Genomic DNA, 55,727 nt, shown 5'->3' on the forward strand with positions numbered 1-55,727 from the left:
ATGCCTGGTATAGGCGTGCTGCGGATTGTCGAATATCTCCCGTGTCGGGCCGGTCTCGACGATCTTGCCGCCGGTCATCACGCAGACGCGGTCGGCGATCTTGCGGACGATGCCGAGATCGTGGGTGATGAACAGCATCGACATGCCCTGCGCCGATTTGAGCTCGGCGAGAAGTTCCAGTATCTGCGCCTGCACCGTCACGTCGAGCGCCGTCGTCGGCTCGTCCGCGATCAGCAGTTTCGGCCGGTTGGCGAGCGCCATTGCAATCATGACGCGTTGGCGCTGTCCGCCCGACAATTGATGCGGGTAGGCGCCAAGCCGTTTCTCGGGATCGCGGATGCCGACTTCCTGCAGCAATGTCAGCGTCCGCTCGCGCGCCGCCCTGTCGCCGAGACCCTGATGCAGCTTCAATATCTCGCCGATCTGCTTTTCGATCGTGTGGAGCGGATTGAGCGACGTCATCGGCTCCTGGAAGATCATGGTGATGTCGTTGCCGCGCACGCGCCGCAGGTCGCGCTCGTCCTTGTCGAGCAGGTCCTCGCCATTGAAAAGGATCTGCCCGGATGGATGGGAAGCGGGCGGATAGGGCAGCAGCTTCAGGATGGACAGCGCCGAGACCGACTTGCCGGAGCCGGATTCGCCGACGAGGGCGACGGTTTCGCCCGGGAAGATGTCGAAGGAGATATGGTCGACGGCCATGCTTTGCTTTTCGCCCTGGGTGAAGGCGACGGAAAGGTCTCTTACCGAGAGAAGGGGAGCCTGCGACGCGCTCATTTGAATGCCTTTCTCGGATCGAACGCATCACGCGTCGCCTCGCCGATGAAGATCAGCAGGGACAGCATCAGCGAAATCACCACGAAGCCCGTCAGGCCGAGCCAGGGTGCCTGGAGGTTGTTCTTGCCCTGGGCCAGAAGCTCGCCGAGGGAGGCCGATCCGGGCGGAAGCCCGAAGCCGAGGAAGTCGAGCGACGTCAATGTCGTGATCGAACCGTTCATGATGAAAGGCAGGAAGGTGAGCGTCGTGACCATGGCGTTCGGCAGCAAATGGCGGAGCATGATGGTCCTGTCGCGTACGCCGAGTGCTCGCGCGGCGTTCACATATTCGAAATTGCGGGCGCGCAGAAACTCGGCGCGGACGATGCCGACGAAGCTGACCCATGAGAACAGCAGCATGATCAGCAGCAGAATCCAGAAGCCCGGCGGCAAGATGGACGACATGATCAGCAGCAGGTAGAGCGTCGGAACCGATGACCATATTTCGATCAGCCTCTGGCCGATAAGGTCGAGCCAGCCGCCGAAATATCCCTGCAGCGCCCCCGCCGCCACGCCGACCACGGCGGAAGCAGCAGTGAGGATGAGGCCGAACAACACCGTGATCCGGAAGCCGTAGAGCGCGCGCGCGAACACGTCGCGCGCCTGGTCGTCGGTGCCGAGGATGTTCATGTTGCCGAAGTTGCAATTCGGATCGTCCACACCCTTCTCGTAGCGGGCGCAGCGCTCCTCCGGCGTATAGAGCCAGGAAGGCTTGGACGGCGCGGTATCAGGCAGTTCATTGTTGACCGTGCGATAGGAATAACGGATCGGCGGCCAGATCGCCCAGCCATTGGCGTTTATCTCGTCCTGGATCACCGGATCGCGGTAGTCGGTCACGGCGTAGAATCCGTTGAACTTCTCTTCGGGATAATCGACGAGGACGGGAAACAGCAGCTCGCCCTTGTAGGAGACGAGGATCGGCTTGTCATTGGCGATGAACTCGGCAAAGAGCGAGGCGATGAAGATGAAGAGGAATATCCACAGCGCCCACCAGCCGCGGCGGTTCGCCTTGAAATTCTCCCAGCGCCGCGCATTGAGCGGCGAAAGCCGCTGGCGTGGCGGCAAGGCGGGGGAAGCTCCGACCACATCCGTCATCAGACGTCCCTCCGCTCGAAGTCGATACGCGGATCGATCCATGTGTAGAGCAGGTCGGAAAGCAGGCTGACGATCACCCCGACCAGGGCGAAAATGTAGACGGTCGCTATGACGACGGGATAGTCGCGATTGATGATGGATTCATAGCCGAGCAGGCCGAGACCATCGAGCGAGAATATGGCTTCGATCAGCAGCTGGCCGGTGAAGAAGATCGAGATGAAGGCCGCAGGAAAGCCGGATACGACGATCAGCATGGCATTGCGGAAGACATGGCCATAGAGGATTTTCCGCTCTGTCAGCCCCTTTGCGCGCGCCGTCGTCACATATTGCTTGCGGATTTCGTCGAGGAACGAATTCTTGGTCAACAGCGTCGTCGTGGCGAAGGCGGAGAGCAGGATTGCGGTCAGCGGCAGCACGAGGTGCCAGGCATAGTCGACGATCTTGCCGAAGAAGGAGAGATCGCCGAAATTGTTGGACGTCAGGCCGCGCAGCGGGAACCAGTCGAAGAACGACCCGCCGGCAAAGAACACGATCAGCATGATGCCGAACAGGAAGCCGGGTATGGCATAGCCGACGACGATCACGGCGCTCGTCCATATGTCGAAGGCGGAGCCGTCCTTGATCGCCTTGCGGATGCCCATCGGAATCGAGATCAGGTAGGAAAGCAGCGTCGTCCACAGCCCGAGCGAGATCGAGACGGGCAGTTTCTCCTTTATGAGGTCGACCACGCTGATGTCGCGGAAGTAGCTCTTGCCGAAATCGAAGCGGATATAGTTCCAGACAAGCAGGCCAAAGCGTTCGAGCGGCGGCTTGTCGAGGCCGAACTGTTTCTCCAGGCTGGCGATGAAGGCCGGGTCCAGCCCCTGCGCCCCGCGATATTTGGAGTTGGTGGTGGTGGTGCCAAGGTCGGGCTGGCTCTGGCCGAAATCGGCGCCGCCGCCGCCGAGGCGGTCCATGGCATTGCCGCCCTGGCCGGTCAATTGCCCGATGATCCGCTCCACCGGGCCGCCGGGCACGAATTGCACGATGACGAAACAGACGAGCAGGACGCCGAAGAGGGTGGGGACCATCAGCAGAAGGCGGCGCAGGATATAGGCCGCCATCAGCTCAGGGCTCCTCTGGAACCCGTGGGATTAAGACTTGCCAATGGATCTTGCCTTCTCTTCATCAAACCACCACAGCGACTCCGGCAGGAAATCATAGTCAGGTTTCGGCTCCTTGAAGCCGAACATGTCCCAATAGGCAACCTGATGATTCGCCAGAAACCAATTTGGAATCCAGTCACGCCTTACACGCAAGAGTCTATCAAGTACACGCATGATGGTATTCAGCTCTTCGCGCGACCGGGCAGCCGAAACCTTGGCGATCAGTTCGTCCAGGACGGGATCGGCAACGCCGCATAGATTGTACGAGCCGGGAACGGAAGCCGCGCGCGAGCCGAACATCGTCGCAAGCGAATCGCTGCTCGGCGTCGGGCTGAATGCAAAGGCGATACCGATCATGTCGAAGTCGAAATCCTGCAGCCGCAGCTGATATTGCGCCGGATCGATCATCCTCAGGCCGGCATTGATGCCAATGGCCTTCAGATTGTTGATGAAGGGCGAATAGACGCGCACGAAGACTTCCGCCGCGATCAGCATTTCCAGCTTGAGAGGATTGCCCCTGGCATCGGCAAGCGTGGTTCCGTCGCGCTTGAAGCCGGCCTCTGCCAGGAGTTCGGAGGCGCGGCGCAGGTTCTTGCGGTCGCGTCCGGAGCCGTCGGACGAGGGCTGCAGCACCGCCTCGCCGAAGATCTCCGTGGGCAGGCGGCTCCTGAGCGGCTCCATGATCGCCAGTTCCTGCGGCGAGGGCAGGCCCTCGGCGCGGAAGTCCGATCGCTCGAACAGCGAATGCGATTTCTCATAGCTGCCATAGAACAGGTTCTTGCGGGTCCATTCGAAATCGAAGCAGAGCGAGATCGCCTCCCGCACCCGCGGATCGCGGAAATGCTCGCGCCGCTGGTTTATCGCCCAGGCCTGCATTGTCGGGCGCTTTTCGCTCGGAAAGGTGCGTTTCACCACCTTCTTTTGCTGGATCGCCGGGAAATCATACTCCGTGGCCCAGGTTTTCGCCGTGCTTTCGGCGCGCCAATAGATGTCGCCCTTCTTGAAGGCCTCGAATTCCGGCTGCCGGTCACGGTAGAAATCGATGCGGATGCGCTCGAAATTGTTCTGGCCGCGCCGCACGGCGAGGTCCTTCGCCCAGTAGTCCTCGACGCGCTCATATTCGATGCGGTTGCCGGCGGCGACCTTGCTGACGCGGTAAGGCCCCGAGCCCAGCGGCGGCTCGAGCGTCGAAGCCTCGAAATCCCGTGTCGAATACCAGTTTTTCGACAGGACCGGCACCAGCGGTATGGCAGTGAGGGCGGTCAGGCCCGGATTGTCACCCTTGACGCTGAACCGGAAGCGATGATCGTCCTCGGCGACGGCATTCTCGATCTGGGTCATCAGCAGAAGTATCGAGGGGTGGCCGAATTTGACGATGGTCTCGAAGCTGAACACGACATCATGCGCGGTGACGGGCGAGCCATCATGGAACCGCGCTTCCGGCCGCAGGGCAAAACTGTAGGTGCGCTTGTCCGGCGAGACGCTGACGCTTTCCGCCAACAGCCCGTAGATGGAATCCGGTTCGTCGAGCGCCGACACCATCAGCATGTCGAAACACAGTTCCATGCGGGGCGGCGCGTCGCCCTTTGCCGAGAAGGTGTTGAGCGTATTGTAGGTCTGCGGCGACTGGTTCAGCACCCATGTCCGCGGCGAGAAGACGAACAGGCCGCCTTTCGGCGCTTCCCGGTTGACATAGTCGAACGCTTCGAACCCCTTCGGATATTTGAGTTCGCCGAAGGCGGAGAGCCCGTGAAGCGGCGTATCCGTCGCCACGTCCGCCAGCGCCAGGCGCGGCGTCGCCATGGCTGCGAGCCCGGTTCCGGCCAGTCTGAGGAGATCGCGGCGGCTGAACATCAATCCCCGCGTGTCTTCAATGCGGCTTCCCTGGCCGGGTCCACCCACCACGAGAATGGGTCGATGCCCACATAATCGGGCTGTTGTTCCGGTATGTGGAACTTGTTCCAATAGGCGATGTTGATCGTGGACGCATACCATTGTGGGACAGCGTAGTAGTTCCACAGCAGCACGCGGTCGAGCGCGCTGGTCGCGGCTTCGAGCTCCTCGCGGTCCTTGGCGAAGACGATCCGGTCGATCAGCTTGTCGACGGCCGGGTTCTTGATTCCCATATAGTTGCGGCTCCCCGGCGTGTCTGCGGCCGTGCTGCTCCAGAAATCCCGTTGTTCATTGCCGGGCGATTGGGTTTGGGCCATCACGGACATGATCACATCATAGTCAAAATCATTGACGCGGGATATGTACTGATTGCTGTCGACGACGCGAATCGTACCCTGGATGCCGATGCGTCGCAGGTTCTCGATGAAAGGCCCGAATACACGCTCGTCGCTCGGATCATTGGCGAGAAATTCGATGGTCAGCGGCTGCCCGGTCTCCTTGTAGACGAGCTTGCCGTTCTTCTGGTCGTAGCCTGCCTCCCTCAGCAGCGTGACCGCCTTGCGCAGGTTCTCCCGCGATGCCTGCGGCGTGTCGTAGACGGGCAGCTTGAATTCCTTCGTGAACAGGTCCGGCGGCACCTGGTCCTTGACCGTCTGCAGGATTTCAAGCTCCTTGCCGGCAGGAATGCCGTGCGATGCAAGGTCGATACCGGCGAAATAGCTGTCGATGCGCTTGTACTGACCAAAGAACATGTTCTTGTTCATGCTCTCGAAATCATAGGCCCATGTCAGCGCCTCGCGCACCTTCGGATCCTTGAACTTGTCCCGGCGCGTATTGAGCAGGTAGCCCTGCATGCGTCCGACCGCGCGCAGCGGAAAGGTCTTCTTGACGACGTCGCCGCGACTGACGGCTGCGAAATCATATTCCCGCATCCAGCGGCCGATACGGTTTTCCAGCCGGTAATCCTCGAAGCCACCCTTCTTGAATGCCTCCCAGCTGGCATTCGTATCGCGGAAATATTCGTAGCGGACATGGTCGAAATTGTTGCGGCCGATATTGACCGGCAGGTCCTTGCCCCAGTAGTCCTCGACGCGGCTCCAGACGATGGTCTTGCCGGGAACGATGCTTTCGATCCTGTAGGCCGATGATCCGAGCGGGATCTCCATCGTGCCCTTGCTGATGTCGCGCTTCTTGCCGGATGCGTCGGTGCCTTCCCACCAATGTTTGGGCAGCACGACCATGTCGCCCATGATATTGGGCAGTTCGCGGTTGCCGCCGCTGGTGAATGTGAAGGTCACTTCGCGTTCGCCGGTCTGCTCGGCCTTGACGACGTCATGGTAATACTTGTTGTAAAGCGGGCTCTGCGCCTTCAGCACATTGAAGGTCCAGATCACGTCATCGACGGTGATCGGCTTGCCGTCGTGCCATTTTGCGGCGGGATCGAGCTGGAACTTCACCCATGAAAAGTCTTCGGGGAAGGCGATCTTCCGTGCGATCAGGCCATAGCTGGTCGAAGGCTGGTCCAGGGACTGGCTGAGCAGCGTATCGTAAAGCAGCCCACCGCCGAAATTCAACAGCCCCGCTGCCGGCGTTCCCTGCACGACATAGGGGTTGAGGCTGTCGAAACTGCCCTCGGCCGCCTGGTTCAGCGTGCCGCCCTTCGGGGCTTCAGGGTTGGCATGGTCATAATGTTTGAAGTCGGGCCCGTATTTGGGATGGTCCATGAGACTTGCCGCGTGGCGCCATTCGGGTTCGGCTGCAAGGACGGCACTGGATGTGGCGGCAACCAGCATGAGGCTGGCCAGAAGCTGGCGAATTCTCAAGTCTCATCTCCATTTTGACTGGGCTTCAGTCTAAGAGAAAATGAGGCTGAGAATAGACCTTGAACGAAAAAACACGTTGAGTTGATAAAAAAAAGCCGGGCATTTCGCCCGGCTTTTCCGATGGTCTGTGGCGGAAGCCTATTGTGCGGGTGCCGCCGGAGCTGCTGGCGCCGCGCCGCCCTCTGCCGGCTGTTCACCGGCGGGAGCTGCTGCACCACCTTCGGCGGGCTTGTCGCCTGCCGGGGCTGCCTCTGCGGCCGGAAGCGGCTTCGGGCTGTCGGACAGTGTGCGCAGATAGGCGATGAGGTCCGCGCGCTCATTGTCCTTCTTGTCGCCGGCAAAGCCCATGGCAGTGCCCTTGATGTAGCCCTTCGGCGAGGTAAGGAAGTGATTGAGATGGTCAAAGGTCCAGGTTTCCTGGCCGCCCTTCGAGAATTCCTTTATGGCTCCGGAATAGCTGAAGCCCTCATGCGTCGCGATCGGCCGTTCCACGATGTCCCAGAGATTCGGGCCGACCTTGTTGGCGCCGCCCTTGTCTGCGGTGTGGCATGCAGCGCAACGCTTGAATACCGCTTCGCCGCGGGCCGGATCGGCCGAGGCCAGCAGGGTGGCGATCGGCACTGCTTCCGCCGGGGCCGCTGCACCGCCGGCTGCTTCCTCGCCGCCTTCAGGCGCCTCTATGATGAATCCCGGCTTTTCGGGGGCGTGCGTATCGAAAATGAAATCCGACATAATGCCCGCTGACATGACAACGAATACGGTTGCCAGAAAGGCCATGGCATATTTGTTGAACGCGCTCGATTCCATCGTCGACCATTGCTCCTCTTGCGGAAGGCTTCAATATCTGATCAATGCAAACCGCTGCATTTATGACAGAAACCCCTCGTGATCGCGCGGAAACTAGGTCTTTTGCTTGGCGTTTGCAACACATATAAGGGCGGTTCTGCCTGAGACTTTTTGACACCGTAAGGCGACGCAGGACAATGAAAATTCTGAATCTTATCCCGGCCCGAATGGCCTCCACCCGGCTTCCGAACAAGCCTCTTGCCGATATAGAAGGCAAGCCGATGATCGTCCATGTGGCCGAGCGCGCCATGGCGACGGGCCTCGGCCGCACGGTCGTCGCGACCGACAGCGAGGACATCCGCGCCGCGGTGACCGCCCGCGGCCTCGAAGCGGTCATGACCCGCAATGATCACGAATCAGGCTCGGACCGGATCTACGAGGCGCTGTGCGCGCTCGATCCCGACAAGAGCTTCGATGCCATCATCAATGTTCAGGGCGATTTGCCGACCATCGATCCCGCAACGATAAAGCGGGCGCTGCGGCCGCTTGAGGATGGACCGGCCGATATTGCGACGCTCGGCGTCGAAATCAGCCGCGACGACGAGAAGACCAATCCGAACGTCGTCAAGATCGTCGGTTCGCCCCAATCCGAATCGAGGCTGCGCGCGCTCTATTTCACCCGGGCAACCGCGCCATGGGGCGAAGGGCCACTCTACCATCACATCGGGCTTTATGCCTATCGTCGGCAGGCGCTCGAACGCTTCGTCGGCCTTGGCCCGTCGCCTCTCGAAAAGCGCGAGCGTCTCGAGCAATTGCGCGCATTGGAGGCTGGCATGCGCATAGATGTCGAGATCGTCGATTCCGTGCCGCTCGGCGTGGATACGCCCGAGGATCTCGAACGGGCAAGACAGCTACTCCGCGCATCGCAAGGCATCATATAATGACCAGGACCAACCGCATTTCGTTCCAGGGCGAGCCAGGCGCCAATTCCGACACCGCCTGCCGCAACATGTTCCCGGACATGGAGCCGCTGCCTTGCCCGAGTTTCGAGGACGCCTTCAACGCGGTTGAAAGCGGCGCGGCGGATCTCGCCATGATACCCATCGAGAACACGATCGCCGGCCGGGTCGCCGACATCCACCATCTCCTGCCCGAATCGCGCCTGCACATCGTCGGCGAATATTTCCTGCCGATCCATTTCCAGCTGATGGTCCTGCCGGGCGTGGCGCGGGAAGAGATCGTCAGCGTCCATAGCCATATCCATGCGCTGGGCCAATGCCGCAAATATATCAGGAAGAACGGCTGGAAGCCGGTCATCGCCGGCGATACGGCCGGCGCCGCGCGGCTCGTCGCCGACGTGAAGGACCGGACGATGGCGGCGCTCGCGCCACGGCTGGCGGCCAGCCTCTATGGGCTCGATGTGCTCGAAGAGGATGTGGAGGACACGGAGAACAATGTGACCCGGTTCGTCGTTCTCAACAAGACCAAGCGCTGGGCTCCGCGCGCCTCGGACGCGCTCATGATGACGACCTTCGTCTTCCGCGTCCGCAACGTCCCGGCCGCGCTCTACAAGGCGATGGGCGGCTTCGCGACGAATATGGTCAACATGACCAAGCTCGAAAGCTACCAGATCGACGGCAAGTTCACCGCCACGCAGTTCTACGCCGATATCGAAGGCCATCCCGACGACAAGAATGTCGCGCGCGCGCTTGAAGAACTGGAGTTCTTCTCGGAGGAAGTGCGCATCCTCGGCGTCTATCCGGCCGACACGACGTTTCGCGCATCGCAGGTCGCTGCCGACTAGCCGAGGCCGCTTTCGGTCCAGTCGCGGATGAGATGCGCCGCGATTGCGCCGGTCGGCGGGGTCATCAGCCCATCGGGATGGGTGCGCTCCAGCATTTGCACGACCTCCTGCCTGTCGAACCAGCGGCCGTCTTCGAGCTCCGACTTGTCGAGGATGTAGTCGTCCGAAAGCGCCTCGGCATGGCAGCCGATCATCAGCGAATAGGGAAAGGGCCAGGGCTGGCTGGCGTGATAGACGACGCGCCCGACAGCGAGGTTCGTTTCCTCGCGGGTTTCGCGGCGCACCGCATTCTCGATCGTTTCGCCGGGCTCGATGAAACCGGCAAGGCAGGAATACATCCCGGCGCCGAAATGCGGGCCGCGCGCCAGAAGACACCGGTCCTCCCGGACGATCAGCATGATGGCAACGGGATCCGTGCGCGGAAAGAGCTGCGCGTCGCAATTGGGGCAGGTGCGGCGATAGCCGCCATCGCGTGACACGGTCTCATGGCCGCAGCGCCCGCAATAGCGATGATTCTCGTGCCAGGTCAGGAGCGAGACGCCCTGTGCCATGGCGCCGAGCTGGTCCGCCGGAATGAGCCCTTGCGTATAGGCGGAACGATAGTCGGTTGCCGCCACCGTCTGCGGCAGTTGCTCAACATCGATGCCGCTCGGCGCTGCGAGCACGGGCATGCCGTCCTGCAGGCCGAGATAGACGGCCTTGGCGATGACGGGACGGAAATTTGCAGCCGCTTCGAGCGGGAAGAAGGCGCTGCCGCGATCGCTGTCGATCAGGATACGCCCGTCGCCGATGAGCAGCATGCAGGCTTTCGGATTGGCAAGGGCGATGGTTACGGCATCATCGCTCCGCTTTTCGGAATGCCGGTCGATCCTGTTTCCGGCGAAACCGACAAATTGGCTCGGCTCCGTCTCCGGTGCTGAGAAAAGACGAAAAGGCATGGGAAATCACTCCAGCAGAATTGGCCAGGATCAAAGAGCTTCGCCAATGGATTTTATGAGATCTTGTGCTTCGGCTTCGCCATAGGGCACGCGCGTTCCAAAGCCCCAGACTGGGCCAGGCCAGCCGGCATCGCCGGAATTGCGGGCGATGACGTGAACGTGCAACTGGCGAACGATATTGCCGAGTGCGCCGGTGTTCAGCTTCTCGCAGTTCGTCACCCGTTTCAGGGCCTGCGCCGCCAGCCCGGCCTCGAAGGTGAGCATGGTCTGGTCCAGCGGCGTGAGATCGTGGATTTCGCTGACATCCGGCCGCTGCGGAACCAGGATGAGCCAGGGCCAGCGCCGGTCGTTCATCAGGCGCAGGTCGCAAAGGCCGAGGCGCGTGACGCGGAATGTATCGTTTGCAAGTTTGGTATCGAGCACGAAAGTCATGATGTGGGTTAGATAGCAGTTTTTTTTGCCATGTGCTTGCTTTTTGCGGGCAGATTGCCGATATGAACGCTGGGAGGTTGGTGGCGGACGAGCCACTCGCCAACCGGGTCAGGTCCGGAAGGAAGCAGCCCCAACGAGCCAGGCACGGGTCGCCGTGCCAGCCTCCCACCTTTTCTTTCGCACCAAGCCTGTGTCAAAGCTCTCGGCGCCATTGACGCTGTGGTGTATGGCGGTCACATTGAAACGCCGGAAAAGCAATGCAGGAGCATGGACAAGACGCGATGGAAACAAAATCGCCCGATAGCGCCTATCGCGTACTCGCCCGCAAATACCGGCCGCAGAATTTCAACGATCTCATCGGCCAGGAGCCGATGGTCAGGACCCTGACAAATGCGTTCGAGACCGGGCGTATAGCCCAGGCCTGGATGCTGACCGGCGTGCGCGGTGTCGGCAAGACGACGACTGCGCGCATCCTCGGTCGCGCCCTCAATTACAGAAGCGCCGAGATTGACCGGCCAACCATCGATCTTTCAGTCCTCGGCGAGCATTGCCAGGCGATCATGGAAGGCCGGCACGTCGACGTGATCGAGATGGACGCGGCGTCGCATACCGGCATCGACGACATCCGCGAGATCATCGAGCAGGTGCGCTACCGCCCTGTGTCGGCGCGCTACAAGGTCTATATCATCGACGAGGTTCACATGCTGTCCAATCAGGCCTTCAACGGCCTGTTGAAGACGCTCGAGGAGCCGCCGCCCCATGTGAAATTCATCTTCGCGACGACTGAAATCCGCAAGGTGCCCATCACCGTCCTGTCGCGCTGCCAGCGCTTCGACCTGCGCCGGATCGATACCGCGACGCTTACCGAGCACCTGCGCAAGATCGCCGAACTCGAATCGATCACCGTCGACGATGCCTCCCTCGGCATGATAGCGCGGGCCGGAGAGGGCTCCGTGCGCGATTCCCTTTCGATCTTCGACCAGGCGATCTCCCACGGCGCCGGCAGCGTCGATGCCGATACTGTCCGTTCCATGCTCGGCCTCGCAGATCGGGCGCGGATCATCGACCTGTTCGAGATGCTGATGCGCGGCGACATAGCATCGGCGCTGCGGGAGTTCCGCGCGCAATATGATGTCGGAGCCGATCCTGCGGTCGTGCTGAACGACCTTGCCGATTTCAACCATCTGGTGACCCGCATCCGCTTCACGCCCGATGTCGCGGACGACATTTCCCTCTCGCAGGACGAACGCCTTCGCGGCCGGGATTTCGCCGACAAGTTGTCCATCCGCGTGCTTTCGCGTACCTGGCAGATGCTGCTGAAGGGCATCGGCGAAGTGGAAAGCTCTAGCCGTCCCGTCCAGGCCGCGGAAATGCTGCTGATCCGCATCGCCCATGCCTCGGATCTGCCGACATTGGACGAGGCATTGAAGTCGCTGGAGGACGAAGGCGCCGGCGCTTCCCATTCCCCCCGATCGGAGCCTGGCAGGCCGAATGGCGGTGCGCCGATGGCCTATCAGCGGACGGCGGCCACGGCAGCCACCACCGGCGCGCCGGGTCGCGCCACGGCGCAGGGCACCGGTACCGGCGCCGTGATGCGCCTGGTCGAACCCGATGGCGAGCAGGCGCCGGCTTTCGTGCAACAGCCTGCGGAGGCTCCCGCCGTTCCGGTGGCAACCATTGGCGACATCATCGATCTCGCGGACAAGCATCGCGACATGCAGTTCAAGATCATGGTCAAGAACTGCGTGCGGCTGGTCAGCATTCATCCCGGGCGGCTCGAAATCAACCTGACGTCGAATGCGCCGAAATCGCTGCTGGCCGACCTGTCGCAGAGACTGACCGAGTGGACGGGGACACGCTGGATGGTGTCGCTGTCGCGGGAGGAGGGCGATCCCACCGTCCACGAGACCGAGACGGCAAAGCGCAACACGATGTTGAACGATGCCCGCGCCGACCCGGATGTTGCCGCCATACTGGCCAGGTTTCCCGGGGCGAAGATCATAGATGTTCGCATCGCGACGCAGGCCGATGCCGAGGGGCTGGAGGGCGTGTCGGACGCGGCAGCGGGCGACGGCGCTTTGGACCCCATCGAAGATGACGATTAAAAGGAGTTACATTCATGCGTGACATCATGGGCATGATGAAACAGGCCAAGGAAATGCAGGCCAAGATGGCCTCCATGCAGGAGGAAATCGCCGCGCTGGAAGCCGAGGGACAGGCCGGTGGCGGGCTCGTCACGGTGAAGCTTTCCGGCAAGGGCGCCTTGACCGGCCTCACCATCGATCCTTCGCTGTTCAAGGAAGACGACATCGAAGTCATCGAGGATCTCATCATCGCCGCGCACAATGAGGCGAAGGCCAAGGTTGAAGCCGTCATGGCTGAAAAGACGCAGGCATTGACCGCTGGCCTGCCGATCCCGCCGGGTTTCAAGCTGCCGTTCTGAGTGGCGGCCTACGACGAGAGTATAATTTAATCTGAAGGCGGCGTAGGCTAGGTTCGACTTGGAGTGGGGCAAATCCGCCTCCGTTCCTTGTTGGAATTGAACCCGGATAGACAATGTCCAGCCCGTCGGCGTTCCTTTCAACACAACGGCCAGACTGAACAGTCTCCACATAGGTCGTCAAGGCGATGCTGATGGCGCAATTGCGCCATCAGTTCCCCCGGCGCGCTGCCTGCCTCCCGCCCCTGCGGAGCCTCGTCTGGCACACTGAAGTTACAACCAGAGTACTATTGGAATCCGGGATCGGATGAGTTAGATTTGGCTTGGAGTGGAGGCGAGCTTTCGCCCGCCTCCGTTCCTCGTTTAGAATTGAACCCGGATAGTGACTTCCCAGCCAGTCCGGGTTCTTTTCACAACAAGGGCCACACTAAACGGAATTCTCCGCATAGTTTGCCTCCAAGTTGAGGGCAAGGCTGATGCCGCAGTTGGGAAAGCCCGTCTTCCCCAATACACTGGCTGGCTCAGTGCTGTTGCTTCTGCCCTCAAGCTCTGCGTCGAACGCTGGCAATACCCCTAACGACTTCGCCGATCCGTGCAACCAATCAGCGATTGCAGAGCCTGGCTTGCGAATTGCTGGGTTGAGGCCCGGCGGCTCGGCGATTTCCTAAGATCGCAATTTGGTCTAAACCGTGCTCATGTCGAAACGAATCGCCGGCCCTGAAATCGAACGTCTGATCCAATTGCTCGCCAAGGTGCCGGGGCTCGGCCCGCGTTCGGCGCGGCGGGCGGCATTGCATCTGATCAAGAAGAAAGAGGCGCTGCTGGTGCCGCTCGGCGCCGCGATGCAGGATGCCGCGGAGAAGGTGCGCATCTGCAGCCATTGCGGCAATGTCGATACGTCCGATCCCTGCATGATCTGCACCGATCCGCGCCGTGACCGCGCGACGCTGATCGTCGTCGAAGACGTGTCCGACCTTTGGGCATTGGAGCGGGCTGGGTCGATGAATGTGCGCTACCATGTGCTCGGCGGCCGGCTTTCACCGCTCGACGGGATCGGGCCGGACGATCTGAACATCGCGGCGCTTGTCAGCCGTGTCGCCGATGGCGAGGTCAAGGAGGTGATCCTCGCGGTGAATGCCACCGTCGAGGGCCAGACGACCGCCCATTACATCACCGACCAGCTCTCCAGCTTCGAGATAAGGATCACGCGTCTCGCCCATGGCGTCCCCGTGGGAGGAGAACTCGACTATCTGGACGAGGGAACGCTGACTGCGGCCCTGCGTGCCCGCACATCGCTATAAGGAACGGCGCCAGTGACTCATCGATCCGGACTGCTCTCGGCAATGATCGTCGGTTTCCTCGCGCTCCTTCTTCCGGGGCAGGCGCTTGCGGCCTCCAAGGCGGATGTCGAGCGACAGTATCGCGCATGGCTGGCCGATGATCTGTGGCCCGAGGCACGCGAAAGGGGCATATCCAGAACGACATTCGATAGCGCTTTCGCTGGCGCGGCGCTCAATCTCGACCTGCCGGACCTCGTCATGCCGGGCGAGAAGCCGAAAACGCCGAAGAAGCAGTCGCAATCGGAGTTCGGATCGCCGGGTAAATACTTCAACGCCAAGACCGTGGCGGCTGTCACTTCCGGTGGCGCGGCGCGCGCCAGGCAATTCGGCCGCGTATTGCGTGCCGTTGAGGCAAAATATGGAGTCCCGGGCGAGATAATCCTCGCCATATGGGGCCGGGAAAGCGGCTTTGGCAGCGTAAAGATACCGAACAACGCCTTCACCGTGCTTGGCACCAAGGCGTTTCTCGCATCCCGCAAGGACATGTTCCGCAAGGAATTGCTGGCGGCGCTGGAAATCGCCGAGAAGGGCTATATGGATGCGGGGGGCATGAAGAGTTCCTGGGCCGGCGCCCTCGGGCAGCCTCAGTTCATGCCCAGCTCCTATTTGCAGCATGCGGTCGATTTCGACGGCGACGGCAAGCGCGACATCTGGAACTCCGTTCCGGATACGCTGGGCTCCATCGCCCATTATCTGCAGCAGTTCGGCTGGCAGCAAGGGCGCGAATGGGGCTACGAGGTGACGGTGCCTGAGACGGTCAGTTGCGCCCTCGAAGGTCCTGATCGCGGCAAGAGCTTTGCCGCATGGGCGAAGCTCGGCATATCCCGTGTCGGCGGCAAGGCCTTTCCTGCCAGCGAGACGAAGCGCGAGGGGTTCCTGTTGATGCCGGCGGGCAGGCATGGCCCGGCCTTCATCGTCACCAAGAATTTCTACGTGCTCAAGGAATATAATATGAGCGACCTCTATGCGCTGTTCATCGGCCATATGGCCGACCGCATCGCGCATGGCTCGTCGGGATTTTCGGCGGACTGGGGCGATGTCGGCGGTCTCTACCGGTCGGATATTGCCGCAATGCAGAGGGCGCTGGAGAAACAGGGCTATGATGCCGGTGGAGCGGATGGCTTTCCGGGATTCAAGACCCGTCGCTCGATCGGTGAATGGCAGGAAAAGAACGGGCAGCAGCCCACCTGCTTCCCGACCAGGGAAATCACGGCGGCGCTACGCTAGGGCGTTTTCCACACCCTGGCTCGAAGTCAGTCGAGATCCTGGCCCGTATTGATGGGCCCCGTATTGATGGGATGTGAGTTGATGGCCGTGATGACGGCCAGCGCCGCAAGCGAGTTCACGCTGCGATTGCCGCGATTGAACGCCGCCATCACTGTTTCCGCAATGATTTTGGCGTCTTCGCTGGAGCTCGACTGCACCACGAGCGTTTTTGCCGCCTTGTCATAGGCTGCCTGCATGATGTCCCAGTCTTCCTGGGTATATGTCGATTTCAATGGATTGTCGAAAGGCATCGCAGACGCCCCTTGCCGTCAATGTGAGTCCAGGGCACAACGATAATGCCTCAAATGTGGCATGGCAATTTCGAAAGCGGCAGCCTGTGCCGCTGCCGCCCTACAGCGTGGGCTCCGCTTCCGATGCGTGGCGGATATGGCGCGAAAGCCTCGACCAGCGCTGGCTGAACCACGGCGTCACCAGCGACACCTTCTCGAAGTGCTTGCTGGCGAAAGTCGGGTCGTTCTCCTCGAAGGTCCACACCTTGAAGTTGGTCAGCTCATGCGGGCCAAAGGTGTAGATCAGCGGGATGTCGGCTGCGTCGCGGCCCCTGGCGACCACGATGCGTCCGATCCGGCGCTGATTGTGGCGCGCGTCGAAAGTATGCCATTTGCCGCCGAGGAAGACTTCGAACCAGGCATTGAAATCCATCGGCGCGGGATCCGGTGGCACGCCGATATCGCCCATATAGCCATTGACGTATCGCGCCGGAATATTCATGCAGCGGCAGAACGCGACGGCGAGATGGGCGAAATCGCGGCATACGCCGACGCGCTCCTCATGCGCCTGCGCCGCGGTTCGCGTTGCCCGGGCAAAGCCATAGCTGAAGGTGAGGCGCTGGTTGACATAATCGCAGATCGTCTGCACCCGCGTCCAGCCGGGACTCACATTGCCGAACAGGCTCCAGGCGAGATTGCTGAGCTCATCCGTCTCGCAGTAGCGGCTTGCCGAGAGGAAGGCGAGGCATTCGGTCGGCAATCTGTCGACGGACACCTCCTCGGCATCCTTGTCGACGGGATCCGGCAATCCATTATCCTCGAGCACCGCATCATATTTGAGCGACAGGTTCCCGGCCGGTGCCAGCAGGCGCAGGCAATGATTGCCGAAGAGATCGGTGAACGTCTCCAGCGGCACCTGCGGCGCGGCAAGGGGACCACGTTCGCATTGTACGTGTTCCTTCCGTGCCGGTTCCAGGGTGAGATAGGTCGTCATGGGCGTTGGCTCGTTGCACCGGATTGCTATCTCATAGCCGACACGTATCAACATTGGCGGGTTCCTTCAGCTTGTGAGGAGGAAACGCCGCGCTGCCCAGCTGGTTCCGCAAGCAGGAAAAATTCAGGATTTGTTCACCATATTCGCAATGAGGTTGAAACAAATCGACTCCAGTCGGGTTACCATGGACAAGCCGCAGCGACTGCGGAAGGAACGAGAGTGATTGGAATGGCAATGGCCGCAAAGCCTGTAAACATGCCGCCATCGGCAAAGCTGGTCCGGAAACAGATTACGCGGGCAGAGTTCCGCAACGTTGCCGAAACCGCGCGCCCATCGCAATCCGACAGGAACATCCCCGACATGTTGCGCGACCTGTTGAAGCGGCTCGACGAAGCCGAAGTCCGGCATTCTTCGCGTCGACGGCTGCGGCGTTCCTAGTGGAACGAATTTGACATTCGGCCTGATCCGGTCCAGCGGCAGGATGAGATGATTTCATGACGTTGTTTCCGGCATTTGGGATTGGTGAGCCATGAAGACCTTCGATGCGATCATCATCGGCGCCGGCCAGGCAGGGCCCTCGCTTGCCGGACGCCTCACCGCCGCCGGCAAGACCGTGCTTCTTGTAGAGCGCAAGCTTTTCGGCGGAACCTGCGTCAACACCGGATGTATGCCGACCAAGGCTTTGGTTGCAAGCGCCTATGCGGCGCATCTGGCGCGACGAGGAAGCGATTTCGGCGTCACCATCGACAGCCCGATCCGGATCGACATGGCGCGGATCAGGGAGAGGGCGGCCACGGTCACGCAGAACGCCCGCAGCGGCGTCGAGAACTGGCTGAAGGGCATGGAACGCTGCACCGTCGTCGAGGGGCATGCGCGCTTCGCCGGCCCGAACGAGATCGAAATCGACGGCGAGCGCTACGGCGCGCCGAACATATTCATCAATGCCGGCGGCCGTGCCAATATCCCCGACATGCCCGGCATCGACCAGATCGACTATCTGACCAATCGCGGCATATTGGAGCTCGACCACTTGCCCGAACATCTCGTTATCATCGGCGGCAGCTATATCGGACTGGAATTCGCCCAGATGTACCGCCGGTTCGGCGCCGAGGTCACCATCGTCGAGAAGGGGCCACGGCTCATCTCGCGCGAGGATGAGGACATATCGGAAGCCATCAGGCAGATCCTGGAGAAGGAGGGCATCCGATGCGTGCTGAACGCCGAATGTATCTCCTTCAGGAAGGCGGACAATGGCATCGAAGTCGGCCTCGATTGCGACGAGACAAGCAATGTCGTGGGCACGCATGTGCTGATGGCGGTCGGTCGGCGGCCCAATACCGACGATCTCGGCCTGGACAAGGCGGGCGTCGAGACCGATGCGCGCGGCTACATCAAGGTCGATGACAGGCTGGCGACGAATGTGCCCGGCATATGGGCGCTCGGCGATTGCAACGGGCGCGGGGCATTCACCCACACCTCCTATAATGATTATGAGATCGTCGCCGCCAATCTTCTGGATGGCGGTGACCGCAGGCTCAGCGACAGGATCATGGGCTACGCGCTCTATATCGATCCGCCGCTCGGGCGCGTCGGCATGAGCGAGAACGAAGCGCGCAAGTCGGGCCGGCCCCTGCTCGTCTCGACGCGGCCGATGTCGCGCGTCGGCCGCGCCGTCGAAAAGGACGAGACGCAAGGCTTCATGCGCGTAATAGCCGATGCGCAGACGCGCCGGATTCTCGGCGCCGCCATTCTCGGTACCGGCGGTGACGAGGCGATACATGGCATTCTCGACATGATGAATGCCGATGCGGATATTTCCACCCTGCAATGGGCGGTGCCGATCCATCCCACCGTGTCGGAACTGATCCCGACACTCATTGGCGATCTCAAGCCCGCTGACCGGCAGTAACCGAGACGCTTGTCAGGGCAGGCAACCTTGAACATTTGCACAGGGGCGGAAACAAAGATATTGACAAGGATGGTGGTTTAAGTGTGATGATGAAACGTTTCATCGCATCAAATCATGGATGAACGGCCAGGCCCGGGCAACCCTGCGGAGGAATGACGGGCGGGCGGACGGGAGAGGGCGGCAGTGCTGCCCGTGGAAAATATCAAGGGAGGAAGAGTCGTGAAAAGACTTCTAGCATCATTGGCAATGTCGCTTGCGTTGATCGTACCGGCGCTGGCCGAAGGGCCGGTCGACACGTCCAAGGTCAACAAGGAATATGTAACCGCTGCCGACGGCAAGACCTATTCGATCGCCACCGTGGTCAAGGTGGACGGTATCGCCTGGTTCGACCGCATGCGTGCCGGCGTCGAGCAGTTCAAGTCGGAAACCGGAGCCGACGTCTGGATGGTCGGACCAAGCTCGGCTGACGCCGCGGCACAGGTCCAGATCGTAGAAAACCTCATTGCGCAGGGCGTCGACGCGATCTGCATCGTTCCCTTCTCGGTCGAGGCCGTGGAGCCCGTGCTGAAGAAGGCGCGCGAGCGCGGCATCGTCGTGATCGCGCATGAGGCGTCCAACATCGTCAATGCCGATTATGTCCTCGAAGCCTTCGACAACAAGGCCTATGGCGCCAAGCTGATGGAAGTCCTGGCGAAATCCATGGGCGGCAAGGGCAAATATCTCGCCACCGTCGGCAGCCTCACGTCGAAGTCGCAGATGGACTGGATCGACGGCGCCATCGAATTCCAGAAGAAGAACTATCCCGACATGGCCCTCGCGACCGAACGTCTCGAGACCTATGACGACGCCAACCAGGATTATACGAAGCTGAAGGAAGCGATGACGACCTATCCGGACGTCACCGGCATTCTCGGCGCGCCGATGCCGACTTCGGCCGGTGCCGGACGCCTGATCTCCGAAGGCGGCCTGAAGGGCAAGGTATTCTTTGCGGGCACGGGGCTTGTTTCCGTGGCCGGCGAATATCTGAAGAGCGGCGACATCCAGTACATCCAGTTCTGGGATCCGGCCGTTGCCGGCTATGCCATGAACGAACTGGCGATCATGGCCCTCGAAAAGAAGACGGACCTCATCAAGGCTGGCCTCAATCTCGGCCTTCCCGGCTATGAGAACCTTGCCGCGCCCGACGCATCCAAGCCCAACCTGCTCTATGGTGCGGGCTGGGTAGGCGTCACCACCGAAAACATGGGCGACTACAACTTCTGACAGGATTGGTCATTTCCCTCTGGCCGGTTGCCCCGCGCGTTTGTCGCGGGGCTTGCCGGGCCGCATGCAGCCCCGTCCGCCGCTCGCCAGCGTGTGGGTAAGGACGCGGGGGAGATGAAAGGAAAATCATGAGCGAATATCTTCTGGAACTGAGGAATATCGTCAAGCGCTTCGGCGGGCTGGTCGCGCTCGACAATGTCTCGCTTGCCCTGAAGCCCGGTGAGATCCATTGCCTTGCAGGCGAAAACGGCTCCGGAAAATCGACGATCATCAAGATCATGTCAGGCGTCTATACGCCGACGGAAGGTGAAATCCTGATCGATGGCAAGCCGCTGGGCAATTTCACGCCGGCCCAGTCGGTTCAGCAGGGCATCCAGGTCATCTATCAGGATTTTTCCCTGTTCGGCAATTTGACGGTGGCCGAAAACCTCGCATTGAATACTTTGCTGCTCGAAGGCCGCAAGACCGTGGACTGGTCGAGGGTGCGCGAGCTGGCGACGAAGGCGCTGGCGCGCCTCGGCGTCACGATGGACCTCGACGCCGAGGTCGAAAGCCTGCCGACATCGGGCAAGCAGATCGTCGCCATCGCCCGCGCGATGATGGCCGATGCCCGCCTCATCATCATGGACGAACCGACGACGGCGCTGACGCGGCCGGAGGTGGACGCGCTGTTCCGCATCGTGCGGGACATCCAGTCCCAGGGCATCGCCGTGCTGTTCGTCAGCCACAAGATGCGCGAAATGCTGGAGATCAGCGAGCGGCTCACGGTCTTCCGCAATGGCAGGAAGGTCGCCGAAGGGCCGATCGGCGAATTCAACGAGGCGGCGATCACCCGCGCCATGACCGGCCACGACCTCACCGATCAGACTTATACATGGGAGAAACGCGGCGACGAGCCACCGCGCCTGAAGATCGACAAACTGTCGATACCGGGCGTGCTGCAGGACATCGACCTCTCGCTGCAGCCCGGCGAAATCGTCGGCCTTTCCGGCCTCATCGGCTCGGGGCGCACCGAACTGGCGCTGGCGCTGTTCGGCATGAACCCCTCCTTCACCGGCAAGGTCGAGATCGACGGCCAGCCGGTCCACCCGCGATCGGTGCAGGAGGCCGTTGCCGCCGGGCTTGCCTATGTGCCGGAGGACCGGCTCAGCGAAGGGCTGTTCCTGACGCAGTCCATCGAAAGGAACATGCTGGCGACGTCGTTCGACAAGTTCGTGCGCGGGCTCTTCATCGACCGCAAGCGCGCCGATGCCGCCACCTCCGGCATGTTCGACGCCATGCAGATCGCCGCGCCCGGGCCGCACACGCCGGTGAACCATCTGTCGGGCGGCAATGCCCAGCGCGTGGTGCTGGCGCGCTGGCTGCTGACCGGCGCCCGCCTGCTGATCCTCAATGGCCCGACCGTCGGCGTCGATGTGGGCTCGAAGGCGCAGATCCACCGCAAGATCAGGGAACTCGCCAGCCAGGACGGCCTCGCCGTGCTGATGATTTCCGACGACGTTCCCGAGCTTGTGCAGAATTGCAATCGCGTCATCGTCATGCACCGCGGCGCATTCGTCGGCGAGGTTGCCGGCGATGGACTCAGCGAAGACGAATTGAACGATCGTTTGAAGGCTTTGAAATGACCATATTCCGTCGATCAGAGTTCATCATTGCCGTCATCCTCATCGCGGCGATGATACTCATCGGGCTGATCAATCCCGCTTTCTGGTCCCTCGACAATCTCTTCGGCCTGCTGCGGAGCAATGTTATCATCGGCATCATGGCCCTCGGCGTTCTCGTCGTCATGATATCGGGCGGCATCGACGTTTCCTTCACCGCCTTCGCCGCCGCCGCCATGTATCTGACGGTGAAGATCATGGTCTATTACGGCTATGAAGGCGTCGCCCTGCCGTTCCTCGCGGCGACGGTCATCGGCCTCGTCCTCGGGGCGATGAACGCCTTCTTCATCCATACTTTCCGCATGATACCGCTCATCGTCACGCTCGGCACCGGCAGCGTGGTGCGCGGTCTCCTGCTCGGGCTCGTCGGCACCAGCATCGTCAATATCGACAAGATGCCGCCGCAGCTCATCGCGTTCGGCAAGACCAATCTGATGAATTCCGTATCGGCGACAGGCACGAATTTCGGCCTGACCGCAATGATCCTTGTCTATGCCGGCCTCGCGCTCGTCACCCATCTCTTCCTGCGCTACACCATGATCGGACGCAGCATCTTCGCCTATGGCGGCGCGCCGGAGGCCGCCAAGCGGGTAGGCTTCGACACGCGCAAGACGCTGCTTTTCGTCTATTGCTTCGCCGGTGCGCTGGCCGGTTTTGCCGGGCTCTTGCAGAGCGCAATGATCTGGCAGGCAAATCCCCGCGATTTCGGCGGCCTCGAACTCGATGTCATCGCCGCCGTCGTCCTCGGCGGCGCATCGATCTTCGGCGGCCGGGGCAGCGTCGCCGGCACCCTGCTCGGGGTCTTCATGCTGGTGATGGTCAAGAACAGCCTGATCATCATGAAGGTGGATACGACCTGGCAGCGCGTCGTCGTCGGCCTGATCATCATCATCGCGACGGCGCTGACCGCCTGGCGCGACCGCAAGAAAATCGTGTGACGGGGAACCAGGCCATGTCGAACAACACGCTGGTAAAACGCATTCTCGGCCAGGACCAGAACATCCTGCAGCTCATCGTCATCACCATTCTCGTCTTCGCCCTGATGTCGTGGCTCAACCCGGACAAGTTCCTGCGCTACTATAATTTCGAGTCCATCACCTACATCATGCCCGAGCTCGGCATCCTGGCCATCGCCATGATGATCGCGATGCTGACGGGCGGCATCGACCTTTCGGTTGTCGGCATCGCCAATCTCGCCGGCATTCTCGCGGGCGTGTTCTTCCATTCCGTCATCACCGGAGCGGACCTTACGACGGGGATGACGCTGCTTTATACGGGCATCGGCATCCTGTTCGCGCTCGCCATCGGTCTCGCGGCGGGTCTCCTGAACGGGGTGCTGATCGCCAAACTGCGCATCACGCCGATCCTCGCGACGCTCGGCACCGGCCAGATATTCACCGGCCTTGCCGTCGTCCTGACGGGCGGCCCGGCCATCGTCGGTTTTCCGGATGGCTGGAGCTTCATCGGCAATGGCAAGATCTTCGGCATCGCCACGCCGTTCATCCTCTTCGTCATCGTCGCCGGCGCGGTGGCGGTCCTGCTGACGCGCACGACCTTCGGCGTCAACCTGATGCTGATCGGCACCAATCCGCGCGCCGCGGTCTTTGCCGCGCTGCGCAAGGACAGGATGATCATCTATTCATACATGCTCACCGGCGTCCTCGCCGCCCTTGCGGGTGTGATCCTGTCGGGCCGCACCAACGCGGCGAAGTCCGATTATGGCGCGTCCTATCTGTTGCAGGCGGTGTTGATCGCCGTGCTTGGCGGCACCAATCCCGCGGGCGGCAAGGGCCGGGTGCTCGGCGTCTCCATCGCACTCATCGCGCTGATGCTGCTGTCGTCCGGGTTCCAGATCCTGCGCTTCTCCAACCATCTGATCGATTTCATCTGGGGAGGCTTCCTGCTTCTGGTCATCGCGCTCAACGCGTTCCGCAACAGCGGGCGCTAATGGCTCCAGTCCAGATTTTTCCACCATCAGCTTTTTGAGGAAGTCCAACACATGGTACGTCGCATAGCAGTCGTCGGCAGCAACATGACCGATCTGGTAACCTCGATCATCCGCATGCCTGCGCCCGGCGAAACGCTGGAGGCGCCGTCCTTCTTCATGGGATTTGGCGGCAAGGGCGCCAATCAGGCGGTTGCGGCCGCGAGGCTTGGCGCCGAGGTGATGATGGTCACCAAGGTCGGCGACGACGTCTTCGGCGAGAGCACCATCCGCAACCTGCAGGACAATGGCATAGACACCAGGCATGTCGCCATCGTCGAAGGCCAGTCGAGCGGCGTGGCGCCGATTTTCGTCGACGAGAGCGGCGAAAACTCCATTCTGATCATCAAGGGCGCCAATAATTCGCTGTTGCCGCAGGACATCGACGCGGCGGCCGAAGACCTGAAGCAATGCAGCCTGATCCTGCTGCAACTGGAAGTGCCGCTGGAAACGGTCTACCACACGATAGAATTCGCCAGCCGCCATGGCATCGAGACCGTGCTGAACCCGGCGCCGGCCGCGCCCGATCTCGACACGGCGAAGGTCGGCAAGGCGACATTCGTCGTGCCGAACGAGACCGAGCTGAAGCTGATGACGGGCCTGCCCACCGGCACGGACGAGGAGATCGAGACCGCGGCGCGCGCGCTGATGGCGCGCGGCATCAGGACGGTCATCGTCACGCTCGGCTCGCGCGGCGCGCGGCTGGTGACGGCGGAGGGCTCGACGATCATCGAGCCGCTCAAGGTCAAGCCGAAGGATACGACCGGCGCGGGCGATGCCTTCATCGGCAGCTTCGCCCGCTATTACGTCGAAACCGCAGAACTGGAGCCTTCGTTGAAGAAGGCCGCGCTCTATGCGGGGGATTCCATCACCCGCCCCGGCACGCAGAAATCCTACGCCACGGCGGAGGAATTCGAAGCGTTTCTGGCCCGCGGTGAGTAGAACCGGACAAGTGAAATCGAACGATAACAGGAGGAATTATCCGTGCTGAAGAACCTCGATCCATTGCTGAACGCCGATATACTCTATGCGTTGAGGGCCATGGGACACGGCGACCGGCTGGTCATCTGCGACACCAACTTTCCTGCCGATTCCATCGCCCGCCAGACACGTCTCGGCCGGCTCCTGCGCATCGATGCCGTGACTGCTCCCCGCGCGGCAAAGGCCATCCTGTCGCTGATGCCGCTCGACAGCTTCGTCGACGATGCCGCCGCGCGGATGGAAATCGTCGGCAGTCCCGACGAAATTCCGGACGTGCAGATCGAAATGCAGGCCGAGATCGACGCTGCCGAAGGCAAGCACTGGCCAATGGTTTCCATCGACCGCATGGCCTTCTACGAACATGCGAAGAACGCCTATTGCGTGATCGCGACCGGCGAGCGCCGCTTCTATGGCTGCTTCATTTTCACCAAGGGCGTCATCCCGCCAGACGCTGCCTGACTTATACGGAACGGAGTTCCACTATTCGGAACTCTGTTCCGGTCCCGGTGCCGCCGTCGAGCTGCGCACCACCAGCGTCGCTTCCATCAGGGCATCGCCTTCCGGCATCGGCGCATCGCCGACCATGATGGCGACGGCGCTTGCCGCGATGCTGGCGACGGGCTGGCGGATGGTCGTCAGCCGCGGGGTGACCAGGTTTGCAAGCGGAATATCGTCGAAACCGATGATCGAAACATCGCCCGGCACGCTTAGTCCGAGGTCCGTCGCGGCACGAATGAGGCCGATCGCCTGCTGGTCGCTGGCGGTGGCCACGGCGGTCGGCCGCACGCCAGGCGCCCGTTGCAGCAGGAACCGGCCGAGGGCCTCGCCGGACTGGTAGTCGAACTGCCCGCTGACGCATACGGCCTCGATATCTGCTTCCGCCAGCGCCTGCACGAAGCCTTCCCGGCGTTGGCGCGACACCGGCGCATCGTCCGGACCGGCAATATAGGCGATGCGCCTGTGGCCGAGGTCGATGAGATGGCGCGCCGCCAATCCCGCCCCGGCGCGATGATCGACGGAGATCAGCGGATGGCCGCCGAACGGCCTGTCGACGGCGATGGTCAGCAATTCGCGCTCTTTCCAGCCCGTCGGCCCGCCGGACTGGGTGGGGACGACGATCATGCCGGTGGGATAGCTCTTGAGCAGGCTGGTGATCTGCGCCGCCTCGATGGCCGGGTCGTCATTGGTGATGCACAGCAGCACCGAATAGCCGGCGCCTGATGCGGAGGCTTCCACATGCTTGGCGAGTTCGGCGAAGAACGGATTGGTGATGTCGGGTATGACGAGGCCGATCATGTCGGTCCGGTTGCGGCGCAATCCCCTGGCGACGCCACTCGGCTGGAAGTTCAATTCGCGGATCGTCGCCTCGACGGTCTCGCGCAGTTCCTTTCCGACGGTCTTGTTCTTGGCAAGCACGCGCGAGACGGTGCCGACCGATACATTGGCCCGTGCCGCGACGTCCTTGATATTGACCATGCTCTATGCCTGCCTGCTTCTCGTGTAACGCACTGAATATCTGGCGTTTTTACCGGAGTTGCGACGTTACTCCAACCGCATGAGGAAAGAAAGAAACAGGATTTACTCCATCACGGCCGCATGGTCGGAAGCAACTGGCGCCGTGCGCGGCGTGCGCAGCAGCAGGACCAGCGGTATCGACACGATGGACATGAACATCAGCAGCTTGAAATCGTCCATATAGGCGATGATCGTCGCCTGGCTGGTGATGATGTTGTCGAGCGCGGCCCGTCCGCCGGCCGTCAGCGGGTTGAGATGCTGCAGGATCGCCGGCGCGTTGAAGCCATGGTTGAACGGCGTCACATAGGAGGCGATCGACTCGTGGTTGGTCTGCACGTTTTCGGTGATCAGGGCGGTGACGACGGCGATGCCGACGCTTGAGCCGATATTGCGCGAGAGATTGTAGAGGCCCGTGCCCTGGCCGCGCAGCGGAGCGGGCAGGGTGGCGAAGGCGATCGTCGTCAGCGGCACGAACAGGAAGCCGAGCCCGGCGCCCTGGACGAAGCCCACATAGACGATGGTCCATTGCGAAACGTCCGGCGTCCAGCCCGTCATGTCGTACATGGCCCAGGCGGTGAGGCTGAAGCCGAGCACGAGCAGGATGCGCGTATCGACCTTGCCGATCAGCCGTCCGACGATGAACATGCAGGCCATCGTGCCGATGCCGCGCGGACCCATGACGATGCCGGCCGTGATGACCGGATAGCCCATCAGCGTCTGCAGATAGGGCGTCATCAATGCCAGCGAGGCGAGATAGGTGACGCCGATGACGAAGATGAAGAACATGCTGACCGAGAAATTGCGGTCGAGGAACAGGCGCGGATTGACGAAGGAATTTTGCGCCGTGAACGTATGCACGAGGAAGAGATAGAACGCGCCGGCGCAGACCAGCGCTTCGAGCTGGATCTCGCCCGATGAGAACCAGTCCAGCTGCTCGCCCCGGTCGAGGAACAGCTGCAATGCGCCTATGGCGACGCTGAGCATGCCGAAGCCGAACCAGTCGAGCTTGGCGCTCCATTCCCGCGCCGTTTCCGAAACGAAGGCGACGATGCCGAAGAATGCCAGCATGCCGATCGGGACATTGATGTAGAAGACCCAGCGCCAGCTGATATTGTCGGTGAGCCAGCCGCCGATGACCGGGCCGAGCACCGGTCCGACCATGACCGAGACGCCGAAAAGCGCCATCGCCTTGCCGCGCTCCTCGACCGAATAGATGTCCAGCAATATGCCCTGGGACAGAGGCACCAGCGCGGCGCCGAACAGGCCCTGCAGCAGGCGGAAGATGACGATCTGCGGCAGCGATTGCGCCAGGCCGCACAGCACCGAGGCGACGACGAAGCCGACGATGGCGGTCAGCAGCACGTTCTTGCGGCCGAAGCGTGCGGCGAGGAAGCCGGAAGGCGGCGTCATGATCGCCGCCGCGACGATATAGGAGGTCAGCACCCAGTTGATCTGGTCCGCGCTGGCGGAAACGCTGCCCTGGATATAGGGCAGCGCCACATTGGCGATCGTGGTGTCCAGCGCCTGCATGATCACCGCCAGGATGACGCAGGCGGTGATCATGCCGCGATTGGCGACCGGGGTGCTGGCTGCTTGCTCGGACATGGCCTAGCCGTGACGCGAGCCGAAAAGGTCCTGCAGGAAGCTCGGCAGGCCGCGGGCATGGGCGGTGTCGACGCCGATCTCGACGCTCATGCCCATGCGCAGCGGCGGCTTGCCTTCCATGTTCTCGATGCTGACGAGCATGGGGATGCGCTGGACTACCTTCACCCAGTTGCCGGTGGTGTTCTGCGCCGGCAGCAGCGAAAAGCTCGAGCCGGAGGCGGGGCTGATGCTGGCCACCGTGCCGCTCCAGCTTTCGCCGGGATAGGTATCGACCGTGATGGTGACCTTCTGCCCTTCGCGCACATGGGTCAGCTCGGTTTCCTTGGGGCTGGCCGCGATCCACATATGGGTGGTCGAAACGAGGCTGAAGCCGGATTGCGCCGCCTGCAGATAGGACCCGACCTGCAGCGCGCTCACATTGGTCACGATACCGTCGAACGGCGCGCGGACGACCGTATGGTCGAGATTCCGCCTGGCATTGTCGACTGCGGCCTTGGCCGCGAGAAAGGACGGGTTCTGCTCGACCGGGCCATCGGCCCGGTTGCCGAGCTGCGCGAGAATGGCCGCGGCCTCGGCCATCGCCACATCCACCTTCTGCTGCGCGGCGTCGAGATCATGCTTGGCCTGGTCGTAGACCGCCTTCGACGCAGCGGCGCTGGCGGTGAGATCGTGCTGGCGTTGCAGCGTCTTCTCGAAGAAGGGAATATCCGCCTGCGCCTGGGTGATTTCGGCCTGCGCCTGCCGGTAGCTCGCTTCGAGGTTGAGGATCTGGTTTCGCACCACGCCCAATTGTGCTTCCGCGCCTTCGAGCGCGATGGCAAAGGGCGCGGCATCGAGGCGGAAAAGCACGTCGCCGCGGCGAACCTGCTGGTTGTCCCGCACCTCGACCGACTGCACGATGCCGGAGACATCGGTGGAGATGCCAACCATGTCCGCCTGCACATAGGCATTGTCGGTGGTCATGACCTGGCCGCCGGTCACATAGAAATAGCCTCCCGCCAGCACCGCGACCGGCAGCAGCGCGAACAGCAATTGCCGCGTCCGGCTGGTTTTCTGGCGCCTGGGCGCGGGAATGTCCGGCGCCACGCCGGCAGTGGAACCGCGTTCCATCTGCGGCGCTGCAGCTTCGGGATTGGGGTCCTGTTTTTCCAGGACGACGGACCTGTCGTTTTCGGCAGCACGAAGGGGGTTCGAACCATCAGCCATGATCTGTCTCTCTGTCCTCGACCGGCGTCTGGCAGGCGTCGATCAGGTTGCTTTTCATTTGTGTCAGGGTGCGAATGAGATGTTCGCGATCTTCGGCGGAGATGTCGGCCAGCGCCTCGGCGCGCGTCGTATCGCCGATGGCGCGGATCGAAGCGAGAAGCGGCCGCGTCTCGTCCTTCAGATAGAGCAGCCAGAGCCGCCGATCCGTCGGGTGCTTGCGTCTTTCGATGAAGCCGCGCTGTTCGAGCTTGTCCAGGATGCGCACGAGGGTGATCGGCTCGATCTCCAGTATCTCCGCCAGGCCGGCCTGGTGGATGCCCTCATTCTTGGCGAGATAGGCCAGCGTCTGCCATTGCGAACGCGTCAGGCCGAGATGCTTCGCCCGCTGCTCGAATCGCTTTCGCAGCAGGCGCGCCACCTCGTGAAGCAGGAAGCCAAGGGTAGGGGCGTTATCCATGATGAAGGGTGAGAAAACTCGTAAGTATGCTTATGACAGCCATACATATAGCACTTATCCATAGGCTTGCAAGCGCATGGAACGGCAGGCTGCGTCACGGCAGCGTGAACGATGATAAGCTTGAAATCGGCGGCCGAGCCGAGATTTCGTCGCCGATCAGGGCGAAGGCAGGGCCGGGTCAGGGTGAAGGCAGGCCAGGGTCGGGGGTGAAAGCAGGGTCAGGCGATGGCGCCGGCGGCCCGGGCGAGGCCCCAGTTCAACAATTCGTCGGCGCGCGCCCCGCTTGCCGCCTCGGCGTAGCAGCGCAGTTCGGGCGCATTGCCCGATGCGCGGTAATGCACGACTTCGCCGCTCTCCAGCACCACGCGCACGCCATCGATGCAGTCATGATCCTCCACCGGCCCGAGATCGGCAAAGAAGGCATTCCGCACGGCCTCCCCGGTCAGGCTGTCGAGGAAGGGCGTGCTGCGCGCCGCATCGACATGCTCGATCCGGCCGCTGCGGGTGAAACGCGCCGGCAGCGAAGCGGCGAGCGCCGATACCGGCTGGCCTTGCCCTGCCGCCATGCCGAGCACCGCCAGGATCGGCAGCATGGCATCGCGCGTCGGCAGCGCAGCGATCGTCCCGGTATCGGAGGCGATGGCGGAGCCGAGCAGCACGCCGCCATTCGCCTCGAAGCCGACGATCCGCTTGCAGCCATTGGCCGCCGCAAGCTGCATGCCTTCGATGACGAAGGGCGAACCGACCTTGGTCCGGTAGACTTTCTGGAACAGATGGCTCTGCTCGATGGCGGTATTGGAAGTCACCGGGGTGACCACGGCATCGGCGCCGACATGGTGCGCCGTCAACAGGCCGAGCGTATCGCCGCGCAGGAAAGTACCCGTCTCGTCGGCGACGAGCGGACGGTCGGCATCGCCATCGGTCGAAACCAGCGCATCGAGTTTTTCCTCGCGGCAGGCGCGCAAGGCGAATTCGATGTCCTCGGCGCGCAGCGCCTCGGTATCGATGGGTATGAAGCTGTCGGACCGCCCGAGCGTCACCACATCCGCGCCGAGCGCACCGAGCACGTCGGCGAGGAGATCGCGCCCGACGGCGCTGTGCTGGTAGACGCCGATGCGCCTGCCATCGAGGCTGCCGGCGGCGAGAATGGATGCGCAGCGGGCGCGGTAGGCATCGAGCGCCGAGCGATCGACCGGCCAATCCGCCGATGCTGCCACGGGAGGCTCGTCCGCGGCGCCGTCCTGCGGCAGCGCAGCGATGATCCCGGCCTCGTCGGCCTTGTCGATTTCGCCGTCCGGGCGATAGAATTTGAGGCCGTTGCGGTCGGCCGGGATATGGCTGCCGGTCACCATGATCGCCGGCGCGCGGAGGCCGAGGGCGCGGGCGGCAAGTGCCGGCGTGGGCAGGGGGCCGCAATTCTCGATGTCCATGCCGAGGGCTGCCGCCGCCGACATGCAGGCGGCTGCCATGCGCGGGCTGCTGTCGCGTAGATCGTAGCCGATCAGCAGCCGCATGCCGGCCTTGACGCCATGCGCGCCGATCAGATGCGTGAGGAAGGCGCGGGTATAGGCCGCACAGACGCTGTCGGGCAGTTCGGTGACCAATCCGCGAAGCCCGCTGGTGCCAAATTTCAAGCTTGTCATTCCATGATCCGATTGGGCCGCACCGACGCCGGCCGGCGGAAGCGCGAAGAACTGATAGTCTCGGATATCATATTATCGGTCGAAGAAAAACAAATAGCAAAAGTTGCAATGAAAGGGTTTGCATATCCGCAGAATTCCACTATATGACGACCGCACCGACGCGGTGGACACACCGCCATGGACTGTTGGGGAATAGGTTAACGGTAGACCCACGGACTCTGACTCCGTTAGTCCTGGTTCGAATCCAGGTTCCCCAGCCAGTCGGTTTTCTCGTAAGATTTAGATAGTCAGCCTGTTGGCAAGCGGCGAGCCGGAATGATTCCCTGCTTGTCACGGACATTATTCTGCTGGAACGGGGCGGGTATTGGAAATCTTCCGCTGCCGATACCGGCCTGGCATCGTTCCGAACAATCCCGATCGGGTTGATAATGCCATAATCAGTTCATCTCTACGCAAAATCGTCCCGATCAGTTCTTTTTGATGCAATTGCAACTGAAATATGCTTAAATCATCCCGAAAGGGACGAAAATGGACGATGTAGATAGCAGTGTCGTCTTGGGGCAATTGATCCGGGCAGAACGCAAACGTCAGAAGCTGACCCAGGAGCAGCTTGCGGCGCTGGCAGGTGTCGGTGTGCGGTTCGTGCGTGAACTCGAGAGCGGCAAAGACAGTTGCCGTATCGGCCTGGCCTTCATGGTGTTGCAGACGCTGGGTCTGTCGGTGTCGGTGACCGGGCGAGGCATCAGCTGATGCCCCGCACGCTCGATGTCTATCTCTCCGACACAAAGGCGGGTGTGCTTGAACAGGCCGATGATGCCCAACTCGGTTTCACCTACGACCGCGACTATCTCGACACGAAGGCCGCGCCGATTTCGATTTCCATGCCGCCGCGCGAAGAGACCTATGCCGACGCCATAACCCGTCCCTACTTTTCCGGCCTGCTACCGGACGAAAGAGCACGTCGGCGATTGGCATCCGCCTTGGGCGTATCTCACGAGAATGCGTTCGGCCTCCTGGAAATAATCGGCGGCGAGTGCGCGGGCGCATTGTCACTTCTGCCGCGTGGCAAGCCATTGCCCGATTTCTCGGCCAGAAACATCCAGCCGCTCGGTGAGAAGCGTCTCATCGAAATTCTCGCCCTGCTTCGCGAACGCCCCCTGCTCGGCGGCGAACAGGGCGTGCGCCTCTCTCTCGCCGGAGCACAGGACAAGCTGGCCGTTTGCCTGATTGATGGCGAGATCGCCTTGCCGGAGGATGGTCGCCCTACGACGCACATCCTGAAACCCTTCGTCGAGGGCCTTGATGGAACCGTCGACAACGAAGTCTTCTGCATGCTGCTTGCGGCCAGGCTTGGGCTGGATGCGCCGGCCGTGTCCAGGGCTTCGGCCGGCAAGACCGATTTCATACTGGTCGAACGCTACGATCGCATTCAAGAATCAGACGGCACAATCCGCAAGCTGCACCAGGAGGATTTCTGCCAGGCGCTTGGCGTGCCGCCGGAGCTCAAATATGAGGAGGAGGGAGGTCCCGGGGTCGTTCGATCGCAGCAGTTGATCCAGCGCGTCACGGAGCGACCCGCGGCGGATCGGCTGGAATTCCAGCGGCGGTTGATTTTCCACTATCTGGTCGGCAATGCGGATGCTCATGCGAAGAACTATGCACTGCTCTATCGTCGGGACGCACCTGAGCTCGCTCCCATCTACGACGTCCTCTGCACGGCCGCATATCCACGGCTTTCGAAAAATATGGCGATGAAGATCGGCGGACGATCGCTCGCCGATACGATCCACCTGGAGCAATGGCACTCACTCGTTGCATCGACCCAGGCGGCGCGGCGATTGCTTGCCACCGATCTCGCGAAGATGGCCAACACCATAGAGGCAGAGGCGGACACGCTCCTGAGCGAGCTCGGCGAGGGGAGGCCGTTGCCCCCCGTTCTCAAGACTGTCCGGAAGATGATCGGAACCCGTGCCGCCCTGGTCCTGCGGGCGCTCGACAAGACGGGGTGATGCCCCCGCTCACCACGGCGATGCCGCGGCCATCAATTGCCGGTCGGCACCGGGCATGACATGTCGCCTTCCTGGCAGTTCAGGTAGGTCTTCAGATTGTCGATGCGCGTCTGCGTCATCCCGTCGAGGCACGAGCTTCTTATGAATGGCTGGGCGCTGCCGCCGGCAACCGCAGAGCTCGAAAATTCGCACTCCGCGTCGCGAAACGCGATCCAGGCCTTCTGCGCCGAAACCAGGAGCCTGGTCGTATCGGCATCGCCCTTGAGTCGCTGTTCGATTCGTTTGTAGAGCCGGTTCAATTCGGCATCCGACGTCTGGTAGGCCTTGCCGGCACAGATGTTCATGTCGGTCTGGTTGGTCAAATCTCCGCAATTTTCCCGGGCCAGGACAGGGGCGGAAGAGGCCAGGAAAATCAGGGCGATAGCGGCTGTCGATCTCATGGTCAGGGTCTCCTCCGGGGGCGCTGTCGCAGCCTAGGCTGCCTTTTGCCATTGATCAACACGTGTCGATCGGTCTATCCTGAGCGACATGGTACAGCAAAGTTGGATATTACTCGTTCTGCTTGGCTCGGCTTTCCTGATGGGGCTTCTGCTCTGGCTGACGGAAAAGTTCGAACAGGATGACCGCCGCATGGAGCGGGCGCCAAAGCCGACGAAGCAGTTGAGACGCGACTAGGCTTTCCGCAGCATCTGGCTGTTCCGCGCTTCGAAAGCGCAGTCCTGCCCGCTTCGCTGGTTGAAGTCGAGTTCGAGATCCGCCCGGCGCCCCGATAGGGCGCCGCATCCTTTGCATCTTCGGCATCCATCCGAGCAGCCTGCGATACGCCTTGCGCCGCCGAACTTCCAGCGATGCCAATAGTCCGACAATTCTGCAAATCCCGGCAGGGCATGATCAGCAGTGGAACCGAAGCGGGTTTCGCCGGTTGAGATAGCTGGAACCGGTGATCCATGACTGATGACGAGCGCAGGAAGGTGGCGAGGACCCTCAAGAATAGCCGCAACAGGGGCTATCTGGGCAAGGCCCTTCGCACGCTCGAATCCCCCACGGAAGGCAATGCCCGCTTTGACGATATGCTCGAGCGGCTGGACAAGGCAGCATGCGCCCTTCGGCGGGCTCGGGATGAGGGCAGTGTTCAGCGCTGATATTGCTGGTCGGTCACGTGCTCCATCCAGTCGACGACCTTGCCGTCGAGATTTTCCTGTATGGCGATATGGGTCATCGCTGTCTGCGGCGAAGCGCCGTGCCAGTGCTTCTCGCCGGGCTCGAACCAGACGACATCGCCGGGGCGGATTTCTTCGATCGGCCCGCCTTCGCGCTGCACGAGGCCGAGCCCGGAGATGACGAGCAGCGTCTGGCCGAGCGGATGCGTGTGCCATGCGGTGCGGGCGCCGGGCTCGAAGGTGACACTGCTCGCGGCGGCGCGCCGCGCCGCGTTAGGCGTGAACAGCGGGTCGATCCGCACCGTGCCGGTGAACCATTCCGCCGGACCCTTGCTCGACGCCTGCGAGCCAATTCTGGTGATTTCCATTCCTGTTCCTTTCCTGCCTGCCGCCCGCTCCGGGCGAGGTGCCATCCCGGATGCCTGCACCCCAGCTTTACCACATTCGGCGCTGCATGGTGATCCGCGACGCCACGAAGGGCGCGGCAATTTTCGTGCAGTGCCTCTCTTTGCTTGCATCAAAATAGAGCGTGCTTCGACAAGCTCAGCATGAGGGAGGTTGGCTCAGCATGAGGGGGATTGATTTGATGGCGGTGAGGTTGGGAGCTTGGGTTTGAAACCTTGCAGAACTAGAACCCTGCAAAACTCTACTCTCCCTCATCCTGAGCTTGTCGAAGGGCGCAACAACGTTTGTGCAATCCCTTTGTGTTGCATCAGCATAGTGCGTGCTTCGACAGGCTCAGCATGAGGGAGGTTGGCTGCAATCCCTTTTCCAGATGCTGGATACGGAAAATCCGCACCACGCCCGCGAAAATCGCGTCTGGTCATTGAAATGGGGGGAGACGGGCGGTCTTCAGCGCGTCAGTGGTATCAGGGTCGAGGTCCGAAGACCGCCCGCGACGTCTTTGCCTGCTGTTGCTGCGCTTGTCAGACGCAACAACCCGGAAAACGAAGCGCCACCTCCGTTTCCTTCTGCAGTTTGCCGGCCGATCGGGGTTGTCACTTCCGACTATCCGGCAACGCCACCCTTCCCCAGCAATCGAAACAGCACCGGAAGCTGCTCCCCCACTGGAAAGGACCTGCACAGAATACCCCGGCTTCAAACAGGGGGGATAAGTTTTTTTGCGTGCCGGAAGGAAGAATGAGCGAAATCAGTGGCTTGCAGGGCAAAATATTTTTTTAGGCCGAAAATCTATCCCACCACGTGGGCCAATTGTGCCCCGTTCAGGGCCCCGGAAAATCTTCATGACAAAACAGACCGCGGGTTTGATTTTTGTTGACTAGCGATTGGGGCTTGTAGGTTGGCCCGCTCTGGTCAATAGTGGCGGCGTTTTTATTGTTTGTATTTTATGGGATTTCATCGGGATGATTTTGACTGGAAGGCATTTGCCTTTGGGTCTGATGCTGGCGCTGTTTTTTGCCGGCCTGATCCAGACCGCGGCCTGGGCGCAAGCCGCTGCAACACCAAATGAAACGCCGACCATCCGATCGCAGCGATTCGGCGATTGTTGTCGCGGAGACTGAAATGCCCCCACCATCCCATACGGCCAGACCAACATCGTTGTCATCCGCAAAACAGGAACGACTGAAGGCGCGAAAATTCTTCACGATAGGTCATGATTATCGAGGTGGAGGGAAGGGGCCCGGGATAAAACTGATAAACGGAAAAGCGCTGATCACCACTGGCATGACCATGTTCTGCCCCCCACGCGGCCGCCGTGGTTTTGCCTTGCCCCTGGCTGAAACACCGCACTTTATCGAAGAAAAAGGGTATCGGCCCACTCGTGATCTCGAAGCCAATGGGTTCTACTGGTTTATCTCCCAGCGTACCAAGGAGGTGTTCGAGTCCGTCGATCCGGAGGGTTTTGCCTTTGTGCCCTGCGATTTTACACTGCCAGATGGCAGCAAAGGCGATCCGCGCTATCTCTGTGATGTCATTCGCGAGCTGGACGCCATCGATGAAGAAAAATCGAAGGTTAAAGTCGAGTACGAAGGTGAATGGAAAGCTTATAATCCAATGGGTGGCGCATCGATCGTTTTTGACGAAGAGCGAACGGGCGATGCACATGTATTCAAGCAGATACATCTTGGCGGTCTCATCTGCGACGATGTCCTTCGCGATGCCTGCAGGTCAGCCGAGCTGACTGGCATCCTGTTTCGCGATGCCGCCGATCTATAACCGAACAGAACATTCGTGTTCTTCGTAACAACCCGGAGACTGAAATGCCCTCAACATTCCGTACGGCCAGACCAACATCGTTGTCATCCGCAAAACAGGAACGACTGAAGGCGCGAAAATTCTTCACGATAGGTCATGATTATCGAGGTGGAGGGAAGGGACCCGGGATAAAACTGATAAACGGAAAAGCGCTGATCACCACTGGCATGACCATGTTCTGCCCCCCACGCGGCCGCCGTGGTTTTGCCTTGCCCCTGGCTGAAACACCGCACTTTATCGAAGAAAAAGGGTATCGGCCCACTCGTGATCTCGAAGCCAATGGGTTCTACTGGTTTATCTCCCAGCGTACCAAGGAGGTGTTCGAGTCCGTCGATCCGGAGGGTTTTGCCTTTGTTCCCTGCGATTTTACACTTCCAGATGGCAGCAAAGGCGACCCGCGCTATCTCTGTGATGTCATTCGCGAACTGGACGCCATCGATGAGGAAAAATCGAAGGTTAAAGTAAACATCGAACCATCGGGGCGAAAAATCTATCATGTTATGGGGGGGGGCTGTTTCTCAATTAGAGACGCGGAAGTCGGGTATTCTCATGTCTTCTCTGATGTCCACTATAGCGGTCTCATCTGCGACGATGTCCTTCGCGATGCCTGCAAGTCAGCCAAGCTGACTGGCATCCTGTTCCGCGATACTGCCGATCTTTGACCGAACGGAACATTCGTGTTCTTCGTAACAACCCGGAGACTGAAACGACCATGATCGACGGTGCAGACCACATTTCCAAAAATCCACAATCCACGACGAAGAAAGCTGTCCAGGTAAAGCGTCGCAAATTCTTCGTTATCAGTCCGGACTATCGTGGTGGTGGCAAAGGTCATGGCATTGATATCGTCAATGAATCTGCGTTGAGGACACCCGGCATGATGGGCTTTTATCCGCCTCGTGGTCGGCGGGGCTTTGTCGATCCACTGCCTGAAACACCGCATGCAAGACAAGGGAAGGGATTTAGGGCCGTCCGTGACCTCGAAAGCCTGGGCCGCTACTGGATGGCTTCGCAGCGTACCAAGGAGGTGTTCGAGTCCGTCGATCCGGGGGGGGTTGCCTTTGTGCCCTGCGATTTTACGCTGCCAGATGGCAGCAAAGGCGATCAGCGCTATCTCTGTGATGTCATTCGGGAACTGGACGCCATCGATGAAGAAAAATCGAAGGTTAAAGTCGAGTACGAAGGTGAATGGAAAGCTTATAATCCAATGGGTGGCGCATCGATCGTTTTTGACGAAGAGCGAACGGACGATGCACATGTATTCAAGCAGATACATCTTGGCGGTCTCATCTGCGACGATGTCCTTCGCGATGCCTGCAGGTCAGCCAAGCTGACTGGCATCCTGTTTCGCGATGCGGCCGATCTTTAACCGAACGGAACATTCGTGTTCTTCGTATGATTCCTTGGAAAAACCATGAACCATGAGCTGGTCTTCGAACTTCAGACAAATGCCGACTTGACGCCCTGGCCGGTGGGGCAGGATTTACTGTCCCAGGTATTTGCTGAGCCGAAGTTGAGGCCGCAAAGGATCGCGACGTTCGGAGAAGTATCTGCTAGACACGGTTTGGACATTGCAGGCATTGAAGACTGCAGAGATCATTGGGCTAATCGGGCGACCTTGCGGGTCAACGGCTCGCTAAGCGAATTCCACCAAGACTTCCACTGGAAGCGGCGCATGGTGCCAAGGTCCCAAGGTTCCGTCAGTTTCAGCACTACGAATATATACGGCGAAATGTTGCCTGCTCGTATTTGGTTCCAGTCACAGTTTGACAAGAATATCGATTGGATTGGGCTATTCGGGTCGTGGTGTGAACTGACGTCGCCCTTTGCAGCGCTGCTCCACCCCTTAAGCCTAACTGATGGCCCTGAAGTCAGCAGCAAGGACGTGACGGATTATACATATGAGGAGGGCGTTCAGCAAAAGGCATGGTCCCGCTATTTGGGCGGCGAACTCTACAGCGAATTCAGAGCTGGGGAGTTGAACAGTCTTGTGTCCGGGCTGACCAATCTCGGATGGGCTTCCTGGTTTGGCCCGAGGTTTGCCATGGAAGTGGATGAACTTGCGATCGCTGGTGCAGGCTTTCCGATCCATAAGATTGGCGATGCCTATCTGGTTCAACTGACCGATGACATTTCCGATGTTGCCAATGATCTGTGCTTATTTTCGATGCGCCGTGCCAAGTTGAAATCGCTGTTCAGGGATAATCTATTCCTAATTACGGACGAGCCGGTATTGAGGAACGTGTGATATCCGCCATCGTCGCAGCGATCGAATTCTGAACGATCCGCGCAATTTCCAGCCTATGGAAGGCACCTTGAACTGTTCCAAAGGCTGCCGGGTCCAGAGAACCGATAATGAATGGCTGAACTACAAGGGTGAACCGCTTGATGCCAATTACAGGGAATGGTTAGGGAGGCAACAAGATGACATAAGAGAATATCTTGAGGGCGTGATTGATAGAATGAACAGAGGATTGGAATGAGATATGCATCCGTAGATTGTGCATCCGTGAGTAGGGCGGAGTTTTTAAGCTATGATCCCGAAGATACGAACATCTTAGGTAGATGGACGAGGGCCTCGGATATCCCTCGCACTGTCCGGCACGCCATGCGCATCTATCTCGGTGTGCCTGACTATTTTTCGCCGCTCGACCTTGGCAAGGAATGGCTGTTTGAACTGACATGCAAGCATCAGCCACGCACCGGCGCCATACTGATGAACGGTGGCGAACTCTTCGTGCGTGCTACTGGCGATAGCATGCCCCTCGAGGACGGCGTCAGGCCCATGGGTTTCCTCCTGGCCATGGGCCTGGAGATCAAGGGCAAGGTCGTCGTGATCAAACGAGGACGCTGGGGTGGAAATCCATCCGACCCGCGTTATGCCGAAACGGCCAGAATGCACGGGGAGAGTCGGCAACTGAGTGTGCCGCCGCCGATAAGCGAAGCCTACTATCACCGTTTTAACGGCATGATCATTCCGGATAGCTGTGTCATTGGCATTGGCGGCCGCATGCTGCCCTATCCGACAATTTCATGGGACACCTGGGATGGGTATCTCGAACGGTTCCGCGGCTACAAGAAGAAATATATGCCGTGGCTGGAGGAGCGGATTCCGGGCATCCGCCACCCCGGAAAGCTCACGCCTTGGATCAATTTCAGGATGTTTCTCTATGCGCCGGGCACGGCCGGCAAACAGGGCGATGCGTTCTTCGTCAAGAACCACATTCAGGATGGCTTGATCTACCATGTGCACGACGGCGATGTGGAGAACATGCGCATTCTTGCCGACCCCGCCGAAGCCATCGACCGCTACTGCGAACATGTGCTGCTGGAGAAGGAAGGCCGCTTCGACTTCATGCCCTACACCCAGGAATGGCGCCCATAGGCTGGGCTGGGGCGTCGTGGTTCAAGCCCGTGGCGAGGACCGCCGGATAGGGAAGGTGATGGTACGAAAGCGATCGGAAATAGCCCTTGCCTGCGAGCAAATCCCTACCGGCTTCATCGAACGAAGGCCGGAATGAGAGCATAAAAAGCAGCTGCTGGATCCGGACTACAAGGTTTGGCTTCGGGATCAGCAAAAAGACATGCGAGAACATCTTCAGGAAAGGATCAACAGAATGCACAGAGGCTTGGAATGAAATACGCCTCCATAGATTGTGCATCCGTGAGTAGGGCGGAGTTTTTAAGCTATGATCCCGAAGATACGAACATCTTAGGTAAATGGACGAGTGCTTCGCAGATCCCTCGCACTGTCCGGCACGCCATGCGCATCTATCTCGGTGTGCCTGACTATTTTTCGCCGCTCGAGCTTGGCAAGGAATGGCTGTTTGAGCTGACATGCAAACATCAGCCGCGCACCGGCGCCATACTGATGAACGGTGGCGAACTCTTCGTGCGTGCTACTGGGGATAGCATGCCCCTCGAGGACGGCGTCAGGCCCATGGGTTTCCTCCTGGCCATGGGCCTGGAGATCAAGGGTAAGGTCGTCGTGATCAAACGAGGACGCTGGGGCGGAAATCCATCCGACCCGCGTTATGCTGAAACGGCCAGAATGCACGGGGAGAGTCGGCAACTGAGTGTGCCACCATCGATAAGCGAAGCCTATTACCACCGTTTTGATGGCATGATCATCCCCAAGTACTGTACCATTGGCATTGGCGGTCGCATGCTGCCCTATCCAACAATTTCATGGCAAGTTTGGGAGACGTATCTCGAACGATTCCGCGGCTACAAGAAGAAATATCTGCCATGGCTTGAGGAGCGGATTCCGGGCATCCGCCACCCCGGAAAGCTCACGCCCTGGATCAATTTCAGGATGTTTCTCTATGCGCCGGGCACGGCCGGCAAGGAGGGCGATGCGTTCTTCGTCAAGAACCACATTCAGGATGGCGTGATCTACCATGTGCACGACGGCGATGTGGAGAACATGCGCATCCTTGCCGACCCCGCCGAAGCCATCGATCGCTACTGCGAACATGTGCTGCTGGAGAAGGAAGGCCGCTTCGACTTCATGCCCTACACCCAGGAATGGCGCCCATAGGCTGGGCCCGGGCGTCGTGGTTCAAGCCGCGGCGAGGGCCGCCGAATAGGGAAGATGGTACGAAAGCGATCGGAAATAGCCCTTGCCTGCGAGTAAATCCCTACCGGCTTCATCGAACGAAGGCCGGAATGAGAGCATAAAAAGCAGCTGCTGGATCCGGACTACAAGGTTTGGTTCGTGATCAGCAAATAGACATACGAGAATATCTTCAGAAAAGGATCAACAGAATGCGCAAGGGCTTGGAATGAAATACGCATCCATAGAATGTGCGTCTGTGACGAGGAGAGAATTCCTCACCCCAGGTCCCGACTACAATCGGGTAATCGGCCATTGGACGAGGGCCTCGGATATCCCTCGCACCGTCCGGCACGCCATGCGTGTTGATTACGTGGATGACTATTTAACGCCGCTCGAGCTTGGCAAGGAATGGCTGTTTGAGCTGACATGCAAACATCAGCCACGCACCGGCGCCATCCTGATGCATGGTGACGAACTCTTCGTGCGTGCTACTGGGGATAGCATGCCGCTCGAGGACGGCGTCAGGCCCATGGGTTTCCTCGTGGCCATGGGCCTGGTGATCAAGGGCAAGGTGGTCGTGATTGAAAGAGAACACTGGGGCGGAAATCCATCTGACCCGCGTTATGCTGAAACGGCCAGAATGCACGGGGAGAGTCGGCAACTGAGTGTGCCGCCATCGATAAGCGAAGCCTATTACCACCGTTTTGATGGCATGATCATTCCGGATAGCTGTGTCATTGGCATTGGCGGTCGCATGCTGCCCTATCCAACAATTTCGTGGCAAGTTTGGGAGACGTATCTCGAACGGTTCCGCGGCTACAAGAAGAAATATCTGCCGTGGCTGGAGGAGCGGATTCCGGGCATCCGCCACCCCGGAAAGCTCACGCCTTGGATCAATTTCAGGATGTTTCTCTATGCGCCGGGCACGGCCGGCAAACAGGGCGATGCGTTCTTCGTCAAGAACCACATTCAGGATGGCGTGATCTACCATGTGCACGACGGCGATGTGGAGAACATGCGCATCCTTGCCGACCCCGCCGAAGCCATCGACCGCTACTGCGAACATGTGCTGCTGGAGAAGGACGGCCGCTTCGACTTCATGCCCTACACCCAGGAATGGCGCCCATAGGCTGGGCCCGGGCGTCGTGGTTCAAGCCGCGGCGAGGACCGCCGAATAGGGAAGGTGATGGTACGAAAGCGATCGGAAATAGCCCTTGCCTGCGAGCACCTCGGGGCATTGGCGCTCGCTGGCGATGCCGGCCGGCTCAAATTCCATCAGGACGCATTCGAACGCGGGGAGCGTCTTGGCTTCGTTCCTTATATCTCAAAACAAATGATTGATCGTGCGCTTCAGATTGCCGAGCAAAACAAGCAGATCGGGCAAGAGCCTTCATGTGCGGACAGGCATCCATCCGTGCAATTCCGCCTGAACGGCCCCGCTCCCCTTGAGCACCCGGCGCCTTCCCCCGACCCCGGTGATTGAATCAAAGGCGGCAACTGCTCTATGCTATTGGCTGACCCGTCAACGGATGCGCCATATGCCGAGATATATCTTCAAACTCTTTACCGGCGAGGAGGGCGTGTTCGATGGCGATGGAACCGAACTCCCATCGCTGGACGCCGCCGAAGCCGAGGCTATCAAGGACGCGCGGCTCCTCATGAGCAGCGCCATATTGCGCGGGCATGATGTCTCCGGCGGCCGGGTTGAAATCTGCGACGAAGCCGGCAATCTGCTGCGGACGGTCCTGTTCAAGGATACGATCCGGCCCCGGGACGGCTAGCGGCCGGTCTCGATCATGAGCCGCGTACCGGCGGCATCGAAGCGGTTCGAGCACCCTTCCGGGGCCAAGAGATCGCAGATTGCACTGAGCGCCCTAGCGCAGGAACGGGTTGCCGATCAGCCGTTCATATTCTCGTTCCGGAACGCCATAGCAGCCGCCGGCGATCTCCTCGAGCCGGGAGCGATCGACGATGCGGATGTTTCCGCGCGTGGCCTTGATGGCGTGCATGCCTTCAAGCACGTGGATCTCATTGGTAACTCCCGAGCGGCGCACGCCCAGCATCAGCGCGAGAAATTCATGCGTCAGCGCCAAATCGTTGACGCGCAGGCGGTCATGGCACATCAGGAGCCAGCGCGCCAGCCGCTCCTGCATGTTGTAGCGCGCATTGGCGAGCGCCGAATGCGCCAATTGCAGCTCGGCCGTATGCACATATTTCAGGAACAGTTCGCGCGCCATGTTGAAGCGCTCGAACATCTGTTCCAGCTCGACCACGGGCACCGAAACGCCGATCCCCTCGACCTGCATGAAAGTGCGGTTCGGCGTCCGGTCCGCCCTGAGGACGATATGGGCGCCGGACACGCCTTCATAACCGACATGGCCGACTTCGATGGATTCGTCATCGCCCGTCGAGGCGACGACGGAAGCCAGTCCCTGCTCGATGAAGAAGACATGGCTGTTCGGCTGGTTGGTTTCCACGAGAACGCGCTTCAGTGGAAGATCGACGATCTTCATCACGGGAGAGAGAAAGTGAAATGCTTCGATTGGCAGCTTCCTCAGCAGGTAATTCTGCACCGCCGAGGGATCGATTATGGTCATTTGTGCTCCAGTCGGGCTGGAGCCCGTCCCTTGGCAGTCCATGCTGCTCAAGGCCGTGGTATGACGGAAAAAACCAGGCCACGCTATGCTTTGTACGGTTTTGACCTTCAACCGGTCTCAAGGGTGGAACGAGGCGAGACCGGGAAAAACGCCGAGCCATCCAGCCCGCTGTCTCAACCCTAGTCCAATCTGCGGATTTGTCCATTTTTCATTTGAAAACACCAGTCCGCCCTGCTTGACGAGAGCGGCGATTACCGCCGCCAGTTGGCCGCGGCTCTGCCGGCAGCTGCCTTCGACGGCGCATTGCGGGATCGCAATCCGGCAGGCAGCCGCCTCGCACTGGACGCCAGCGCACAGATGCAGGAAAGGCCGGGAAAGACGGGCTGCGCAGCCTGGCCCTGGTCAGGGCCGGTCGAGCGGGCATGTCTTGCAATAATCGAGGCTGGGGATGAGGTAGCGGATGCAGCAGACGCGCCGCTGCCGCTTGAGGTCGGCACCGATTTTCCGGTAGCGCACCGGCTCGAACAGCCGGTTTGGCCGGCCATCGCGCCATTTGCGCGTATCGAGCAGTTCAACCATCTGGGCGATGGCGGGGTGATCGGGCCCGAGCGCGGCTTTCAGCCGTTGCAGGACCTGCTCGATTATATTGCCGGCATTGCTCCACAGCACGCGCGGCGCAATGCCGCTCGCGGCGGCCAGTGCCGCGATGACCGGCTCGAGATGATCCGTCAAAAGCGGCTCAAAGCGGTCGAAGGCATGGGAAGGGCCAATGGCGTCTCCTTCGTGCCGAAGCCTGAGTGCGGCAGTGCGCCCATCGGGCGACAGCACGATGTCGAGATCGGCCAGGGCAGTCGGCATCCGGTGATTGGCGACGAGGCTGGCGGCGAGGAAAGGCGTCAGCAGCGTGGAGAAATGCCATTTCGACCATTGGGAGGCCACGGCGCGCCTTTCCGGCTCGGCATAGTTGCGGGCAAAGCGCGCGATGAGGGCGCCGAGCACATCCGCGTCGAGCAGGTCCGTGCCGGCGATGGTTTCGCGCGGATCATCCGCCTGCGCCAGCATGCCGCCGACAATGGCGAGATCTCCGGTGAAAATCCGTGCGAGCGTGGAACTCATTTCCGTATCAGCCAGATGAAATAGGTCCCGCCGAGGCAGGTGGCGACGATGCCCGCCGGGATCTGCCAGGGGAAGGCGACCATCCGGCCGAGCCAGTCGGCGAATACCATCAGGATGGCGCCAAGAAGGCCGGCGGCGCAGAGCTGCGCCATTGGCCGGTTCAGCCCGAGCATGCGGGCCATGTGCGGCGCCATCAGGCCGATGAAGCTGAGCGGGCCGACGAGCAGCGTCGATGCCGCGGTCATGATCGCCGTCAGCGCCAGCAGCACCAGCCGTGTCCGGCGCACGGTCACGCCGAGAGCGCTGCTGGTGGCAACGCCCAGCGGCAGGATCGAGAGCCAGCGTCCGGTCAACGGCACGAAGATGATCATCATCAGCGCGATCGAACAGACCAGCGCGGCATCGCGGCCGGTGACGGAATAGGTCGAACCGGCGAGCCAGCCGAGGACCGTGACGATGCGCGGATCGCCGCTGAACATGAGCACGGATATGACCGCGCCAAGGATTGTCGTCAGCGCGATGCCGGCCAGCAGCATGTGTTCCGGCGCGAATGACGAGCGGCGGCCGAGCCACAGCATCAGCAGCAGCGTTGCGAATGCACCGAGACTGGCGGGGAGCATCATCGCGGCGCGGTCGGCGCCGGGCAGGAGCAGGACGGAAACGATCATCACCAGGGCGGTGCCGGCGGATATGCCGAGCAGCTCCGGGCTCGCCATGGCATTGCCGGTCACCCGCTGCAACAGGACGCCGGCCATGGAGAGCATCAGACCCGCTGCCGCCGCCGCGGCAACGCGCGGCAGCCGCCATTGCATGAGAAGGTGAAACTCGTCGCCCAGCGCCCAGGTCCAGCCGGCCTCGACGCGGCCGAGCGAGAGCGTCAGCCACAGGACGAGCAGAAGCAACGCCAACAGCATGACCGTCAGGCGCCATGGCCGAGCCGATTGCCGCAGGGCAACCCTCGGCCGCGTGACGACAGGACCCGCCGCCCGCACCTTGCGGATCAGCCACAACAGCAGCGGCGCGCCGATGAGGGCCGTGACGCTGCCGGTGGGAAGGTCGGCGCCGCCGGCGACGATCTGGACGAGCTGGTCGGCGAGGGTCAGCAGCGCCGCGGCGATCAGCGGCCCCCAGACGAGCCTTTCGCCCAAACGGCGGGCCCCGGCATACCGCGCTATGGCCGGGCCGGCGAGACCGATGAAGCCGATGACGCCCACCGATCCGGCGACGAAGGCGCTGAGCACCACGGCAACGGCGATTGCAAGCGCGCGCGCCGCCGTCAGCGACAGGCCGACGCTGCGGGCGCCGTCGTCGTCGAGGTCGAGCAGCGCCAGCGGACGCAGCATGCACAAGGCAATGATGGCCGCGATACCGAGGCGCGGCAACAGGCCGGCCACCATGATCCAGCTGTTCTGGCTGAGCGATCCCGCCTGCCATTTGAACAGATCGCTCAAGGCGTCGAAATGGACCAGAACGAGCGTCTTGCTGATCGCATCGAGGTAGAGCGAAACGACAAGGCCGGAAAGAATGACCAGCAGCGGCGACAGGTCGCGCTTCCATGTCAGCGCCAGCACCAGCAGAACGGCCAGGCTGCCGCCAAGAAAGCCGACCGTATCCTGGCCCAGCACCAGCAGCCCCGGCATCCACAATGTGGCGGCGGCGAGAGCGAGCTTCGCGCCGGCAAAGACGCCGAGCGTGCCGGGCTCCGCCAGCGGATTGCGCAGCACCTGCTGGAACAGCACGCCGGCAAGGCCAAGCGCGGCACCGCAGAGCAGGCTGGCGCAAAGCCGCGGCAACAGGCTGTAATGCAGCATCAACTGGCGCATGTCGGCTTCGGACGGGTGCAGCACGGCATTCCACCAATCGCCCGCCGGCAGCACCACCTGGAAATTGCGCGCGGCCAGCGCGAGCGCAACGGCGGACAGCAGCAGGACGAGCGCCGCCGGGCGAAGGGAATGCGAAACCCCATCCATGCCGGCCCCCCTATCCATGCCGGTTCGCCTATCCATGCCGGTTCGCATCCGGGGCAAGGGCGGCCTCGAGCTGGCTGGCCAGTCGTATCGCCGAATGAATGCCGCCATTGGGGTAGATCACCGGCATGGCAATGACGCGGTTTTGCCGCACCGGCTGCAGCGCGTTCCAGAACGGGCTCAGCCGCAGCCGCTGCAGCGCCCGCCCGGTTTCCTCGCCGCGATGGAAATGCACGATCTGCGCTTCCGGCACGGCGGCAAGTCGTTCGATGCCGATGGTGGTGACGCCGGATGCGTTGACCTTGCCATCGAAGGCATTGTCCAGGCCGAGCCGGCGCAGGACGTCGCCGATCATGCCATTGCCGCCGAATATCGCGGCGTGGCGCCCGTCCTCGACCAGCCGGATGACATAGACCGGGCGTTGCTTGCGGGCGGCCAGGCTCCGGCGTGCGGCCGCAAGAACGTCATCGGCGCGCGCGTTCCACATCCGGGCTTCATCCCCCTTGCCGACCATGGCGCCGACCTGCAGCAACAGGTCCTGGAGATGCTCCACCGCGGGCCTGTCGCGGGATACGGTGCTTATCGGGGCGAGCGGTGCGATACGGGCGAGATTGTCCTGGCCGAGGATCTGCCAATCGGCCAGCATGATCAGGTCCGGCTTCAAATGTTGCAGATATTCAAGATTGGGCTCGAGCAGCGGGCCGATATCGACGACTTCCGGCGGTAGCGACGGAACGGCGACCAGCTTGCGGTAAAGCGGAAGATTGGCGACGGCAATGGGGCTGAAACCAAGCGTGAGCAGAAGCTCCGTCGGCAAAAGATCGAGGGTGACGATGCGGCGCGCAATGGTGGCGGAATGTGCCTTGGCGGCAAGTTCCGCAAGAAGAGGGACGGCCATCAGGCCGCCCATGAATGCGCGCCGCGTCAGCGTCATCCCTGCGCTACCAGCGATAGCCCAGGCTCGCCGTCACCGTCAGCGGTTCGCCATAGCGGCAGCCGCCGGAATCGACGCAGGTATAGTATTTCTTGTCGAAAAGATTGCGCGCATTGACGGAGAGCGTGGTGCCTTCGTATTTCTTGTCGATGGCGCCGAAATCATAGCTCACCATCGCGTCCACCAGCACGCGCCCCGGCACATCCTTGTCGAAATCCGGAACATTGGCCGAACTCAGATAGCGGGCGCCGGCGCCGATCTTCGCGCCCTTCAGGCCGACATCGTCCAGCGCATAGTCCGCCCATAGCGAGACCGTATGGTAGGGCACCAGCGCCACGCGCTCGCCGGCCGGGATCGTCTGGCTGCCCTTGACCGAACGCGCATCCGTATAGGCATAGCTGCCGATCAGGTTCAGATTGCCGAATTCGGCCTTGGCTTCCAGTTCGAAGCCACGGGAGCGGACCTCGCCGATCTGCTCGAAAGTGATGCCGCCATCGGCGGAAGTGACGACATTGGTCTGGGTAAGATCATAGATCGCGGCGCTGAGCAGGAAATTGCTGCCGGGCGGCTGATAGCGCAGCCCCACTTCGTACTGGGTGCCCTTCGATGGCTCGAACATGCCATAGAGCCCGTCCGGACCTGTCGTCGGCGCGAAGGACTGGCTGACGCTCGCATAGGGCGCGAGGCCATTGTCGAAGAGATAGACCAGCCCGGCGCGGCCGGTGAAGGCTTCGTCCTTCCGGTTCGATACCACGCCCGAACGGTAGCTCGTCACGCCGCTGTCGCTCCAGTCATAGCGGCCGCCGAGCAGCAGCACCCATTTGTCGATCTTGATCTGGTCCTGCAGATAGACGCCGATCTGCTTGCTCGACTGGTACCAGCCGCGATCGCTGGCAAAGTTGACGATGGGCGTCGCGTCATAGACGGGGTCGGAAAGATCGAGCGGCCCCACCGCCCCGGCAAATCGATGCGATTCATAGGTGCCGCGGTAATAATCGATACCGCCGAGTACCGTATGTTCGGCCGGACCGGTGTCGAACTCGTATTGCAGCGACGTATCGGTGGTGAAGCCGGTGGATTTCTCGGTGCGGTTCCACAGGCCGCGCCGCAGCGTATCGCCGCTGAGGCCGGTGACGGTGAGATAGTCCCACTGCACGTCCGCGCGGAAATAGCGCGCATTGTTGCGCAGCTTCAACCCGTTGTCGAACTCGTGCTCGAACAGGTATCCGAGCGTGAACATGTCGCTGTCATAGCGGTCATAGCCGTGCTGGCCCACGAACATGTCGCGCGGTATCCGCTCCGACCTGACGACGTCATACGGCAAAGGCGGGGCAAATCGGGTGCGTATCTGCTGGTAGCTGCCGAGCAGGGTCAGCGAGGTTGCATCGTCCGGACTCCATTTCAGCGCCGGCGCGATATAGCGGCGGTCGTCCGGCACGTCGTCGACCCAATTGTCCGCATCGCGCAGCAATCCCGTCAGCCGGTACGACCATGCGCCGTCCTCGGTGAGCGGGCCGCCGAAATCCGCCGAAACCTGCTTGCGGTCATAGCTGCCATATTCGACATTGACCTCGTGCAGCGGCTCGGCGGTCGGCCGCTTGCTGATGGCATTGACGACGCCGCCGGGGCCGAGCTGGCCGTAAAGCATGGACGAGGCGCCGCGCAGGACTTCCACCCGCTCCAGCCCATAGGGCTCCTGCGCGCCGTCATAGACATTGGTCTGCAGTTTCATGCCGTCGCGCAGCATGCCGAGATCGCCGGTGGCGACATTGAAGCCGCGCACCATGAAATCGTCGACCATGCGCGAGAAGGCCGGCGACTGGCTGACGATGCCGGGCGTATAGGACAGGGCATCGGCCATGGATGCCGGCTTGGTGGTCTTGATCTGGTCGGCGGTGACTATGGAAACCGATTGCGGCGTCTCGATGAGCGGCGTGTCGGTCTTGGTGCCGCTGGCGCTGCGCTTCGCCACATAGCCCTGCACCGGGCCCCAGGCATTCTCGCCGCTGATATTGATCTGTTCGAGGGCGATCGAGCCATCGGCCGAGGTGCTGCCCGTGATCACGGCGGCGCCTTGATCGACGATCGTCACCGTGCCGCCGCTGATGCGATAGGTGAGGCCGGAACCGGCGAGGATCTTCCGCACAGCTTCGCTGTTGGTCAGCGGGCCGCGTGCGCCGGGCGAATTCTTGCCGCGCGCGAGGTTTGCGTTGAAAAACAGCTGCATCTGCGTCGCCTGCGAAAACGCCACCAGCGCGGAGGAAAGCGGTTGCGGCGCGATATTGAACGAGGCCCGTCGCTGCGTCGCGGCTTCCTGGGAAACCGGTTGCTGGGCCAGCGCGGCCGGCGTCGTCATCGCCGCCGCGATGGTGAGAACAGCGGCCAATGCCGGTTTCAGCAGCGGTCCTGCCGGATTTTGCTGCGCCAGGTCCCCGGCTTCTGGTCCCGATCTTCTTCCGCCCCGCATGAATTCACCCCGTCCTGTTGCTGTCGCGAGGCACCGTGTTTTTCTGGTCCTCATGGTGTTAGACACCCGACAACGCCGAACCAATGAGCGCGCAGGCAAATTATTTTGCCGCATACTGCTAGCGGGCATAGACGAAGGTCAGATAGGCCGTGGCGTTGACGATGCGCACGGGCAGCGTTTCCGCGATCGTCTGCAGCGCCTTTTCCGCGTGCGCGGTCTCGAAGATCGCCGTCACCGGCGTCGCGCCGATGCCATTGTCCATCAGCATGATCCTGCCATGACGGTAGCGCTGCAATTCCACGAGCACGCGCCGCAAGGGGACGTCCTCGAAGATGATGCGGTCCTGCCGCCAGGCCTTGACGCCAGTCGCATCGACGCGGGCGGGCGGCCGCGGCCCATCCTCGCCATAGCTGATCTGCCAGCCTTCCCGGACCACGACCGGCGCGGCTGTCGGCGTCTCGACCGCAACCGAATGTTCGAGTACCGCCACGGTGACCTCGGCGTCGCTCAGCTTCACGTCGAACTGGGTTCCGAGCGCCCGCGTCGTCCCCGCCGCCGCTTCCACCAGGAAGGGCCGCCGCGCCTCCGCCGCCACGCGGAAGAAGCCCTCGCCGCGATGCAGCACCAGCCGGCGCTCCCCCTCCGTGAATTGCAGCGAAGCGGCCGAATGGCTGCCAAGCTCGGCCGTGCTGCCATCGGGCAGCGTGAACGTGCGGCGCTCGGCAATGCCGGTGCTGTAATCGGCCGAAAACTCGGGACGGGCGACCACATAGAGCGAAGGCGCGCCGACAAGAGCGACAAGCCCGCCGAGCAGCAGGCTGCGGCGGCCGATACGCCCGGAGCGGCTCAGGCGCTCATATTCCGGCTTGACCAGATCGAAGCGATCCCACAGCCGCCTGGCGCGCGCATAGGCGAGGCCATGCGCCGGGTCGGCCAGAAGCCATGTTTCCAGCGCGGCGCGATCTTCATCGGAGGCCTTCTCATCCCTGACGAGAAGGAACCACTCCAGCGCCTGCCTGAAAACGGGATCGGTATCGACTTCCTGCATCTGCTCCCTGGAATTCCGTCGCATCGGTCCGGCGTCTCCGACCAATGCAAATCTCAACTCAGCTGGCGGTCGAGCTCCAGCATCGCGGCAACCACATGCGAGATCACCGTATTGCGCGAAATATTCATCTGCGCGGCGATCTCGTCGTAGGAAAGCCCCTCGATCCGGTTCAGCACGAAGGCTTCGCGGCGGCGAACGGGCAGGCGCAGGATCGCCTCGAGCAGGCGGCGCAGCTCGTCGCGATACAGCGTGACGAGTTCCGGCGACGGGGCCGCATCGGCGATCTGGTCGAATTCGACGCCGGGCACCTCGATCTCGGCCCTGCGGCGCGCATCGCGCAGATGATTGAGCGCCAGATTGCGGACCGCCTTCCGGGCATAGGCCGCGCTCATCGTGCCGGCCTGGCCGTGCTTCGCCAATATATTGGCAAAGGCCTGCTGGACGAGATCCTCCGCCATGACCGGATTGCCGATCAGCCGCCGCACGAAGGAACGCAGCCGGCTGTGCTCGACTTCGTAAAGCTCGGTTATCTGCAATGTATGAGCGTTCATGCGGCGGCCGTTAATGGCTGCCTCTCCGGCAGCAGTTGGTCTCTGGAAATCGTGTACGTGCTCGAATATTGAGGCGCAATCGCTAAGATTTAGGAATATTCTAAAATGAAATCAGCAGCTTGGTCCGGATCGGCTGAAACTTGTGGCGCTTTATCATGTTTTGCGTGCAGAATCATGCCCTTCGCCTGAAAATGCGCCGCGAACGGGCTATCGATGGCTGCCGGTGGCAGCGAAATGTTTGTGAACAAGTGTTACCGGTTTGCTACAATGATACATGCCGTCTGCCACGGTTTTTCCGGCTGCCCCCAGTTGCCCGGCCGCCCTGTCGCCGGCTCCAGCCGCCGCCATGCTTCCAGCCTTCAGGTCGGCAGCGTTGCCCGTGCCGCCGCGCCGCGGAACGCCCGCAGCGATGGGTATGATTCCCCGCCTTGCGCCTCCTGCCGTGCCTTCGTCAGCATCAATTCGCGCTCATGGGCCGGCAGCCGCACCAGCGCCTGCAGCGCCGCATCCGAAAGCTGGAACCGGCCGCAATTCAGGCAGACGACCCTCATGAGGTTTGCCGAAGCCGTATGCGCCGCGATCTCGCCGCAGACCGGGCACGCGGCCTTGAACGACCGCAATCCCGCCGCCATCGTCAACGGCCCTTGGCGATATCGAGCCGCTTGGTCGTTTCGCTGAAAGCGGTTTCCTTGGCGGCCGCCGGCGCCTTGGCCTGTTTCGGCTTCCTGATTTCCTTGCTGCTGCGTTTCTGACCCTTGGCCATCGATCGATCTCCCTTGGCGATGTGAAGCGCACATGTCCGGCCGCGCGAAAGCGCGCTGCCTGTGCTGTTGTTGCGAAATATGGAAAATATCCGGGGAGCCTGCCTGCTCCTGCCGATATAGACCTGGGCGGGAGCGCATATCATCTCTCATGCACCGGCCGCTAAGCGTAGTCCCGATGCTGCCGTCACACTACGCCGATTGCCGGTGGAGTCAAACCGGCATCGCAATCTCCGCCGGGAGGAACCCGGGCGGAACCAACAGCCACAGGGCCCTGCATTGACATCCCGGATTTAATTAACGACCAACGCTAATAAACAAAATCGCTGTTTCTTTAATTAGCAAACTCAGCTATTAAAATCCCGGATGATTAACATTCGGAGCCGAGTTGTGCCCCATACGTCCAATCTTGACGGACGCCTCGGCAGATTTGTCGAAACGGCTGTTGCCGGAGAGCGCGTGAGAGCCTTCGTTCCGCCGCCTCTGCCGCCGGAGCCGCCTGTCGGTCTTTCCCATCTGCTGACCCGCTTGAGCGAAGCGGAGCGGGCGCTCGGACGGCTTGACGGTGTTTCCATCCTGCTGCCCAACAAGGAACTTTTCCTCTATATGTATGTGCGCAAGGAAGCGGTTCTGTCGTCGCAGATCGAGGGAACGCAATCGACCCTGTCCGATCTCCTGCGGTTTGAATCCGAGGCTTTGACCGGCAAGCCGCTGGACGATGTTCGCGAAGTCTCCAACTATGTCGATGCGATGATGTACGGCCTTGAACGCATGGCCGAACTGCCGATTTCGCTGCGCCTGATCCGGGAGATGCATGGCAAATTGCTCGATAGCGGGCGCGGGGCAACGCAAAACCCCGGCGAATTCCGCACCTCGCAAAACTGGATCGGCGGCACCCGTCCCGGCAACGCGATGTTCGTCCCCCCGCCTCCCAACGAGGTGATGAACTGCCTCGGCGACTGGGAGCGCTTCGTGCATGCGGAAACGCCGGAAATCCCGGCGCTCATCAAGGCGGGCCTGCTGCATGTGCAGTTCGAGACGATCCATCCCTTTCTGGATGGCAATGGCAGGCTCGGCCGTTTGCTGATCACGCTTTTCCTCTGCGCCGAGGGCGTCCTGCGGCAGCCGCTGCTCTATCTTTCGCTTTATTTCAAGACGCACCGCGCCGACTACTATCGTCTCTTGCAGGAGGTGCGCGAGCGGGGCGCCTGGGAAGCCTGGCTCGAATTCTTCCTCGACGGCATTGCCGAAACCGCCAACCAGGCCTTCGACACCGCCAACCGGATCGCCACCCTGTTGGCCGAGGATCGCGAGCGCATCGTCGCGGAAGCCGACCGCACGGCCTCCGTCCTGCAGGTCCACGACCTCATGCGAACCAGCCCGTTCCTGACGGCCGTCGCTGCGGTGGAGAAAACCACGCTGACCATGCCGACGGTCAATGCCGCCTTGGTGCAGCTTCAATCGCTCGGGATCGTCAGGGAAATCACCGGTCGTAAACGCGGCCGCGTGTTTTCCTATAGCGCCTATCTCGACATCCTCAACGATGCGGCAGGTCTGTGAGCAGTGCAATATCAGGAAAACTGGTGCCGCTTGCGTGACTCGAACACGCGACCCCATCATTACGAATGATGTGCTCTACCAACTGAGCTAAAGCGGCAGGAAAGTTGCCTTTCCGGTCGGGGCCGGCGTCCGCGCGGGGCGTCGCCTCCCGAATGGGGGCCTGATACAGCCATTGCGGGGCAAATGCAAGGGCGAGATCAGGCTGCGCAGAGAGTTTTCCGCGCTTCGTGATATTCGCGCTCCAGCCGGGAAACCAGCGCGCCGGCGCTGGTGATTTCCTTTACCGCGCCGATGCCCTGGCCGCAGCCCCAGATGTCCTTCCAGGCCTTGGCGCCGGTGGTCGCCGATTCGAAATCCATCTTGGTCGGGTCGGCCTCGGGCAGATGGTCCGGGTCCATGCCGGCCTGGGCGATGGATGGCTTCAGGTAATTGCCGTGGATGCCGGTGAAATAATTGGAATAGACGATATCCGCCGCATTCGAATTGACGATCATCTCCTTGTAGCCTTCAACCGCGCGCGCCTCGTCGGTGGCGATGAACGGCGAGCCGATATAGGCGAGGTCCGCGCCCATGGCCTTCGCGGCGAGAATGGATCTGCCGCTGGCGATGGCGCCGGAAAGCAGCAGCGGCCCGTCGAACCATTCGCGGATCTCCTGCACCAGCGCGAAAGGCGAGAGCGGCCCGGCATGCCCGCCCGCGCCGGCAGCGACGGCGATGAGCCCGTCCGCGCCCTTGCGGATGGCCGAATTGGCATGGCGATTGTTGATCACGTCGTGCAGCACGATGCCGCCATAGGAATGGATAGCCTCATTCACCTCCGGCACCGCGCCGAGCGACGAAATGACGATCGGCACCTTGTATTTCACGCACATCATCAGATCGTGCTCCAGCCGCTTGTTGGAGCGGTGCACGATCTGGTTCACCGCAAAGGGCGCGGCCGGGCTGCCGGGGTTCCGCGCATCATGGTCGCGCAGCGCCTCGGTGATCTCGGCCAGCCATTCGTCAAGCTGCGCCTCGGGCCGGGCATTCAGCGCCGGAAACGAGCCGACGACGCCCGCCTTGCATTGGGCAATGACCAGCGGAGGATGGGAAATGATGAAAAGCGGCGCGCCGACAACCGGAATCCGCAAATTGTTCTTCAAGATTTCCGGCAATGCCATCGGCCGCTCCTCCAAATGTTATTTTGACGTTTGCGTAAACGTAATAACAGTCTAGCAGGCCTTGCCCATTGAGCAAGTCCCGAGTTTGAGGCCGTGGGCCCGACATGGGGTCGGCCGTGTGGGGGCCCGACATGGGGCTGAACGTGGGGGCCGGCCGTGGGGGCTGAACGGGAGGTGGCCGTGGCTTTGGTCGCGGATTGTGGTAGTGAGGCGCGGCCGTGGGGTTGGCAGGGGGCCCGACGTGGGCGCCGGGCGGGGTCGAGGAGCGTGCCCGTTCGCCGGGACGTTTGTCGGGGCCGGTATGGTCGGGCGAAGTTCTCCGGTCCTTTCGCTGGCCCCCGTTCGCCGAGGCGGGTGCTCGGTCAGTTCAGGAGCACTCGAATGAAAGGGCCCACCGGCA

Annotated in this window: 56 protein-coding genes, 2 tRNA genes and 1 other RNA gene (1 of these 59 only partly in view); 31 read left to right on the forward strand and 28 right to left on the reverse strand. The window is 61.3% G+C overall.

Going from position 1 to position 55,727, the window contains the following annotated elements:
• The 6 genes from OSJ75_RS17400 to OSJ75_RS17425 form a co-directional block, all read right to left on the reverse strand.
• Window positions 1-774, reverse strand: partial view of an ABC transporter ATP-binding protein gene (locus OSJ75_RS17400; protein WP_267228901.1) — the beginning only. The gene continues 864 nt to the left of window position 1, outside the view; only the first 774 of its 1,638 coding nucleotides appear in the window; its start codon is at window positions 772-774; the stop codon falls past the left edge of the window.
• The gene (locus tag OSJ75_RS17405) at window positions 771-1,907 is read right to left on the reverse strand and encodes an ABC transporter permease (protein WP_267228902.1); all 1,137 of its coding nucleotides are present in this window, start codon (window positions 1,905-1,907) and stop codon (window positions 771-773) included. The genes OSJ75_RS17400 and OSJ75_RS17405 overlap by 4 nt, the downstream gene beginning before the upstream one ends.
• Entirely contained in the window at window positions 1,907-3,010 is a 1,104-nt protein-coding gene (locus tag OSJ75_RS17410; RefSeq protein ID WP_250019151.1) for a microcin C ABC transporter permease YejB, read from the reverse strand. The genes OSJ75_RS17405 and OSJ75_RS17410 overlap by 1 nt, the downstream gene beginning before the upstream one ends.
• Before the next feature lie 30 nt (window positions 3,011-3,040).
• On the reverse strand, window positions 3,041-4,906 hold the full coding sequence (locus OSJ75_RS17415) for an extracellular solute-binding protein (protein WP_267228903.1): 1,866 nt from the start codon (window positions 4,904-4,906) through the stop codon (window positions 3,041-3,043).
• Window positions 4,906-6,738: an ABC transporter substrate-binding protein gene (locus tag OSJ75_RS17420; protein WP_267228954.1), complete on the reverse strand. Its 1,833-nt coding sequence runs from the start codon at window positions 6,736-6,738 to the stop codon at window positions 4,906-4,908. The genes OSJ75_RS17415 and OSJ75_RS17420 overlap by 1 nt, the downstream gene beginning before the upstream one ends.
• Window positions 6,739-6,906: 168 nt before the next feature.
• Window positions 6,907-7,575 carry a c-type cytochrome gene (locus OSJ75_RS17425; RefSeq protein WP_250019150.1) on the reverse strand — a complete coding sequence of 223 codons (669 nt, stop codon included), beginning with the start codon at window positions 7,573-7,575 and terminating at the stop codon, window positions 6,907-6,909.
• A 176-nt stretch (window positions 7,576-7,751) separates the two neighbouring features.
• On the opposite strand from OSJ75_RS17425, the gene OSJ75_RS17430 reads away from it, so the two are divergent.
• Entirely contained in the window at window positions 7,752-8,495 is a 744-nt protein-coding gene (locus OSJ75_RS17430) for a 3-deoxy-manno-octulosonate cytidylyltransferase (RefSeq protein WP_267228904.1), read from the forward strand.
• Window positions 8,495-9,358 (forward strand): prephenate dehydratase, encoded by an 864-nt coding sequence (locus OSJ75_RS17435; RefSeq protein ID WP_250019148.1) that lies wholly within the window; start codon window positions 8,495-8,497, stop codon window positions 9,356-9,358. Before OSJ75_RS17430 ends, OSJ75_RS17435 begins: the two co-directional genes overlap by 1 nt.
• On the opposite strand, the gene nudC is transcribed toward OSJ75_RS17435, so the two are convergent.
• Window positions 9,355-10,296: an NAD(+) diphosphatase gene (nudC, locus tag OSJ75_RS17440; protein ID WP_267228905.1), complete on the reverse strand. Its 942-nt coding sequence runs from the start codon at window positions 10,294-10,296 to the stop codon at window positions 9,355-9,357. The genes OSJ75_RS17435 and nudC overlap by 4 nt on opposite strands.
• Before the next feature lie 30 nt (window positions 10,297-10,326).
• Window positions 10,327-10,731: an HIT domain-containing protein gene (locus tag OSJ75_RS17445; protein WP_250019235.1), complete on the reverse strand. Its 405-nt coding sequence runs from the start codon at window positions 10,729-10,731 to the stop codon at window positions 10,327-10,329.
• 69 nt (window positions 10,732-10,800) lie between these two features.
• On the opposite strand from OSJ75_RS17445, the gene ffs reads away from it, so the two are divergent.
• From ffs to OSJ75_RS17470, 5 genes are all read left to right on the forward strand, one after another.
• Window positions 10,801-10,897, forward strand: an RNA gene (ffs, locus tag OSJ75_RS17450) — signal recognition particle sRNA small type.
• An 88-nt stretch (window positions 10,898-10,985) separates the two neighbouring features.
• Window positions 10,986-12,833: a DNA polymerase III subunit gamma/tau gene (locus tag OSJ75_RS17455; RefSeq protein ID WP_267228906.1), complete on the forward strand. Its 1,848-nt coding sequence runs from the start codon at window positions 10,986-10,988 to the stop codon at window positions 12,831-12,833.
• A 14-nt stretch (window positions 12,834-12,847) separates the two neighbouring features.
• Window positions 12,848-13,171, forward strand: coding sequence for a YbaB/EbfC family nucleoid-associated protein (locus OSJ75_RS17460; protein WP_250019145.1), 324 nt, complete (start codon window positions 12,848-12,850; stop codon window positions 13,169-13,171).
• A gap of 692 nt (window positions 13,172-13,863) precedes the next feature.
• Complete coding sequence (gene recR / locus OSJ75_RS17465) at window positions 13,864-14,469, forward strand: recombination mediator RecR (RefSeq protein ID WP_267228907.1); 606 nt, start codon at window positions 13,864-13,866, stop codon at window positions 14,467-14,469.
• Window positions 14,470-14,511: 42 nt separating this feature from the next.
• A complete protein-coding gene (locus OSJ75_RS17470) occupies window positions 14,512-15,735 on the forward strand; it encodes a lytic murein transglycosylase (protein ID WP_323748405.1) in 1,224 nt (407 codons plus the stop codon).
• A 26-nt stretch (window positions 15,736-15,761) separates the two neighbouring features.
• Here OSJ75_RS17470 and OSJ75_RS17475 read toward each other — a convergent pair whose 3' ends face one another.
• Both OSJ75_RS17475 and OSJ75_RS17480 read right to left on the reverse strand, forming a co-directional pair.
• Window positions 15,762-16,025 (reverse strand): hypothetical protein, encoded by a 264-nt coding sequence (locus OSJ75_RS17475; protein WP_267228908.1) that lies wholly within the window; start codon window positions 16,023-16,025, stop codon window positions 15,762-15,764.
• 100 nt (window positions 16,026-16,125) lie between these two features.
• A complete protein-coding gene (locus OSJ75_RS17480) occupies window positions 16,126-17,052 on the reverse strand; it encodes a transglutaminase-like domain-containing protein (protein WP_250019142.1) in 927 nt (308 codons plus the stop codon).
• Between the two features lie 180 nt (window positions 17,053-17,232).
• On the opposite strand from OSJ75_RS17480, the gene OSJ75_RS17485 reads away from it, so the two are divergent.
• From OSJ75_RS17485 to OSJ75_RS17520, 8 genes are all read left to right on the forward strand, one after another.
• Entirely contained in the window at window positions 17,233-17,436 is a 204-nt protein-coding gene (locus OSJ75_RS17485) for a hypothetical protein (protein ID WP_250019141.1), read from the forward strand.
• Window positions 17,437-17,527: 91 nt separating this feature from the next.
• Complete coding sequence (locus OSJ75_RS17490) at window positions 17,528-18,907, forward strand: FAD-containing oxidoreductase (protein ID WP_267228909.1); 1,380 nt, start codon at window positions 17,528-17,530, stop codon at window positions 18,905-18,907.
• Window positions 18,908-19,126: 219 nt separating this feature from the next.
• Window positions 19,127-20,170 (forward strand): autoinducer 2 ABC transporter substrate-binding protein, encoded by a 1,044-nt coding sequence (locus tag OSJ75_RS17495; protein WP_250019139.1) that lies wholly within the window; start codon window positions 19,127-19,129, stop codon window positions 20,168-20,170.
• A gap of 128 nt (window positions 20,171-20,298) precedes the next feature.
• Window positions 20,299-21,795 (forward strand): sugar ABC transporter ATP-binding protein, encoded by a 1,497-nt coding sequence (locus OSJ75_RS17500; protein ID WP_267228910.1) that lies wholly within the window; start codon window positions 20,299-20,301, stop codon window positions 21,793-21,795.
• On the forward strand, window positions 21,792-22,769 hold the full coding sequence (locus tag OSJ75_RS17505) for an ABC transporter permease (RefSeq protein WP_267228911.1): 978 nt from the start codon (window positions 21,792-21,794) through the stop codon (window positions 22,767-22,769). Before OSJ75_RS17500 ends, OSJ75_RS17505 begins: the two co-directional genes overlap by 4 nt.
• A 14-nt stretch (window positions 22,770-22,783) precedes the next feature.
• Entirely contained in the window at window positions 22,784-23,779 is a 996-nt protein-coding gene (locus tag OSJ75_RS17510) for an ABC transporter permease (protein WP_267228912.1), read from the forward strand.
• A 51-nt stretch (window positions 23,780-23,830) separates the two neighbouring features.
• Window positions 23,831-24,757 carry a ribokinase gene (rbsK, locus tag OSJ75_RS17515; protein WP_267228913.1) on the forward strand — a complete coding sequence of 309 codons (927 nt, stop codon included), beginning with the start codon at window positions 23,831-23,833 and terminating at the stop codon, window positions 24,755-24,757.
• Window positions 24,758-24,799: 42 nt separating this feature from the next.
• Entirely contained in the window at window positions 24,800-25,255 is a 456-nt protein-coding gene (locus OSJ75_RS17520; protein WP_267228914.1) for an RbsD/FucU family protein, read from the forward strand.
• Window positions 25,256-25,276: 21 nt separating this feature from the next.
• On the opposite strand, the gene OSJ75_RS17525 is transcribed toward OSJ75_RS17520, so the two are convergent.
• From OSJ75_RS17525 to OSJ75_RS17545, 5 genes are all read right to left on the reverse strand, one after another.
• On the reverse strand, window positions 25,277-26,272 hold the full coding sequence (locus OSJ75_RS17525; RefSeq protein WP_267228915.1) for a LacI family DNA-binding transcriptional regulator: 996 nt from the start codon (window positions 26,270-26,272) through the stop codon (window positions 25,277-25,279).
• 102 nt (window positions 26,273-26,374) lie between these two features.
• Window positions 26,375-27,916 carry an MDR family MFS transporter gene (locus OSJ75_RS17530; RefSeq protein ID WP_267228916.1) on the reverse strand — a complete coding sequence of 514 codons (1,542 nt, stop codon included), beginning with the start codon at window positions 27,914-27,916 and terminating at the stop codon, window positions 26,375-26,377.
• A 3-nt stretch (window positions 27,917-27,919) separates the two neighbouring features.
• Window positions 27,920-29,122, reverse strand: a complete 1,203-nt coding sequence (locus tag OSJ75_RS17535; RefSeq protein WP_416362581.1) for an HlyD family secretion protein — start codon at window positions 29,120-29,122, stop codon at window positions 27,920-27,922.
• The gene (locus OSJ75_RS17540) at window positions 29,115-29,579 is read right to left on the reverse strand and encodes a MarR family winged helix-turn-helix transcriptional regulator (RefSeq protein ID WP_250019131.1); all 465 of its coding nucleotides are present in this window, start codon (window positions 29,577-29,579) and stop codon (window positions 29,115-29,117) included. The genes OSJ75_RS17535 and OSJ75_RS17540 overlap by 8 nt, the downstream gene beginning before the upstream one ends.
• Window positions 29,580-29,797: 218 nt before the next feature.
• On the reverse strand, window positions 29,798-31,222 hold the full coding sequence (locus OSJ75_RS17545; protein ID WP_267228917.1) for a phosphomannomutase: 1,425 nt from the start codon (window positions 31,220-31,222) through the stop codon (window positions 29,798-29,800).
• Between the two features lie 186 nt (window positions 31,223-31,408).
• On the opposite strand from OSJ75_RS17545, the gene OSJ75_RS17550 reads away from it, so the two are divergent.
• From OSJ75_RS17550 to OSJ75_RS17560, 3 genes are all read left to right on the forward strand, one after another.
• Window positions 31,409-31,482 (forward strand) — tRNA-Gln (locus OSJ75_RS17550).
• A gap of 268 nt (window positions 31,483-31,750) precedes the next feature.
• On the forward strand, window positions 31,751-31,972 hold the full coding sequence (locus OSJ75_RS17555; RefSeq protein ID WP_250019129.1) for a helix-turn-helix domain-containing protein: 222 nt from the start codon (window positions 31,751-31,753) through the stop codon (window positions 31,970-31,972).
• A complete protein-coding gene (locus OSJ75_RS17560) occupies window positions 31,972-33,231 on the forward strand; it encodes a type II toxin-antitoxin system HipA family toxin (RefSeq protein WP_267228918.1) in 1,260 nt (419 codons plus the stop codon). Before OSJ75_RS17555 ends, OSJ75_RS17560 begins: the two co-directional genes overlap by 1 nt.
• A gap of 32 nt (window positions 33,232-33,263) precedes the next feature.
• On the opposite strand, the gene OSJ75_RS17565 is transcribed toward OSJ75_RS17560, so the two are convergent.
• Window positions 33,264-33,671 (reverse strand): lysozyme inhibitor LprI family protein, encoded by a 408-nt coding sequence (locus tag OSJ75_RS17565; RefSeq protein WP_267228919.1) that lies wholly within the window; start codon window positions 33,669-33,671, stop codon window positions 33,264-33,266.
• A gap of 88 nt (window positions 33,672-33,759) precedes the next feature.
• Here OSJ75_RS17565 and OSJ75_RS17570 point away from each other — a divergent pair, with 88 nt between their 5' ends.
• Window positions 33,760-33,906: a hypothetical protein gene (locus tag OSJ75_RS17570; RefSeq protein WP_267228920.1), complete on the forward strand. Its 147-nt coding sequence runs from the start codon at window positions 33,760-33,762 to the stop codon at window positions 33,904-33,906.
• 272 nt (window positions 33,907-34,178) lie between these two features.
• Entirely contained in the window at window positions 34,179-34,373 is a 195-nt protein-coding gene (locus OSJ75_RS17575) for a hypothetical protein (protein WP_267228921.1), read from the forward strand.
• Here OSJ75_RS17575 and OSJ75_RS17580 read toward each other — a convergent pair.
• Window positions 34,364-34,759 carry a cupin domain-containing protein gene (locus OSJ75_RS17580; protein WP_250019124.1) on the reverse strand — a complete coding sequence of 132 codons (396 nt, stop codon included), beginning with the start codon at window positions 34,757-34,759 and terminating at the stop codon, window positions 34,364-34,366. The genes OSJ75_RS17575 and OSJ75_RS17580 overlap by 10 nt on opposite strands.
• A gap of 918 nt (window positions 34,760-35,677) precedes the next feature.
• Here OSJ75_RS17580 and OSJ75_RS17585 point away from each other — a divergent pair.
• The 10 genes from OSJ75_RS17585 to OSJ75_RS17630 all read left to right on the forward strand — a co-directional run bounded on the left by OSJ75_RS17585 (window position 35,678) and on the right by OSJ75_RS17630 (window position 42,947).
• Window positions 35,678-35,914, forward strand: a complete 237-nt coding sequence (locus OSJ75_RS17585; RefSeq protein ID WP_267228922.1) for a hypothetical protein — start codon at window positions 35,678-35,680, stop codon at window positions 35,912-35,914.
• 1 nt (window position 35,915) lies between these two features.
• Window positions 35,916-36,569 carry an imm11 family protein gene (locus tag OSJ75_RS17590; protein WP_267228923.1) on the forward strand — a complete coding sequence of 218 codons (654 nt, stop codon included), beginning with the start codon at window positions 35,916-35,918 and terminating at the stop codon, window positions 36,567-36,569.
• A gap of 44 nt (window positions 36,570-36,613) precedes the next feature.
• Complete coding sequence (locus OSJ75_RS17595; RefSeq protein ID WP_267228924.1) at window positions 36,614-37,270, forward strand: imm11 family protein; 657 nt, start codon at window positions 36,614-36,616, stop codon at window positions 37,268-37,270.
• Between the two features lie 50 nt (window positions 37,271-37,320).
• Complete coding sequence (locus OSJ75_RS17600) at window positions 37,321-37,977, forward strand: imm11 family protein (RefSeq protein ID WP_267228925.1); 657 nt, start codon at window positions 37,321-37,323, stop codon at window positions 37,975-37,977.
• A 45-nt stretch (window positions 37,978-38,022) separates the two neighbouring features.
• A complete protein-coding gene (locus tag OSJ75_RS17605; RefSeq protein WP_267228926.1) occupies window positions 38,023-38,856 on the forward strand; it encodes a hypothetical protein in 834 nt (277 codons plus the stop codon).
• Window positions 38,857-39,216: 360 nt separating this feature from the next.
• Window positions 39,217-39,993, forward strand: a complete 777-nt coding sequence (locus OSJ75_RS17610) for a hypothetical protein (protein ID WP_267228927.1) — start codon at window positions 39,217-39,219, stop codon at window positions 39,991-39,993.
• Between the two features lie 249 nt (window positions 39,994-40,242).
• On the forward strand, window positions 40,243-41,148 hold the full coding sequence (locus OSJ75_RS17615) for a hypothetical protein (protein WP_267228928.1): 906 nt from the start codon (window positions 40,243-40,245) through the stop codon (window positions 41,146-41,148).
• A 373-nt stretch (window positions 41,149-41,521) separates the two neighbouring features.
• Window positions 41,522-42,295, forward strand: a complete 774-nt coding sequence (locus OSJ75_RS17620) for a hypothetical protein (RefSeq protein WP_267228929.1) — start codon at window positions 41,522-41,524, stop codon at window positions 42,293-42,295.
• Window positions 42,296-42,352: 57 nt separating this feature from the next.
• Window positions 42,353-42,649: a DUF6990 domain-containing protein gene (locus OSJ75_RS17625; protein ID WP_267228930.1), complete on the forward strand. Its 297-nt coding sequence runs from the start codon at window positions 42,353-42,355 to the stop codon at window positions 42,647-42,649.
• Window positions 42,650-42,704: 55 nt separating this feature from the next.
• The gene (locus tag OSJ75_RS17630) at window positions 42,705-42,947 is read left to right on the forward strand and encodes a DUF6894 family protein (protein WP_250020235.1); all 243 of its coding nucleotides are present in this window, start codon (window positions 42,705-42,707) and stop codon (window positions 42,945-42,947) included.
• 93 nt (window positions 42,948-43,040) lie between these two features.
• Here OSJ75_RS17630 and OSJ75_RS17635 read toward each other — a convergent pair whose 3' ends face one another.
• From OSJ75_RS17635 to OSJ75_RS17675, 9 genes are all read right to left on the reverse strand, one after another.
• Complete coding sequence (locus tag OSJ75_RS17635; RefSeq protein WP_250020234.1) at window positions 43,041-43,763, reverse strand: Crp/Fnr family transcriptional regulator; 723 nt, start codon at window positions 43,761-43,763, stop codon at window positions 43,041-43,043.
• A 402-nt stretch (window positions 43,764-44,165) separates the two neighbouring features.
• Window positions 44,166-44,879, reverse strand: a complete 714-nt coding sequence (gene fhuF, locus OSJ75_RS17640) for a siderophore-iron reductase FhuF (RefSeq protein ID WP_267228931.1) — start codon at window positions 44,877-44,879, stop codon at window positions 44,166-44,168.
• Entirely contained in the window at window positions 44,876-46,867 is a 1,992-nt protein-coding gene (gene fhuB / locus OSJ75_RS17645; RefSeq protein ID WP_267228932.1) for a Fe(3+)-hydroxamate ABC transporter permease FhuB, read from the reverse strand. Before fhuB ends, fhuF begins: the two co-directional genes overlap by 4 nt.
• A 10-nt stretch (window positions 46,868-46,877) precedes the next feature.
• A complete protein-coding gene (locus OSJ75_RS17650; protein WP_267228933.1) occupies window positions 46,878-47,780 on the reverse strand; it encodes an ABC transporter substrate-binding protein in 903 nt (300 codons plus the stop codon).
• Between the two features lie 7 nt (window positions 47,781-47,787).
• Window positions 47,788-50,247, reverse strand: coding sequence for a TonB-dependent siderophore receptor (locus OSJ75_RS17655; protein ID WP_267228934.1), 2,460 nt, complete (start codon window positions 50,245-50,247; stop codon window positions 47,788-47,790).
• A 118-nt stretch (window positions 50,248-50,365) separates the two neighbouring features.
• Window positions 50,366-51,319, reverse strand: coding sequence for a FecR family protein (locus tag OSJ75_RS17660; protein WP_267228935.1), 954 nt, complete (start codon window positions 51,317-51,319; stop codon window positions 50,366-50,368).
• Between the two features lie 29 nt (window positions 51,320-51,348).
• Complete coding sequence (locus OSJ75_RS17665; RefSeq protein ID WP_267228936.1) at window positions 51,349-51,846, reverse strand: RNA polymerase sigma factor; 498 nt, start codon at window positions 51,844-51,846, stop codon at window positions 51,349-51,351.
• 359 nt (window positions 51,847-52,205) lie between these two features.
• Window positions 52,206-52,478: a hypothetical protein gene (locus OSJ75_RS17670; protein ID WP_250020227.1), complete on the reverse strand. Its 273-nt coding sequence runs from the start codon at window positions 52,476-52,478 to the stop codon at window positions 52,206-52,208.
• A gap of 2 nt (window positions 52,479-52,480) precedes the next feature.
• Entirely contained in the window at window positions 52,481-52,609 is a 129-nt protein-coding gene (locus OSJ75_RS17675) for a hypothetical protein (RefSeq protein WP_256473331.1), read from the reverse strand.
• A gap of 364 nt (window positions 52,610-52,973) precedes the next feature.
• Here OSJ75_RS17675 and OSJ75_RS17680 point away from each other — a divergent pair, with 364 nt between their 5' ends.
• Window positions 52,974-54,167 carry a Fic family protein gene (locus tag OSJ75_RS17680; protein WP_267228937.1) on the forward strand — a complete coding sequence of 398 codons (1,194 nt, stop codon included), beginning with the start codon at window positions 52,974-52,976 and terminating at the stop codon, window positions 54,165-54,167.
• A 21-nt stretch (window positions 54,168-54,188) separates the two neighbouring features.
• Here the strand turns inward: OSJ75_RS17680 and OSJ75_RS17685 are convergent.
• Together OSJ75_RS17685 and OSJ75_RS17690 are read right to left on the reverse strand one after the other, a co-directional pair.
• Window positions 54,189-54,264: transfer RNA gene (locus OSJ75_RS17685), tRNA-Thr, on the reverse strand.
• A gap of 100 nt (window positions 54,265-54,364) precedes the next feature.
• Window positions 54,365-55,327 (reverse strand): NAD(P)H-dependent flavin oxidoreductase, encoded by a 963-nt coding sequence (locus tag OSJ75_RS17690; RefSeq protein WP_267228938.1) that lies wholly within the window; start codon window positions 55,325-55,327, stop codon window positions 54,365-54,367.
• Window positions 55,328-55,727: the final 400 nt, after the last annotated feature.

The sequence above is a fragment of the Phyllobacterium sp. 0TCS1.6A genome (assembly GCF_026420825.1).
Lineage (GTDB): Bacteria > Pseudomonadota > Alphaproteobacteria > Rhizobiales > Rhizobiaceae > Phyllobacterium.

Excerpts from the sequence above, each read along its gene's own strand:
- OSJ75_RS17620 (WP_267228929.1), top strand. The coding sequence starts at position 41,522 with ATGCGTGTTGATTACGTGGATGACTATTTAACGCCGCTCGAGCTTGGC.
- OSJ75_RS17665 (WP_267228936.1), bottom strand. The coding sequence starts at position 51,846 with ATGAACGCTCATACATTGCAGATAACCGAGCTTTACGAAGTCGAGCAC.
- OSJ75_RS17425 (WP_250019150.1), bottom strand. The coding sequence starts at position 7,575 with ATGGAATCGAGCGCGTTCAACAAATATGCCATGGCCTTTCTGGCAACC.
- OSJ75_RS17470 (WP_323748405.1), top strand. The coding sequence starts at position 14,512 with ATGATCGTCGGTTTCCTCGCGCTCCTTCTTCCGGGGCAGGCGCTTGCG.
- OSJ75_RS17545 (WP_267228917.1), bottom strand. The coding sequence starts at position 31,222 with ATGACAAGCTTGAAATTTGGCACCAGCGGGCTTCGCGGATTGGTCACC.
- OSJ75_RS17455 (WP_267228906.1), top strand. The coding sequence starts at position 10,986 with ATGCAGGAGCATGGACAAGACGCGATGGAAACAAAATCGCCCGATAGC.
- OSJ75_RS17625 (WP_267228930.1), top strand. The coding sequence starts at position 42,353 with ATGGTACGAAAGCGATCGGAAATAGCCCTTGCCTGCGAGCACCTCGGG.
- OSJ75_RS17530 (WP_267228916.1), bottom strand. The coding sequence starts at position 27,916 with ATGTCCGAGCAAGCAGCCAGCACCCCGGTCGCCAATCGCGGCATGATC.
- OSJ75_RS17560 (WP_267228918.1), top strand. The coding sequence starts at position 31,972 with ATGCCCCGCACGCTCGATGTCTATCTCTCCGACACAAAGGCGGGTGTG.
- OSJ75_RS17500 (WP_267228910.1), top strand. The coding sequence starts at position 20,299 with ATGAGCGAATATCTTCTGGAACTGAGGAATATCGTCAAGCGCTTCGGC.
- nudC (WP_267228905.1), bottom strand. The coding sequence starts at position 10,296 with ATGCCTTTTCGTCTTTTCTCAGCACCGGAGACGGAGCCGAGCCAATTT.
- OSJ75_RS17680 (WP_267228937.1), top strand. The coding sequence starts at position 52,974 with ATGATTAACATTCGGAGCCGAGTTGTGCCCCATACGTCCAATCTTGAC.
- OSJ75_RS17510 (WP_267228912.1), top strand. The coding sequence starts at position 22,784 with ATGTCGAACAACACGCTGGTAAAACGCATTCTCGGCCAGGACCAGAAC.
- OSJ75_RS17580 (WP_250019124.1), bottom strand. The coding sequence starts at position 34,759 with ATGGAAATCACCAGAATTGGCTCGCAGGCGTCGAGCAAGGGTCCGGCG.
- OSJ75_RS17600 (WP_267228925.1), top strand. The coding sequence starts at position 37,321 with ATGATCGACGGTGCAGACCACATTTCCAAAAATCCACAATCCACGACG.
- OSJ75_RS17420 (WP_267228954.1), bottom strand. The coding sequence starts at position 6,738 with ATGCTGGTTGCCGCCACATCCAGTGCCGTCCTTGCAGCCGAACCCGAA.
- OSJ75_RS17555 (WP_250019129.1), top strand. The coding sequence starts at position 31,751 with ATGGACGATGTAGATAGCAGTGTCGTCTTGGGGCAATTGATCCGGGCA.
- OSJ75_RS17610 (WP_267228927.1), top strand. The coding sequence starts at position 39,217 with ATGCGCATCTATCTCGGTGTGCCTGACTATTTTTCGCCGCTCGACCTT.
- OSJ75_RS17655 (WP_267228934.1), bottom strand. The coding sequence starts at position 50,247 with ATGCGGGGCGGAAGAAGATCGGGACCAGAAGCCGGGGACCTGGCGCAG.
- OSJ75_RS17435 (WP_250019148.1), top strand. The coding sequence starts at position 8,495 with ATGACCAGGACCAACCGCATTTCGTTCCAGGGCGAGCCAGGCGCCAAT.
- OSJ75_RS17540 (WP_250019131.1), bottom strand. The coding sequence starts at position 29,579 with ATGGATAACGCCCCTACCCTTGGCTTCCTGCTTCACGAGGTGGCGCGC.
- OSJ75_RS17630 (WP_250020235.1), top strand. The coding sequence starts at position 42,705 with ATGCCGAGATATATCTTCAAACTCTTTACCGGCGAGGAGGGCGTGTTC.
- OSJ75_RS17505 (WP_267228911.1), top strand. The coding sequence starts at position 21,792 with ATGACCATATTCCGTCGATCAGAGTTCATCATTGCCGTCATCCTCATC.
- OSJ75_RS17650 (WP_267228933.1), bottom strand. The coding sequence starts at position 47,780 with ATGACGCTGACGCGGCGCGCATTCATGGGCGGCCTGATGGCCGTCCCT.
- OSJ75_RS17605 (WP_267228926.1), top strand. The coding sequence starts at position 38,023 with ATGAACCATGAGCTGGTCTTCGAACTTCAGACAAATGCCGACTTGACG.
- OSJ75_RS17635 (WP_250020234.1), bottom strand. The coding sequence starts at position 43,763 with ATGACCATAATCGATCCCTCGGCGGTGCAGAATTACCTGCTGAGGAAG.
- OSJ75_RS17595 (WP_267228924.1), top strand. The coding sequence starts at position 36,614 with ATGCCCTCAACATTCCGTACGGCCAGACCAACATCGTTGTCATCCGCA.
- OSJ75_RS17590 (WP_267228923.1), top strand. The coding sequence starts at position 35,916 with ATGCCCCCACCATCCCATACGGCCAGACCAACATCGTTGTCATCCGCA.
- OSJ75_RS17615 (WP_267228928.1), top strand. The coding sequence starts at position 40,243 with ATGAAATACGCCTCCATAGATTGTGCATCCGTGAGTAGGGCGGAGTTT.
- OSJ75_RS17490 (WP_267228909.1), top strand. The coding sequence starts at position 17,528 with ATGAAGACCTTCGATGCGATCATCATCGGCGCCGGCCAGGCAGGGCCC.
- OSJ75_RS17480 (WP_250019142.1), bottom strand. The coding sequence starts at position 17,052 with ATGTTGATACGTGTCGGCTATGAGATAGCAATCCGGTGCAACGAGCCA.
- OSJ75_RS17570 (WP_267228920.1), top strand. The coding sequence starts at position 33,760 with ATGGTACAGCAAAGTTGGATATTACTCGTTCTGCTTGGCTCGGCTTTC.
- OSJ75_RS17460 (WP_250019145.1), top strand. The coding sequence starts at position 12,848 with ATGCGTGACATCATGGGCATGATGAAACAGGCCAAGGAAATGCAGGCC.
- OSJ75_RS17565 (WP_267228919.1), bottom strand. The coding sequence starts at position 33,671 with ATGAGATCGACAGCCGCTATCGCCCTGATTTTCCTGGCCTCTTCCGCC.
- rbsK (WP_267228913.1), top strand. The coding sequence starts at position 23,831 with ATGGTACGTCGCATAGCAGTCGTCGGCAGCAACATGACCGATCTGGTA.
- OSJ75_RS17485 (WP_250019141.1), top strand. The coding sequence starts at position 17,233 with ATGGCCGCAAAGCCTGTAAACATGCCGCCATCGGCAAAGCTGGTCCGG.
- OSJ75_RS17675 (WP_256473331.1), bottom strand. The coding sequence starts at position 52,609 with ATGGCCAAGGGTCAGAAACGCAGCAGCAAGGAAATCAGGAAGCCGAAA.
- recR (WP_267228907.1), top strand. The coding sequence starts at position 13,864 with ATGTCGAAACGAATCGCCGGCCCTGAAATCGAACGTCTGATCCAATTG.
- OSJ75_RS17575 (WP_267228921.1), top strand. The coding sequence starts at position 34,179 with ATGACTGATGACGAGCGCAGGAAGGTGGCGAGGACCCTCAAGAATAGC.
- fhuF (WP_267228931.1), bottom strand. The coding sequence starts at position 44,879 with ATGAGTTCCACGCTCGCACGGATTTTCACCGGAGATCTCGCCATTGTC.
- fhuB (WP_267228932.1), bottom strand. The coding sequence starts at position 46,867 with ATGGATAGGGGGGCCGGCATGGATGGGGTTTCGCATTCCCTTCGCCCG.
- OSJ75_RS17525 (WP_267228915.1), bottom strand. The coding sequence starts at position 26,272 with ATGGTCAATATCAAGGACGTCGCGGCACGGGCCAATGTATCGGTCGGC.
- OSJ75_RS17690 (WP_267228938.1), bottom strand. The coding sequence starts at position 55,327 with ATGGCATTGCCGGAAATCTTGAAGAACAATTTGCGGATTCCGGTTGTC.
- OSJ75_RS17660 (WP_267228935.1), bottom strand. The coding sequence starts at position 51,319 with ATGCGACGGAATTCCAGGGAGCAGATGCAGGAAGTCGATACCGATCCC.
- OSJ75_RS17535 (WP_416362581.1), bottom strand. The coding sequence starts at position 29,122 with ATGGCTGATGGTTCGAACCCCCTTCGTGCTGCCGAAAACGACAGGTCC.
- OSJ75_RS17405 (WP_267228902.1), bottom strand. The coding sequence starts at position 1,907 with ATGACGGATGTGGTCGGAGCTTCCCCCGCCTTGCCGCCACGCCAGCGG.
- OSJ75_RS17430 (WP_267228904.1), top strand. The coding sequence starts at position 7,752 with ATGAAAATTCTGAATCTTATCCCGGCCCGAATGGCCTCCACCCGGCTT.
- OSJ75_RS17475 (WP_267228908.1), bottom strand. The coding sequence starts at position 16,025 with ATGCCTTTCGACAATCCATTGAAATCGACATATACCCAGGAAGACTGG.
- OSJ75_RS17410 (WP_250019151.1), bottom strand. The coding sequence starts at position 3,010 with ATGGCGGCCTATATCCTGCGCCGCCTTCTGCTGATGGTCCCCACCCTC.
- OSJ75_RS17670 (WP_250020227.1), bottom strand. The coding sequence starts at position 52,478 with ATGGCGGCGGGATTGCGGTCGTTCAAGGCCGCGTGCCCGGTCTGCGGC.
- OSJ75_RS17415 (WP_267228903.1), bottom strand. The coding sequence starts at position 4,906 with ATGTTCAGCCGCCGCGATCTCCTCAGACTGGCCGGAACCGGGCTCGCA.